At 41.0% G+C, this 57,671-nt stretch carries 32 protein-coding genes and 2 tRNA genes (2 of these 34 only partly in view); 8 read left to right on the top strand and 26 right to left on the bottom strand.

Annotation, left to right across the window (positions count from 1 at the left end):
* The 7 genes from BQ2683_RS07710 to hprK all read right to left on the bottom strand — a co-directional run.
* Nucleotides 1-3,105: the 5' portion of a DNA polymerase III subunit alpha gene (locus tag BQ2683_RS07710; protein ID WP_069988424.1), read on the bottom strand. It extends 330 nt beyond the left edge of the window; only the first 3,105 of its 3,435 coding nucleotides appear in the window; the start codon lies at nucleotides 3,103-3,105; the stop codon falls past the left edge of the window.
* Between the two features lie 19 nt (nucleotides 3,106-3,124).
* Complete coding sequence (locus BQ2683_RS07705; protein WP_069988423.1) at nucleotides 3,125-3,508, bottom strand: VOC family protein; 384 nt, start codon at nucleotides 3,506-3,508, stop codon at nucleotides 3,125-3,127.
* 286 nt (nucleotides 3,509-3,794) lie between these two features.
* Entirely contained in the window at nucleotides 3,795-4,703 is a 909-nt protein-coding gene (whiA, locus tag BQ2683_RS07700; RefSeq protein WP_069988422.1) for a DNA-binding protein WhiA, read from the bottom strand.
* Between the two features lie 12 nt (nucleotides 4,704-4,715).
* Nucleotides 4,716-5,579: an RNase adapter RapZ gene (gene rapZ / locus BQ2683_RS07695; protein ID WP_069988421.1), complete on the bottom strand. Its 864-nt coding sequence runs from the start codon at nucleotides 5,577-5,579 to the stop codon at nucleotides 4,716-4,718.
* 5 nt (nucleotides 5,580-5,584) lie between these two features.
* Nucleotides 5,585-6,496: a UDP-N-acetylmuramate dehydrogenase gene (murB, locus tag BQ2683_RS07690; protein WP_069988420.1), complete on the bottom strand. Its 912-nt coding sequence runs from the start codon at nucleotides 6,494-6,496 to the stop codon at nucleotides 5,585-5,587.
* A 91-nt stretch (nucleotides 6,497-6,587) separates the two neighbouring features.
* Nucleotides 6,588-7,304, bottom strand: a complete 717-nt coding sequence (locus BQ2683_RS07685) for a phosphatase (protein ID WP_069988419.1) — start codon at nucleotides 7,302-7,304, stop codon at nucleotides 6,588-6,590.
* Nucleotides 7,305-7,416: 112 nt separating this feature from the next.
* Entirely contained in the window at nucleotides 7,417-8,379 is a 963-nt protein-coding gene (hprK, locus tag BQ2683_RS07680) for an HPr(Ser) kinase/phosphatase (protein WP_069988418.1), read from the bottom strand.
* A 360-nt stretch (nucleotides 8,380-8,739) separates the two neighbouring features.
* On the opposite strand from hprK, the gene BQ2683_RS07675 reads away from it, so the two are divergent.
* The gene (locus BQ2683_RS07675) at nucleotides 8,740-9,936 is read left to right on the top strand and encodes a glycosyltransferase (protein WP_069988417.1); all 1,197 of its coding nucleotides are present in this window, start codon (nucleotides 8,740-8,742) and stop codon (nucleotides 9,934-9,936) included.
* Between the two features lie 408 nt (nucleotides 9,937-10,344).
* On the opposite strand, the gene BQ2683_RS07670 is transcribed toward BQ2683_RS07675, so the two are convergent.
* Complete coding sequence (locus BQ2683_RS07670; protein ID WP_069988416.1) at nucleotides 10,345-10,629, bottom strand: hypothetical protein; 285 nt, start codon at nucleotides 10,627-10,629, stop codon at nucleotides 10,345-10,347.
* A gap of 295 nt (nucleotides 10,630-10,924) precedes the next feature.
* Between BQ2683_RS07670 and BQ2683_RS07665 the strand changes: the two genes are divergently transcribed.
* Nucleotides 10,925-11,011 (top strand) — tRNA-Leu (locus tag BQ2683_RS07665).
* Between the two features lie 297 nt (nucleotides 11,012-11,308).
* Nucleotides 11,309-11,884 carry a YdeI/OmpD-associated family protein gene (locus BQ2683_RS07660; RefSeq protein WP_069988415.1) on the top strand — a complete coding sequence of 192 codons (576 nt, stop codon included), beginning with the start codon at nucleotides 11,309-11,311 and terminating at the stop codon, nucleotides 11,882-11,884.
* A 1,374-nt stretch (nucleotides 11,885-13,258) separates the two neighbouring features.
* Here the strand turns inward: BQ2683_RS07660 and BQ2683_RS13905 are convergent.
* The 6 genes from BQ2683_RS13905 to BQ2683_RS07625 form a co-directional block, all read right to left on the bottom strand.
* Entirely contained in the window at nucleotides 13,259-13,564 is a 306-nt protein-coding gene (locus tag BQ2683_RS13905) for a response regulator (RefSeq protein ID WP_083256418.1), read from the bottom strand.
* A 57-nt stretch (nucleotides 13,565-13,621) separates the two neighbouring features.
* Nucleotides 13,622-14,638, bottom strand: a complete 1,017-nt coding sequence (locus BQ2683_RS07645; protein WP_069988413.1) for a sensor histidine kinase — start codon at nucleotides 14,636-14,638, stop codon at nucleotides 13,622-13,624.
* A gap of 2 nt (nucleotides 14,639-14,640) precedes the next feature.
* Nucleotides 14,641-15,306 carry a response regulator transcription factor gene (locus tag BQ2683_RS07640; RefSeq protein ID WP_069988412.1) on the bottom strand — a complete coding sequence of 222 codons (666 nt, stop codon included), beginning with the start codon at nucleotides 15,304-15,306 and terminating at the stop codon, nucleotides 14,641-14,643.
* 82 nt (nucleotides 15,307-15,388) lie between these two features.
* Nucleotides 15,389-17,950, bottom strand: a complete 2,562-nt coding sequence (locus tag BQ2683_RS07635; protein ID WP_069988411.1) for an ABC transporter permease — start codon at nucleotides 17,948-17,950, stop codon at nucleotides 15,389-15,391.
* Complete coding sequence (locus BQ2683_RS07630; protein WP_069988410.1) at nucleotides 17,940-18,626, bottom strand: ABC transporter ATP-binding protein; 687 nt, start codon at nucleotides 18,624-18,626, stop codon at nucleotides 17,940-17,942. The genes BQ2683_RS07635 and BQ2683_RS07630 overlap by 11 nt, the downstream gene beginning before the upstream one ends.
* A gap of 88 nt (nucleotides 18,627-18,714) precedes the next feature.
* Nucleotides 18,715-19,242 (bottom strand): PadR family transcriptional regulator, encoded by a 528-nt coding sequence (locus BQ2683_RS07625; RefSeq protein ID WP_069988409.1) that lies wholly within the window; start codon nucleotides 19,240-19,242, stop codon nucleotides 18,715-18,717.
* Between the two features lie 118 nt (nucleotides 19,243-19,360).
* On the opposite strand from BQ2683_RS07625, the gene BQ2683_RS07620 reads away from it, so the two are divergent.
* Nucleotides 19,361-20,719, top strand: coding sequence for an MATE family efflux transporter (locus BQ2683_RS07620; protein WP_069988408.1), 1,359 nt, complete (start codon nucleotides 19,361-19,363; stop codon nucleotides 20,717-20,719).
* A 1,062-nt stretch (nucleotides 20,720-21,781) separates the two neighbouring features.
* On the opposite strand, the gene BQ2683_RS07615 is transcribed toward BQ2683_RS07620, so the two are convergent.
* The gene (locus BQ2683_RS07615) at nucleotides 21,782-27,046 is read right to left on the bottom strand and encodes a family 78 glycoside hydrolase catalytic domain (RefSeq protein WP_069988407.1); all 5,265 of its coding nucleotides are present in this window, start codon (nucleotides 27,044-27,046) and stop codon (nucleotides 21,782-21,784) included.
* Nucleotides 27,047-27,338: 292 nt separating this feature from the next.
* Nucleotides 27,339-29,540: a helix-turn-helix domain-containing protein gene (locus BQ2683_RS07610; RefSeq protein ID WP_069988406.1), complete on the bottom strand. Its 2,202-nt coding sequence runs from the start codon at nucleotides 29,538-29,540 to the stop codon at nucleotides 27,339-27,341.
* Between the two features lie 363 nt (nucleotides 29,541-29,903).
* Here BQ2683_RS07610 and BQ2683_RS07605 point away from each other — a divergent pair, with 363 nt between their 5' ends.
* Together BQ2683_RS07605 and BQ2683_RS07600 are read left to right on the top strand one after the other, a co-directional pair.
* Nucleotides 29,904-33,812, top strand: a complete 3,909-nt coding sequence (locus BQ2683_RS07605) for a family 78 glycoside hydrolase catalytic domain (protein ID WP_069988405.1) — start codon at nucleotides 29,904-29,906, stop codon at nucleotides 33,810-33,812.
* A gap of 446 nt (nucleotides 33,813-34,258) precedes the next feature.
* Nucleotides 34,259-34,335 (top strand) — tRNA-Arg (locus BQ2683_RS07600).
* Nucleotides 34,336-34,978: 643 nt separating this feature from the next.
* Here BQ2683_RS07600 and BQ2683_RS07595 read toward each other — a convergent pair.
* From BQ2683_RS07595 to BQ2683_RS07570, 6 genes are all read right to left on the bottom strand, one after another.
* Complete coding sequence (locus BQ2683_RS07595) at nucleotides 34,979-35,692, bottom strand: hypothetical protein (protein ID WP_069988404.1); 714 nt, start codon at nucleotides 35,690-35,692, stop codon at nucleotides 34,979-34,981.
* A 337-nt stretch (nucleotides 35,693-36,029) separates the two neighbouring features.
* Entirely contained in the window at nucleotides 36,030-40,466 is a 4,437-nt protein-coding gene (locus BQ2683_RS13965) for a suppressor of fused domain protein (protein WP_069988403.1), read from the bottom strand.
* Nucleotides 40,467-40,541: 75 nt separating this feature from the next.
* The gene (locus BQ2683_RS07585; RefSeq protein WP_069988402.1) at nucleotides 40,542-40,868 is read right to left on the bottom strand and encodes a DUF5713 family protein; all 327 of its coding nucleotides are present in this window, start codon (nucleotides 40,866-40,868) and stop codon (nucleotides 40,542-40,544) included.
* Between the two features lie 19 nt (nucleotides 40,869-40,887).
* Entirely contained in the window at nucleotides 40,888-44,106 is a 3,219-nt protein-coding gene (locus BQ2683_RS13960; protein WP_235843902.1) for a DUF4241 domain-containing protein, read from the bottom strand.
* A 157-nt stretch (nucleotides 44,107-44,263) separates the two neighbouring features.
* A complete protein-coding gene (locus BQ2683_RS07575) occupies nucleotides 44,264-45,379 on the bottom strand; it encodes a hypothetical protein (RefSeq protein ID WP_069988401.1) in 1,116 nt (371 codons plus the stop codon).
* Between the two features lie 170 nt (nucleotides 45,380-45,549).
* The gene (locus BQ2683_RS07570; protein ID WP_069988400.1) at nucleotides 45,550-46,191 is read right to left on the bottom strand and encodes a TetR/AcrR family transcriptional regulator; all 642 of its coding nucleotides are present in this window, start codon (nucleotides 46,189-46,191) and stop codon (nucleotides 45,550-45,552) included.
* A 795-nt stretch (nucleotides 46,192-46,986) separates the two neighbouring features.
* Between BQ2683_RS07570 and BQ2683_RS07565 the strand changes: the two genes are divergently transcribed.
* Nucleotides 46,987-47,655, top strand: coding sequence for a manganese catalase family protein (locus BQ2683_RS07565; protein ID WP_069988399.1), 669 nt, complete (start codon nucleotides 46,987-46,989; stop codon nucleotides 47,653-47,655).
* 189 nt (nucleotides 47,656-47,844) lie between these two features.
* Here the strand turns inward: BQ2683_RS07565 and BQ2683_RS07560 are convergent, their stop codons facing one another.
* The gene (locus tag BQ2683_RS07560; protein WP_069988398.1) at nucleotides 47,845-51,897 is read right to left on the bottom strand and encodes an FIVAR domain-containing protein; all 4,053 of its coding nucleotides are present in this window, start codon (nucleotides 51,895-51,897) and stop codon (nucleotides 47,845-47,847) included.
* Between the two features lie 288 nt (nucleotides 51,898-52,185).
* Here BQ2683_RS07560 and BQ2683_RS07555 point away from each other — a divergent pair, with 288 nt between their 5' ends.
* On the top strand, nucleotides 52,186-53,178 hold the full coding sequence (locus tag BQ2683_RS07555; protein WP_069988397.1) for an AraC family transcriptional regulator: 993 nt from the start codon (nucleotides 52,186-52,188) through the stop codon (nucleotides 53,176-53,178).
* Between the two features lie 121 nt (nucleotides 53,179-53,299).
* Here the strand turns inward: BQ2683_RS07555 and BQ2683_RS07550 are convergent, their stop codons facing one another.
* From BQ2683_RS07550 to BQ2683_RS07540, 3 genes are all read right to left on the bottom strand, one after another.
* Nucleotides 53,300-53,989, bottom strand: a complete 690-nt coding sequence (locus tag BQ2683_RS07550; RefSeq protein WP_069988396.1) for a response regulator transcription factor — start codon at nucleotides 53,987-53,989, stop codon at nucleotides 53,300-53,302.
* Nucleotides 53,990-53,992: 3 nt separating this feature from the next.
* Nucleotides 53,993-55,429, bottom strand: a complete 1,437-nt coding sequence (locus BQ2683_RS07545; protein ID WP_069988395.1) for a sensor histidine kinase — start codon at nucleotides 55,427-55,429, stop codon at nucleotides 53,993-53,995.
* 265 nt (nucleotides 55,430-55,694) lie between these two features.
* Nucleotides 55,695-57,671: the 3' portion of a cation-translocating P-type ATPase gene (locus tag BQ2683_RS07540; protein WP_069988394.1), read on the bottom strand. 399 nt of this gene lie beyond the right edge of the window; the window shows 1,977 of its 2,376 coding nt (coding positions 400-2,376); its start codon lies off the right edge, out of view; it ends in the stop codon at nucleotides 55,695-55,697.

Below are 57,671 nucleotides of genomic sequence, written 5' to 3'. Positions count from 1 at the left end.
TGCAGATTGGGCATAAATATTCGGGAAAAAAATTACCTCTATCTGCCCAGTACGATCCTCTACAACACCAAAAGCCATAGCCGCCCCTGCTTTTGTCTGGATTTTTTTCAAGCTGGTAATCGTACCCGCAATCTGTACCACCGATTTTTCTTTGTAATAGGAAGATTCCTCATCTTTTAGGATTTCCAAAACTTGATCCAGCTTCCATTTTTGTAAAATATCCTCATATGGGTCTAAAGGATGGGAAGAAAGGTACAGCCCCGTGGTCATTTTTTCCATCTCCATCAATTCCTCGTTGGAATACTCCGCTACATTCGGATAGGTGTGCTGCTCTTCCTCCGCCGCAACTGCTTGGAACAGGTTAATCTGTCCAGTGACATTGGTACGTTTAGAAAACTGGATGTTTTCCAAAATCGCTTCATAGGATTCCACCATTTGGCGCCGGTTTTGGGGAAAACAATCGAACGCACCGCACTGGATTAAACTCAATATCACCGATTTGGTCATATCGTATTCCAGCATCCGGCTGATAAACTGGTATAAATCCTGGAATGGTCCATTTTTCTCCCGTTCCGCTACGATTTTCTGGATGACCCCTTTGCCCAGTTTTTTTACTGCCAGCAGTCCAAAACGGATTTTCCCATCCTCTACGATAAACTTGACACGACTGTGGTTGATATCCGGCGGAAGCATTTGGATATGCTGTTTTTTACATTCCCCAATATAGAAAATAATTTTATCTGTATTGTACAGAACGCTGTTCAGCAAAGCCGCCATATATTCCATAGGGTAATGGCATTTTAGATAAGCGGTTTGATAGGATAGCAAAGAGTATGCCGCTGCATGGGATTTATTAAAGGCATAGGAGGCGAAGCTGGACATATCGTTAAAAATCGCCTCTGCAACCGGTTCTGGGATTCCGTTCGCCACAGCGCCAATACATTCCACGCTGCCGTCCTCATTGATTTTTCCATGGATAAAATTTTGGCGTTCCTGTTCCATCACGCTAGCTTTCTTTTTGGAAATCGCACGGCGTACCAGGTCAGCGCGCCCAAACGAATACCCTGCCAACTCCCGGAAAATCTGCATGACCTGTTCCTGGTAAACAATAACCCCATAGGTGACATCCAGGATATGCCGCAATGATTCATGGCGGTAGGTGATGGATTCGGGATGCAGTCTGTTTTCAATAAACCGGTCAATAAACTGAGATGGCCCAGGGCGGTACAAAGACAATACCGCAATTAAATCCTCCAAACAGGAGGGCTTCATACGGCTCAGCACCCGTTTCATCCCATCGCTTTCAAATTGGAATACCCCGTCCGATTCCCCTTGCGATAGCATAGCGAATGTCTTTTTATCCTCTAACGGTATGGTATCAATAGAAAATTCAGGGGTATGGAACTGAATCGCTTTTTCTGCGTCATGGATGACAGTCAGGTTCCTCAAGCCTAAAAAGTCCATTTTTAAAAGCCCCAAATCGGCTATGGTATTCATTGTATACTGGGTAACAATTGCCTCATCATTTTTTGCTAGAGGCACATATTCGTCCACCGGGCGGTCGCTGATTACCACCCCAGCAGCATGGGTAGAGGTATTTCTGGGCATACCCTCCAGTTTTTTTGCTGTATCAATCAGTTCGTGAACCTGGGCGTCCTGCTGGTATGCTTGAGCCAGCTCTACCGAAGCATCTAGGGAGTCTTGAATCGTAATCCCCAAACGGTTTGGAATCATCTTGGCGATTTTATCCACCGTATCATATGGCATCCCCATGACACGTCCTACATCACGGATAGCACCTCTGGTTGCCAGAGTACCAAAGGTAATAATCTGTGCCACATGGTCCGCTCCATATTTACGAATCACATAATCAATTACTTCCTGGCGGCGTTCATAGCAAAAATCAATATCAAAATCCGGCATACTGATTCTCTCTGGATTTAAAAAACGCTCAAACAGCAGGTTATACTGGATCGGGTCAATTCCGGTTATCCCAATACAATATGCAATTAAGCTTCCCGCTCCCGAACCACGTCCCGGGCCAACTGGAATTTTCTGCGATTTAGCATAACGAACAAAGTCAGATACAATCAAATAATAATCAATGAAACCCATTTTGGAGATGACATCAATCTCATATTGATATCGCTGCATAATCTTTTCAGGCGGATTTTCCCCATAATAACGGTGTAAACCTTCCTCACAGAGGGAAAGAAAATATTCCTTATTGTCCTCTCCGTTCGGTGTTTCAAAATGGGGCAGCTTTGTTTTGCCAAATTCAAATTCCAAGTTGCATTCTTCCGCAATTTTTTCTGTGTTTTCGATTGCTCCTGGAAAGTTTTGAAATAGCTGCTTCATCTCCTGTTCTGATTTGAGATAGAATTCTTCGGTGGGAAATTCAATTGCCAGTTCTTCCTGTAATGTTTTTCCTGTTTGGATACACAGTAAAACCTTTTGGGTTTTAGCGTCCTCTTTTTTACTATAATGGGCGTCGTTCGTTGCGACCAAACCAATCCCTGTTTCCTGGGATAGTTTTACCATTCTAGGAAGGATCGCCTGTTGGTCGGAAATTCCATGGTTTTGGATTTCCAAATAAAAGTTCCCTTTTCCCATGGTTTCCTGATAATCCAACGCAATCTGTTTGGCACGGTCATAATCATTTGCCAGCAAAGCCCTTGGAATTTCTCCAGCAAGGCAGGCGGACAAAGCGATGAGCCCCTCGCTATGTTCCCGCAGCAAACCATGGTCAATCCTAGGGCGGTTATAAAACCCCTCCACATAACCGGCGGATACCAGCTTTACCAGGTTTTGATACCCCACCATATTCTTGCACAAAAGCACCAGATGGCTTGGACCGGTATCAATTTTATGCACTTTGTCAAAGCGGGTTCTTGGTGCCACATACACTTCGCAGCCAATAATTGGTTTGATTCCTTCCGCTTTACAGGCGCGATAAAAATCAATTGCTCCAAACATATTGCCATGGTCGGTAATCGCAATGGCATCCTGCCCCATTTCTTTCACATGGGAAGCAATTTCCTGAATTCGGCACGCACCGTCTAACAGGCTGTATTCCGTATGGACATGAAGATGAACAAATCCCATTGGTTCCTCCTATCAAAATTTATATTGTCAATTCAATCAGGTTTTCTTCTGGCCCCAAGATACAGCTTTCGTAGTATCCATCCCCAGTGGTCCTTGGACCGCTAACCACTGGATATCCTGCCTGGGAAAGTTGCTGGGTCAGCTCGTCCACTTTTTGTTTGCTGCCAACGCAAAAAGCAATATGGGCATAACCAGTTCTGAATGGTTGCTTTTGTGTATCGCACAAATCAGGCCGGTGCATGATTTCCAACCGTACCCCATCTGAAAACGAGAGGAAATACGACCGGAATCCTGTTTTAGGATTGTAGTAACCTTCGTTTGGAACAGCGCCAAAAAACGAAACAAAAAAATCCTTCATTTCTTCCAGCTGGTTCACATAAACCGCTATATGTTCTATTTTCATTGAAAGCACTCCTAAACAACAATGTATCGGGTCAAATCGCAAACGGTGAAATTGTCTGGAAGGACAATCATATTCCCATAAGGACAGCCCTTTTTTATCGACTGTTGTAGCCATAGGCGATAAAATACCAGTACAACACGCGCTGATAGGAAGCTGGTATTATCTATCCAATTATTTTTATCTGTTTAAGATGATTGAATCCCTTTTATTCCACCTGATACGGTTCCAACATATGTTTTTTAGTGGAACATAACACAAAAGACAGGCGTCCCCCAAGATGCCTGTCCTACGAGCGCAATTTATCCGCGATTTCACCAATTCTTTTTAACCGATGATTAATACCGGATTTACTGATTTGGTTTCCCATTGCCTGCACTAGCTCATTTAAAGAAAGCTCTGGGTTTTCCAGCCGGATCTGTGCTACTTCCTTCAAATTGTCGGGAAGGTATTCCATCCCTTTTTTCTGGATAATCAGTTTGATATCCTCCACCTGTTTTGCGGAAGCCGCTACGGTTTTTCCGATATTAGCGGTTTCACAGTTGGTTACCCGGTTTACCTTGTTCCGCATATCTTTCATCACTTTGATGTTCATTAGTTCCAAGGTGGAATTGGTAGCACCCATTAAAGTGAGCAGGTCTTCAATATTCTCACTTTCTTTTAAATATAAAATAAAGTTATTTTTCCGTTGGGTCAATTTAATTGGAATATTAACAGAGGAGAGGATACTTGCAAGGTTTGCCGCCAAATCATGGTTTTGAACCACAAATTCCAGATGGTATTCTTTGTGAGGGTCGTTCATGCTACCACAGGAAACATATGCCCCCCGCACAAAAGAAGCCAGGGCATTCTCATCCTTCAACTGCTCCGGCGTTACCATTTTCGGCATGCCGTTCTGAAAAAAATGCTCCTTAATCCGATCCAAATCCTGGGGATTATCTACTGTAAGGGTATACAAATGGGTTCCATTCCGCTTTAGGCTGGGCGCGGTAATTACCGTTAGGATGGTTTCAAACTCGTCAATCAAAAAATCAATAAAGCGGTCCGCAATTTTTCGGTTTTCGGTTTGCATCACGCAGTTTCCACGCTCAAACGCACGGCTAAATAACAACATGGCTGTCAATTCTACTAGCATGCACTCCCGGTCCGCCGGCATTACTTCGCAAAGCTCATCCTTGACAGCTACTGAAAATGACATGTTCCCATCACCCTAATTTTTCGTAATATCCCTGTGATTGACACTCACACGGTTCCCTTTTTCACTCAAATACTTATAAAACAGTTCCGCAAATGTGACGGAACGGTGTTTGCCCCCTGTACAGCCAAACCCAATCGTCAACTGGCTTTTTCCTTCATTGAGGTACAACGGGAGCAGAAAATCAATTAAATCCCTGATTTTTTCAAACAGTTCAGCAGAGTTAGGGGAATTCATCACATAATCCCTTACTTCCTGATCCAGACCTGTTTTATGTTTTAATTCCTCAATATAAAACGGATTGGGCAAACAGCGCACATCAAACACCAAATCCGCATAAGTTGGGTCGCCATACTTAAATCCAAAGGACATACAGTTAATCATCATACCAGTGGCGTAATTATCCAAAAACAGGGTGCAAATCCTCTCTTTTAACTGGGCGTTAGAGAGCAAAGAGGTATCAATAATATAATCTGCCCGCTCCCGTACTGGAGAAAGGATTTCCCGTTCCAGTTTTACCGCTGCTTCTAATGAGGTACATTTTTCTCCCATCAAAGGATGTTTCCTTCTGGTTTCTTTATAACGGCGGATTAAAACAGAATCGGAAGCATCCAAATACAACAGTTTATATTGGAAATTTTGGTCCTGTAACAAATTCAACTCATTAAAAAGGCCGCTAAACAGCTCTTTTCCCCCACGGATATCGGTTACAACAGCCATTCTGCCCAAATCGCCTTTGGACTGGATGCCAATTTCCACAAATTTGGAGATTAATTTGGGCGGAACGTTATCCACACAAAAAAATCCAATATCCTCCAAAGCATCAATCGCCCTGGATTTTCCTGAGCCAGATAAGCCTGTTACAATAATCAGTTCCATATACCTTATTCCCCAATCCATTTTACTTCGCAATCCAGATGGAACCCAGTCCGTTCAAACACCACCTGCTGTACATATTCAATCAGGTCTTTGACATCCTGACAGCTAGCGTTTCCGGTATTAATTAAAAAACCGCTGTGTTTTTCACTAACCTGAGCGCCCCCAATTGTTTTTCCTTTTAGGCCGCACTCCTCAATCAAAGCGGAAGCATAAGCTCCTTCTGGACGTTTAAAAGTGCTGCCAGCACTGGGATATTCCAGTGGCTGCTTGGTCTTTCTCCGTTCCAGCAGTTCCATCATCCTAGCCTTAATTGCCTGCGGATCGCCTTTGTGCAATTGCAAATAAACATCGGTAATACAGTAGCCCGAATCCGTATAAGCACTGTGACGGTACGAAAAATCCAGCTGCCCCTGGTCGTAAATGCCAAAAGCCCCCTGAGTTGTCACATGCTCACAACGATAGATAACATCCTTCATTTCCCCATCATAAGCGCCAGCGTTCATATAAGCTGCTCCGCCAATGCTTCCGGGAATGCCAAAGGCAAATTCCAGCCCGGTTAAACTGTGTTCGAAAGCGAATTTACAAACCGAGGCCAGGCTTGCGCCAGCTTGGCAAAGGATTTTATCTTCCCCGATTAACTCAATCTTCTGGAACTGATCCCCCATACAGATAACAACGCCATCGTATCCATGGTCAGATACCAGTAGATTTGAGCCTTTGCCTAAAACAAAATAATTCACATTATTTTGTACACATTCAAAAATAGTACGGCGGAATTTTTCACGGCTATCTGGAATTACCATCATAGCAGCATTGCCACCAATTTTAAATGTTGTATACTCCTTTAATGGAACTTCCCTTTGATATTGAATCTGATACTGGGAAAATAGTTCTTCTAAAACTGTATATTTATCCACAATCCACTCTCCGCATTCTATTGAAAAAATGATGTTTCACCGCTTACTGCCCCCTGTGCAGAAGGTATTATAACCAAAAAGGCTTTGATTACTATTTTATGTTTCTTCTCTTTTTAATATGTTCCATCAACCGGTCATAATCCGCATTTAGCACCAGGTTTTCTGGAAAATCAATCTCTTCCAACATTGCCAAGCTATTTGGGTAATGTCCAATACAAGGGGCAAAATGGCAATCCGAGTTTACCGCAACTTTTACCTCATATTTTTTACAAAGCCGCGCAATTTCGGTACAATTTTTTTCACAGCCTTTTCTTACCACAAAAGAGGCTTCATTGATCTCCACCACTTTATCATACTCTTTATAATATTTTACTACTTTTTCGTAATCATATTGGAACCCCAGCTGACCACTATGTCCAATCATATCCACCAAAGGGTTTTTCGCCGCCGCAATATACGCTTTTGTATGCTGTTCTTCTGTACCAGGCCAGCAAGCAGACGCATGGAATGACGCAATCGTCCAATCAAGGTTTTTTAAATAGGTTTCTGGTACATCCAAACTGCCGGTAAAGCCCATAATATTGGCTTCGACCCCTGTCAACACCCGTACCCCTTCTACTACTTCCGGTATTGCTTGCATATTCAACAAGTGTACCAATTCAGGTGCATCTGGGACACCAGGACCATGGTCAGTTAACGCAATTGCCTGATGCCCTGCCAATTTGGAATAGTGGATATTTTCTAACAACGTACTGTATGCATGGTCTGATGCAATGGTATGTGTATGCAAATCTGCAATAATTTTCATAACTGCCTCCTAACAAATACAAACCATTTCTAATTCACTTTTCTCTGTCAATTCCATAATAAGGCTACCAAATCCCCGCTGCTGTGCAGTGGGGACCTGTTGTGCCACTCTGTTAGTATAAATCCCAGTTTTCTATTTTTTCCCGTTCCTCGTCATCCGTTAGTCCTAATTTTTCCATCAATTCAGTAGCAGCGTTGTACCCCATTTTTTTCTGACGGTTGTTCATTGCGGCTACTTCTAAAATAACGGCCAAGTTACGGCCTGGTTTTACTGGAATCGTGTACTGTGGAACTTTTACATCCATAATCTCTGCATATTCCACATCCATTCCCGTGCGGTCATAAAATTTATTGGAATCCCAAGGTTCCAGTTTAATGACAAGGTCAATTTTTTCTGTAATTTTAATAGCACCCATTCCAAACAACCGGCGGGCGTTTACAATGCCGATACCACGTAACTCCATAAAATGGCGGATATTTGCTGGAGAGGACCCTACCAGGGTACGGCTGGATACTTTGCGGATTTCTACTGCGTCATCCGCAATCAAACGGTGTCCACGTTTAATCAGTTCCATAGCGGTCTCGCTTTTACCAACGCCACTTTCCCCTAGAATAAGCATACCTTCGCCGTACACCTCAACTAACACTCCGTGGCGGGTAATCCTTGGCCCCAGTTCCACGCTCAAAAAAGAAATTAACGCGGACATAAAGGCTGATGTTTTTTCGTGAGTCCTTAAAAGAGGGATACCGGTGTCCTGTGCCGCCTTAATCATCTCAGGGAAAATTTCTAGATTACTGGTTACAATTAGCACAGGTATCTTTTTGGAAAACATCAAACTTAAACGCTCCTGGCGCAGTGCTGGATCCAAATCTTCCAAATAAGCGTATTCCATATTTCCGATAATCTGGATTCTAGTAGGCTCAAAATTTTTATAAAAGCCGGATAAATGAAGTCCCGGACGGTTTACCTCAGTGGATGAAATTTCGATTTCTTCTGCTTTGCCATGCAAACAAATTGGTTCCAGATTAAATTCTTTAATCAATTTTGATAATTTAACTGTAAAAGTTGTAGACATGCCATTCCCTCCTATCTTTTTCCGTGATGAATCTATTTGTAAATTTATTATACTATAAAACCATCCTGTTTTCAACAGAAACAATGGATGGTAACGGTTACAATTTGTAAAATAATTACGAAGGTAACTTAAAATCTACGTAAAATAAAAGTTTTTTTCGGATAGGCTTCCTTTAAAAACATAAATTGAACTGTTATTTTTAAGGTTTTTGTAAGATTTATGAAATTTACAAATGGAATATTTATGATATAATAAACTAGAACAAAAAATTATGAATGAATTTTAGGATTTATGGAATGCAATAGTTGATTTCGTTTTGGCTAAACGAAAAATAAGATTCCGCAAAAAGAGGAGATAACTATGAGAATAGCCTTGTTTACAGAAACCTATGTACCGTATATCAATGGGGTTGTAACCCATGTAAAAATATTACGGGAAGGCCTGATAAAATTAGGGCATGAAGTTTTGGTGGTATGTGCAAACCCAGATACCAACCGTTATTTTATTAAGGATGGGGTATTAAACTGCCCTGGTGTAAGTTTTAAAAAGTTTTATGATTATGGTTTGGCTTCCCCAATCAGCCCGCTACGATATAAGTATATTAAGGAATTTAATCCTGATATTATCCATATCCACAATGAGTTTGGCGTAGGATATTCCGGAGCAAGCTGTGCGAAATTTTTAAATGTACCATTGGTTTATACATTGCATACCATGTATGATGATTATTTGTATTATATCGCACCAAAACCATTGATTCCGCTGGCCAAAAAAACAACCCATGTTTATGAAAAATCCCTAGTTGCCCGAGCTACAGCCATTACGGGGCCTTCCAAAAAAGTATCCGAATATTTTAAGAGTATTGGTATTACTGACCGTACAGTACATGTGATTCCAAACCCTGTTGAAATTGATGCTTTTACCCCCGATGCAGCTACAGAAGAACAGAAAAAACAGATTCGTGAACGCCATGGTGTAAAAGATGATGAAATTATGGTTTGTTTTTGTGGACGATTGGGGAAAGAAAAAAGTGTTGATGTACTGTTAAATTACTGGGCAGAAACCGTAAAGCCAGATGAAAAGTTTAAGCTGCTTATTATTGGGGAAGGCCCAGTAAAAGAAGAACTGGAACAACAGGCAAAAGAACTGGGAATCGATAATATGGTTTCCTTTACCGGTGCGATTCAACACAATGACCTTCCTCCTTATTATGCTGCCTGTGACCTATACATCACAACTTCCCTATCCGATACCAACTCAATTTCCATGCTGGAAGGGATGGCTGCTGAGCTGCCTGTGCTCCATATTGCAGATGAGTTAAACAAAGGTCAAGTAGTAAACGGCGTCAACGGATATATCTTCCATAACGCAATGGAAATGCATCAGCTATTATTGAAATACCGGGATATGCCAACAGAAGAACGGCAAGCGTTAAAACATGCCGCCAGGGAATCAGTAGCAAAATCCGGTGCTGAAACATTGGCAAAAAATCTGTTGGAAGTATATCGGATTGCGTTGGAAACCAAAAAACTGGAAGATGCCCAAAAGGTACAATAATTTTTATGAAGTAGTGGCATACCTATTGGAAAATAAATCCTATTATCTTAGCTATTAATAGTCCACAATCATATCTTACCCCATATATGATTCCATAAAATCTATCTTTCCATTAAAAATCTATGATATAAAAATAACCTCCTATTTTATCGGAGGTTATTTTTATATCAATTTTAATTATCACATTACCAGGTTTGCGAATGGAAAATTAAATTTGTCTTGCATTTTCTTTAAAGCTACTGCATTCTTTAGAAAATCCATCATATATTGTTAGAAATAATACAGTACTATCCTTAAAAATCACTTTCCAATTATTAACGAATAGGCTTAAATAATGAAAAGGGCTTTTATAGAATAAAATCTATAGAAGCCCTTTTTGTTGTTTTCTAATTTATTGATTATACTATATTATTTTGCAGATTCTCCCAAACGTTCCAATATTTCTTCATAAGATTCCCTTTGGTCACATGCGCCACAACACATTCCATAACATCTGGATACCGTTTCCCCAGGTGCTACCAAACATAAGTTTGGTTTGTTATTTTTACGCTCTTCTGGCTTTTCAACTTTATCTGAAATAATGGTACCTTTTAAAAATTCTTTACATTCTTGTTCTGTCCCTTCCATTACAACGACAGAGGTATTTCCGATTACTTGATAATGGTTTGTTTGATTGGTATACTCTTTTTTCATAAGAACTACTCCTTTCATTGTGCTAATCTATGTTAACATTTATTAATATGGTAAATTTATAATTTCTTTATTCTTATCATACCATAACTATAGGGATTTCGTCAATTAAAAATCTCTATTCTAAAATAAAAATGATCCTTAAATTTTCATATTTCCTCATAAAAATAATTTTTTTCATTTTTTTTGATTTTTCTATTGACAAAATGAGATCTGTCCTGTATAATAATAACTCGTAATCCACCTGAACATTGAAGCTAAACAAAGTTATTTTTCAATGTAAGTTACAATTCAATATGCCGGAATGATGGAATTGGCAGACGTGCTGGACTCAAAATCCAGTCTTGGCAACAAGGTGCGGGTTCAAGTCCCGCTTCCGGCACCATGATGGAGTGACAAAAAAGATGTCACTCCATTTTTTTCAGTATTCATGCGGGTTTGTGGGCTTTTGGAAGTGAAATCCGAAAAACGGTTTTACCATAGATGTCCAAACAGCAAACCGCAGTAAAATCCGTCACAGCGGGGCTTCCGCCTGATTTTTCAGGCCGGAGGTCCCGCATCCCTGTTTACTTTCGGACTAATAGACCCCAACTTCGTCGATTTCACTATATAATGATGGAAGTATAAAAATATGGTAAAATAAAACTTAACAATAAAACTAGAAGTTTCAGAGGTAAAACAAATGCAATTTAAAAATCTATTGAATGCTCAAAATCGTGATGAGTTACGCCAATGGCTATTGACAAATCATGATAAAGAGAATGAATGTTGGGTAGTTGTAAAGCGTGGGCGCCCTGTTAACGATGAAACATTTTGGTATATAGACGCAGTTGAAGAAGCAATGTGCTTTGGCTGGATTGACAGTACAACAAAGAAAATGGATAACGGAATAACAGCACAAAGATTAGCTCCTCGAAGGAAGGGAAGTCTATGGTCTGAATTGAACAAAGAACGCTGCCGTAGAATGGAACGATTAGGACGAATGACAGATGCTGGTCGTGCTGTGTTGCCGGATATGAGTGAGAAGGGATTTGTGATTGATAAAGATATTTTGAGCGCACTACAAGCTAACGCAGAAGTTTGGTCGAATTTCCAAAGTTTTCCTCCACTTTATCAACGTGTGAGAATTGATACAATTCAAATTAAGAAAAAGCAACCAGAACTGTTTCAGAGCCGCTTACAAAAGCTGTTAGATAAAACAAAGGCAGGAGTTATGTATGGCGAATGGAATGATAATGGACGATTGCTTATGGAATGACAAGATTTCGGTTTATCAGGCCGTTCGTGTAGAGAAGCACCTCCCTTCGTTAAAGTGACAGAGGGAGGTTGTTTATTGTTCAAATCACTCCACAGGGTAAAAGGAAGATCCTGCTTTTTTACATTTCACCACCTTTCCCTACCTATCCATGTTTAGAAATTTCCAGCAGAAAGATAGATAAACTGACGAAACCGAGTATCTTGACCATTTCAAGCTTTCAAGATACAAGGAGGTAAGTATACTCTTTTTTAGAATCTCTCCGGCTAGCAGGCTGGGAAAGTTTCTCGCTCTCCCCCTAAATTACTTACCTGGCTGGGAAAGAACAAGATTCTCTCCAGAAACCTTACTGGAAAGACGATTTGAAAAATCAAATAGGCAGCGGATATTTCACCACCCGGAATTATAAAGCCAACAGAGGAAAAAAGATTAAAAAGACCGATAGGATCGCTTGCTGTTTCATAATAATCCTCCTCGCTCTTTCTCAACGATGGCTACTAAATAAGTTCTGAACTTTATGAAGAAATCGAGTGAAAAGCTTATTTATATGCTCCTTGTTATATACTAATATAGCATCCATTACCGAAAAAGAGTAGAATAATGACCCAACCCCCAAGGCAATAAACGGCAGAAAAAAAGGGAGTGCCGTTTTTTAGGCACACTATAAAACTCAATCGAAATAAAGAATATTATTCCGTTTAATAGTACTACAGAGACCCCCCTATTATGATACCAATGTACTTTTTCCTTAGAAAACTGTAGCGCTTTTTTAAGTCATCCAAATAATTGTGGTCAAGCATTAGTGCATTTTGTTTAAGTGCCTTATATTCATAATCGTGATCTGACAAACAGGTAACTAAAATAATCCCAAGTCCTATCACAACACATATTGCACAAAAAATCAGACCGACGACCGTATTTTTACCGAAAAGAAAAAGCGGAACAGATTATTATGCCAATACCAATCGCTATTCTGCGGGAAAAATTTTTCTCGTGTAAAATTCACGATTCGGCTTTTTTACGGCTTACATAATACCCATCTGTTGATTGTGTATCAGTTGATTCGCTATCCTTTAAAGATAGTCAATGGAAACTTCAAAAATATTACTAAGTATCATTAACTTTTCTATTTCAGGAAAACCTTGATTATTTTCCTATTTGCTAATCGCCTGACAAGTGGTGTTAACCTTCTCTTCCAATGCCTCTTGTGACAAACCTCTTTCTTTTCTCAGCTTAAATAGTTTTTCACCAAATGCCATAGAGGGTACCTCCTTCTGTTTGAATTCTAATAATATTATATCAAAACAGAACTTTTTAATCTATCACTCTGAAAATGCACTTTGTCAACTACGGGTTGCGCTCTTGTTTTTCATAGGGTTAGCCTGTATTTAGTTGCTTTGTTATTTTCTCAATCAACACATTTGAATTTTTCGCCTCAATTGGGATGCCGTATTCATTTGCTTTATTGCAAACGAATAGCCTCAAAGCATTTGTGAGAAGCATAACCTCCATGTCGGGATAATTTTGATGAACATAGTTATACAGTTCAAAACCATTTCCATCTGGCATATTCAAATCCGAACCTACAAGCTCCGCTTGATCTATTTCGAGAAATTGTTTTGCAGACTGTAAACTATCTGTTTCCGCAACAGAAAAACCATTTTTTGGAAAAATTTCGCTAATAGCTGCCGAATAAAAGAGTCATCATCGACAAGCAAAATTGTTTTCATTTTCTCGCCTCTAATCTTTTTTTAGGAATAGGGAAAAGATGCTGCCATTTTCATTAGATATTACTTTGATATACCCGTTCTGCTTATTCACAATATCACGGGTAAGATAGAGACCGATCCCTACGCCGTCAACTCCCGCCGACTGCTTTCCACGGTAAAACCTACCGAAGATCTTTGCCTGTTCTTCTTCGGGAATCCCAATTCCGTTGTCGGATATATCCAGCCGCAGATAGGATGGGTATTCGATAATTTTTAAACCCACAACACCACCGTTTGGGGTGTATTTCACAGCGTTGTCAAGCACGTTGGTAATGGCTTCTGCCGTCCAGTTAAAATCGAGCAGGGCTTCAAAGGTCTGTTCGCAGTCAAAGGTAATGGTGATGTTTTTTCCCCTTGCCTTGGCATAAACCGTTTTTACCGCCTGCAAAACAATATCGTTCAGGCTGTTTCGTTCGGGTTTTAGACGGATAATGCCACTTTCCAAACGGGACATTTTAATCAGGCTGTTTGTCAAAAAAGTCAGCTTTTCCAGGGATATTTGCAAAGTAGCAATATATTCGTTTCGCTCCTCGTCGGATAATCCTGTATCACCGAGCAGCTGCGCAAAGGTGTTAGCCGCCGCTACCGGCGTTTTGATTTGGTGGGAAATATCAGAAATCAAAGTCTTAATATGCTCTTTTTCCTGCGCCAGCATTTGATTCTGCGCTCTTAAAATATTGCGGAGCTTTAGAAGCTGGTGCTGCAGCCGTGCGGTCAGGGTGTCCTCAGCTTCTGAAAAAACCGTCCGTTCCTGCTGCTCCACCAAAGCCTCAATGAGCAGTGTGATCTCTTCCAAGAGGTTATCGTTATAACGGTTGTGCAGAAAGTCCAGCAGGAACAGCAGACCGCATAAAAGCACAAAGGCAGAAACAACAAACAGCATACGGAGAAGGCTGTCCTCCATAAAAAAGAACATACCGATAGATATCACTGCTGTGGCAGTACCTGTCATTAAAATCAGTTTTCTGTAAATTCCAAAATGCTTCATCGTCATTCTCCAAAGGTATAGCCCATACCAAAAACCGTCACAATATATTCCTGCTTTTCGTCGCTCAGTTTCTGCCGGAGCCGCTTAATATTCACACGCACCGTATTGTCATCCACAAAGTTCCCGTCTATATCCCAAAGCTGTTCCAAAAGCATGGCCTTTGTAACAACTCTGCCCCTGTTTTCTATCAGATAAAGGAGCAGTTTATATTCCGTTGAGGTCAGGTGTATTTCCTGCCCCTTCATCAAAACAAGGCACTTTTCCTTATCTACTTCTAAATCCCGGTATCGGATGCGGGCAGCTCCTCCGCCGGTCCGTTTTAAGACCGCCAGCACCTTTTTTCGCAAAACCTCAATGGGAAAAGGTTTGGAAATATAGTCGTCACAGCCCACCGAAAAGCCGGAAAGCATATCTTCCTCAGTGTCGTTGGCGGTCAGGAACAAAACAGGTGTTTCGGAGGTTTCACGGATTTTTTCACAAAGGGCAAGGCCGCTGCCGTCGGGCAGGTTAATATCCAGAAGGAACAAATCAAACTTTTGCTTTTGGTATTGCTGCAAGGCCTCCAGATAACCATAGACCGCTGTGACCGTATGATCGTCCTTTTTTAAGGCAATCGAAATTCCCTTGCTCAAAATTTTGTCGTCTTCAAGGAGAAAAATATTTGCCATAGCCGCAGAACACACCACCTTCCTCAATATACAGAGTTGCGGGAACAGACGCAGCAGCGCTGCGTCCGTCCCGCAAACTCACTTAGTTTTCAAAATTGTGCAGCCGCTCAATGACCGTTTCATCTGAAGTCGCCTTGTAAACAATGGCAGGAACGCTCAGGCAGATCACAAAGATTGCTGCGATCAAACCGATGACAAGTGCAACAGGGTACTCAAATACCGCATAGTTTGCTATGTGGGGAACGGCGTCCGCCACCAACATTAGGAAAGTATTTCCAAAAGTCATAATCAACAACGTAGAGATGAGAGCGTAAATACCGCCTTCCAAGGTCAATATCTTTCTAATCTGCTTTTTCGTTGTACCAATGCTTTCCATAATAGCAAATTCATTTTTTCTTGCTACTACGCCGGTCAGCATCACATTAACAAAGTTAATCAAGCCAATGATAATGAGCAGAATTGCTGCACCGTTTCCTAACAGATTGACAGAATAGAACGTCTGATTAAATAGTTCTTTCTGGTTAACAGCAGATTTCATCTGCCACTCCGATGTGGTCAAGGTACTGTTGATTGCCTGTAATTCGCTGTCAATTTGTTCCAAGTCATTGAAATTCTTAATATCCACGCCGATTGCGGAAATGATCGGTTCTGTCGTCAGGCGTTCCATACCCGCTTCGCTGACGAAGATGATATTCGGCACAATATGAATGTCTTTTCGTCTGCCAATACTATCGGAAAGATTATTCCCATAATCGTCATAGTAAAAAGCTCCGTCGATTTTGAAATCGGTTGCCTTGCCGTCTGTACTGTCGGCGGTCAGCGTCAGTGTTTTACCCACTAAAGCGGTATTGGGCGCATTATATTCAGTATCCATTCCTGTAATTGCAGTATCGCCACGCTTGAATGCCTCAATGTTAATGGGTGTATCCGGATGTTTGGCGTTGTATTCTTCCAGTGCTTTATCATCGTCAAACGTTGTAATATAGCAGCCATAGTCACCGGCATCAGCATACCCCTTTAGTATCTCTATCATCTGTTCATAGGACTGCCCTTTGGATTTATATTTGCTGTCCTCATATTTAATTTTCATAAAATTTTCTAAAGTGGCTTCGTCAAAGTCAATGCCCGCCCAGACGGTTTTTTGAACATCCACATGTTCAATCCCTTTGACTTGCTTGATCTGTTCCACAAAGTGTTCATCAAACTGTGGTACTTCTTTATTGGGCTGTTCGGGCTGTTCAAACTGGATATCGTTGTATTCAAAGTGATAGTCCATATATTCTTTAATAAAGTTTTCGGCATTCATACTTCCGATGACTCCGTTGACACCTAAGATCATTGTAATACCCATAAACAGGGACATAAACACAAGAATAGCACGCTTTTTGTCACGGAATACATTGTGGAACGCCATCACGTGCAGCTTACCTCCATTGGTGGAATTTCTGCTTTTCGTTTTCTTCGGCGCGAAGTTCTGAAATTTTAGCGCTTCCACAGGGGAAATTTTCGCCGCCGCTTTTGCCGGTGCGTTGCAGGCAATCCAAACCGTTACCGCCGAAAAGAGGATAGACAGAATATAAATCGACGGGTGGAAGAACATCTCGGCCTCCATCATCGATTTGCCCTGTTCAAAGCCCTCATTCAAGACAAGAGGAACAATGCCAAAGGAAACGGCGGTAGCTAACAAAATGCCAATGGGAATACCGATACAGGCAAACTTAACCGCCTGACTTTTCACCAGCGATTTGATCTGCGCCTGTGTTGTACCCAGCGTTTTCATCAAACCATAAAAACGGGTATCCTTTGAAATGGAGATATATAGGATATTGTAAATGAGCAGATAACCGCTGCCAATGATGAAGAATACCAAGAGGATCACCATTGCGATAACTGAACCGCTTGATGATTTCATTGAAGCCGAACCGCTAAAAGACTGGTTTTCGTTTAACTCCACATCTTTTTGAATCCGCATAAAATCGTCGGGCATTTTCTTCAGCGATAAAGAGAGAACGCCGTCCTGTGCCATTGTATAGCCTGCGTTTTTACAATAGCTTTGTGAAACAAAGCCCATTCCCGTGCCTGCATAGGAATGGAACCAGCCACTCAGCATGAAAGTCCTTTCCTGCTGACCGTTTTTATCATAGTAGGACAAGGGGATTTCCATATTCAGCTTCGGGTCTGTAATGCCAAGCTGTGAAAGAGCGTCCTCCGATAGCATGATTTCATTTTCGCTTGCGGGGTATTTGCCCTCCAAATCCTTAATGGCTTCCTGATAGTGTTTTTCCCATTCAGTGGTGTCGTAATACTGGAGTGCAATGGAAAGCTCTCGTCCCTCGTCATTCTTCTCGGCAACCGATCCGACTATATACTGCGTACCAATGGTTTTGACATAATCTAAGTTTCTAATCTGCTGTTCCTGCTCCGCCGTCGGCATCGCAAGGGACACATTTGCGGTTGTACCGGCCGTTCGTACCTGCATTAACTTCATATTTTCCATATAGTTAATGCCTAAACTAAACACTGTGGTGATCATAAAGGTGGTGAGGACGATTGCAAATACCGCAAACAGGTTACGGGTGCGGTTTGCTTTCATCATGCCTTTTTCCACCCGCTTGACCGCACTTTTATTCCGGTTAGCGTGCATACTTCACACCTCCCAAAATAACCTTGCCGTCCTCAATGCGGATTGTGCGGTCTGCCATTTGAGCGATTTCTTCATTGTGAGTAATCATAATGGTGGTCTGATGAAATTGTCTGCTGATGGATTGCATTAGCAGAATCACGTCCATACTGGTTTTAGAGTCCAGATTTCCAGTAGGCTCGTCAGCAAGGATAATAGCGGGCTTTGTTGCAAGTGCACGGGCAATCGCCACTCTTTGCTGCTGACCGCCGGAGAGATTGTTCGGCATATTTTTGAGCTTTCGCTCCAAGCCGAGAGTGTGGATAATTTCTTTTACAAAATCCGTATCGGTCTTGCCACCGTCGATCTCAATGGGGTACACGATGTTCTCATACACATTGAGGACTGGGAGCAGATTGTAGTTCTGAAAAACAAAGCCGATGTTTCTGCGGCGGAAAATGGTTAGTTCCTCGTCCTTCATTTTCAAAAGCTCCTTGCCCCGAATCGTGACGCTACCGGAAGTAGGACGGTCTAACCCGCCGATCATATTCAGCAGGGTGGATTTACCGCTGCCCGATGTACCGATAACGGCAACAAACTCGCCTTCTTCTACAGAGATAGACACTCCGTCCAAAGCGTGGACTTCGCTTTCTCCATTGCCATATATCTTGCATAAATCTTTTGTTTCAAGAATTGCCATAACTAAAACCTCCAAGTTCTTTTTATGATTTTAGTATAGCGTCCACTTCTTACAATCTCATTACAATGCAACAGAAATCCGCCGTTTTTTATTCTAAAGTTTTTTTCACAGATTCCAACCACTCCTCAATGGCCTGTGCCAAAACATATTGCTGTTGTAGAACAGCCCTACCCGTTACTGGAATATCTGTATCGTTTTCTTTCAGATTAATATTATTTTCCAGATATATTTTTAATTGTTTTACACTATTATCAATGTTTTTCAAACACTTTTTTCGACTTTCCAGCGGTATATTTTCTAAATTGACAATAACCGCATTAAAGTCAAGAAAAATATGAACCGGTTTACAAGAAAGTTCGTCCATTAGTTTTTCAAATTGTTGTTCTCCTTTTTCAGTTAACGAATACACTGCCTTTTCCGGCATCTTTCCCTCTTTCTCAATCCGACTTATAATATACCCCTTTTTCTCCAATTGAATTACTTTTTTATAAATGGATGGTGTACTAATCTTTACCCATTTTGAAATGTTTCGGTATTCTACCAATTTTTGAAGGTCATATGCACCTAAAGGTTGTTTTTTCAATATTCCCAACACAATCAAATCAATAGTTGCCATATTGTTTCCTCCTTTACTATCTTGACAAGTACTATAAATTATAGTATAATACCGCTTGTATTTCAAGTACTATATTTTATAGTACTATAATTTATTTATGAAATGAAAGGAGAACACTATGGACAATCAAAACAAAAAATTGGAGTTATTAGGAAACGCTCCAATTCCAAAAGCCCTTTTAGCTATGGGTATTCCAACAATGATTGGTATGCTCATTAACGCTTTATACAATCTTGTTGACGCCTATTTTGTAGGCGGATTAGGAGAAAGTCAAATGGCTGCCATCTCGGTTGTATATCCACTCGGTCAAATAGTTGTGGGTTTAGGATTACTTTTTGGTAATGGAGCAGCATCTTACATTTCCCGATTGTTAGGACAACAAAACAAGGAGCAGGCGAATAAAGTGGCAAGCACTGCACTATATAGCAGCCTTATTGTAGGTGCAATTATGATCGTTTTCTCAATCATCTTTTTAAACCCCATCCTAAGACTTTTAGGTGCAACAGAAAGTGTCCTTCCTCATGCAGCTACCTATGCTGGTATTTACATTGTTTCCTGCATTTTTAGTGTTTTTAATGTCACAATGAACAATATCGTGACAAGTGAAGGAGCGGCAAAAACTACAATGTGTGCCTTGTTGTTAGGTGCAGCCCTCAATATCGGTTTAGATCCATTATTCATATACACTTTTAATTTTGGTGTTATGGGAGCTGCTATTGCAACAGCAATTTCACAGATGGTATCTACTCTTGTGTATCTACTCTATATATTCAGACAGAAAAGTACTTTTCAATTCAAAATAAAGGACTATACCTTTTCTAAAGAGATTCTATCTGAAATTTTCAAAATCGGCGTTCCGACGCTTGTGTTTCAGCTATTGACAAGTATTTCTATTTCTCTAATAAACAATGTCGCAGGCAATTACAGCGATGCAGCCATAGCAGGAATGGGTGTTGTTACTCGTCTTATATCTATGGGCAGTTTAACAGTATTTTGTTTTATCAAAGGCTTTCAACCGATTGCAGGTTACAGTTATGGGGCGAAAAAATTTGATCGTCTGCATACTGCAATCAAAATCTCCATCTTATGGTCAACCATTTTCTGTATAATCGTAGGTTTATTTTTCAGTCTGTTTTCTACAATTATCGTTTCACAGTTTACAATTGGAAACGTAGAAATGATTAACATAGGAGCTTCCTCTTTAAGAATAAACGGTATTACATTTATGCTGTTTGGATTCTATACGGTATATTCGTCTTTGTTCCTTGCCCTTGGAAAAGGAAAAGAGGGGTTTATTCTTGGAGCTTGCCGACAAGGCATCTGTTTCATCCCTGTTATCCTAATTTTACCACTTGCATGGGGATTAAACGGTATTTTGTATGCACAACCGATTGCCGATATACTTTCTGCCCTTATCACAGTAGTGATGGCAATTCCATTACATAAAAATTTAAGTGTTAAGCGAAAAAACCTATGATCTTCCCCAAAATGGATTGTGATGTAAAAACAAAAAGACCCTATTCTAAACCCGGAATTCTCATTTTTTACTTTTATGGATGGATATCTTTTTTTGTCAACACTTTTCAGACTGAGTCTAAATGTAATTTGCGTTTGGACTCTTTTGTTTTGTTTGAATGAAGATACACACATTGGTAGCGACATCTTTTTTGTAGCATGAATCCAGATACAATTTGTGTCTGGATTTTTTTATATAGAAAAATAATTATATTCCTATACATGATTCTAAATCATAAAATAACATATAAACCTTGCTTTATGTTTTGTTTTTTACATTTTATTACTGTTCTATCTAATTAGATCAGCTTGATATTTTTATTGTAAGTCTATTTTAGATTTGTAGATTTTTTGTTATTTTAGTTTTAATTTGTTATAAGCTGAAAACTCTTTAAACATAGATTATATTGTTATTAGTAAACGGATAACATACAAACGAGAAAAACTAGGTTTAAAACAACGTGATGTCTGCGAAATAGCAGATATCAATGATAAAAATTGAAAATACTATTGAAAAAGCTAGTTTATCTGTTTTCAATTTTAGATTATCTTATAAATAGACTACAAGGCGAAAAAACAATTTAATCTGTTGATGATTTATATTCTCAAATGATACAACGTTCCGAAGAGCAGCTCTACTTTATTAAAATGTAAGTATCAGTACTATTAAAAAAACAGGAACTTAATTAGCATCATATTAAATACAGAAGAAATTAGAAAATATTTTGATCAGAGAGAAATTTTAAAACTTTCAAAAATAGCACTATGTTAACTTATCTATCTTTTTTCGTCCTTTTCAGCTTGCTTAAAGCTCTCCCTTAGAATTATTCCATGACGCTTTTTCCATATCCAAAGACATCATATGTAAACACGACATCTATTCAATCGATGCCATGTATTTTTGCATAGGTTCTCAAATATATTGCTTTAACTTTATGAATCGGATTAAAATTACAAAAGGCTGGTTTTTTAACCAGCCTTTTGATAATATCGAAAGAAAAATAGAATAGGAACTATTGATTCGTTATTTTTTCTTACGAGTAAGTAATAATGCTGCACCAGCTAAAGTGATCACTGCTAAGCCTGCAATTGGAGTAAAATCGCCTGTTTTTGCTGCGTTTGCTTTTGGTGTGGTAGATTCTTGCCCTGTTTGTGTACCGTCTGCATGATTATTTTCGGCTGGTGTTTCTACTGTTACCAACCCTTTCATTGCTTCTTGTACTCTTGTTGTTGCTACATCTACTTCCTCTTGGCTTGCGTTTTCATCCTCCATCACTTCATTTGCTTCTGTTACTGCTGCTTGCAGTATTCCATAGCTTTCTGCTGTGTAGATGCTTCCATCAATTTCTCCTGCTACCTTTATTACAGTTTCCAAAATTGATTTGTCTGCTTTGAATCTCAATTGCAGCATTCCGCTTAACAGTTCATCGATCGCTGCGTTTACTTCTTCCTGGCTCGCATTGGCATTCTCATAGACTTCTTGTGCTTTTTCTTGAATCCCTGCAAATACTTCCCATGTTGCTGGGGTGTATTCTTCTTTTTGGTATCCTGCACATTCGTCTAACAGTTCTTTTAACTGGCTCTTGTCTGCCAGTTTTTCCAATGCCTCATAGGCTGCTTTCAGGTCATTGTATGCTTTGTCAATTTCCTTCTGCATTGCTTCTTCGTCTGCCAATACCGTTTCCGCATTTGCCAATGCTGTTTTGAAGTTTTCTTTCGCTGCTCCATCACGGTACTGGCTCAAGTCGGTGTCTTTTACCTGGTTATACAGTTCCTGTAAAGCTGTCTTGTCACCTTTTTGGAAGCCTAGCTTATGGATTTCTTTCAGCAAGGTTTGCCATGCAGTGTTTACTTCTTCCTGGGTTGCAGATGGGTTATCATATACATTCTGTGCTTCTTCCAATGCTTTGTCAAAGCTCTGTTGCACTGATGGAATCGCATTGTTGTATTCATCCGTACCTTTCAGACGGTTTGCTTCTACGATTACTTTATCCAGGATGGTTTTATCCGTATCTACAGGTGGTTCTGGTGTTTCGGTTACCACCAATACTGGATGGGTTTCGCCTTGTTCCCAAACGGTTTCTGGATTACCCTGGTTTAGTAAATCAACTAGGCTTCCATCGATGAATTGTTCATTTTCAATGGTTCGGCTGTTTTCAATATTACCAGTATGGCTGGATGCGGTAATGCTAGTGTTTGCGTAACAGTTGATAATAGTACCTTTATTGTTTCCGCTGTCATCCTGATTGTCGCTGACAAATCCGCCAGTACGTCCACCGGTAACAGTAATATCTTTTGCATAGGAATTTTGAATGGTACCATTGCGGTTTAAGCCTAAAAATCCAGCGGCTACACGTCCACCTACACTTACATTGGCATTGATGACATAAGAATTGTCAATCAATCCTCCAGAAAGGGTACCTGCCAAACCTCCCGCACGAAGGTCAGCTACGCCATCATGTGTAATGGTTACGTTTTCGACACCCAAATTTTTTACAGTACCTGTAACAGTACCAAACAAACCAAAGGTTGCGTATTTAGAGGTACCTGGGATGGTGATATTAGATACCACATGGCCGTTTCCGTTAAAGGTACCAGCAAATCCAGCGCCAGAAGTAGTTGAATTGCTAGTGCCAATTGGTGTCCAATTGATGCCAGATAAATCAATATCCGCATTCAGTTCCACATATTTATCTTGAAAACTATCGCCAGAATTTACTGTATTGGCAAACAGCTTAAATTGATCCAAGCTATTAATTTGATATGGATTGGACTCGCTTCCGTCCTGCGCAATAGGAACCAGATTTTCGATTGCGCTGTTTAATAAGTCGGTTGCTTGTTGTACCTGTTCCGCGGTAGCATCTTTGTTATTTTGTACTTCCTGCGCTTTTGCCAAAGCTTCTGTTAAAGCACGGTAAGAATCAGCTGTGTAGAAGAATTCGTTGATATTAGAAGCATTGCTGATCGCTTCTTCCAATTCAGCTTTATTTACAACCGTGCTGGAGAAGCTGTAAGAACCAGATTGCAGTTCAAAGATTGCTTTTCCGTTTTCGGTTCCAATATATTCAATTCCTTCTACTGCCTCTTTTGTAACATCTTTGCCACTTTCATAAATTGCGGTTGCTTTGTCAGAAGGCAAGTAAAGGGTAGCGGTAGTATTTGCTGGAACAATAGCATTGTAGGTAAAGTCATTTCCATCCAGTTTCCATCCACTTTCAATCAAACCATATTGAGAGTTGTAGGAACCATTTGCGTAGGTCATACTGCCACCATATACTGGTTGTAAACTAAAGTGTTTGTATGCAGGGGATGCTGGATCAACTGTGATACCTAGCACGCCACTGTATAGCCATCTGGCAACTGTACCAAATGCAAAATGGTTAAACGAATTCATAGTAGGATTCCCAAAACCGCTTGGGGAATAAGAATCCCAACGTTCCCAGATGGTTGTAGCCCCTTGGGTAACGGGATAAAGGAAGGAAGGAAATTCGGTATCTTCCAATAAGGAATAGGCAATATCTTCATGGCCATACTCACAGAGAACAGGGAGCAAGAAGCCAGTAGAGATAAATCCAGTAGAGATTTTGCCATTGTATTTATCGCTTTGGATTACAGCAGCCAATTGGTCCGCTGTTGCCTGTTTCATCTCATCTGGAACAACATCAAATGCAAGGCCAATGACATAAGAGGTTTGTGTGTTGACAATTGTTTGTCCATTTTCTTTTAAGTAGAATTTTGCCCAAGCGTCTTTAAACCCTTGTGCGTATCCAGCAAACCGTTCTGCATCCTCAGTTTTGCCAATTGCGGTTGCCATCTCTGTCATTAAATCACAAACGTATGCACAGAAAGCGGTATCCGTTAACGCAACTGGTGTTTCTTCTTTGTCCAAAGCAAGCCAGTCGCCATATTGGGTTTGGGAAGTACGCAGGTGGTTTTCATCCCTATCTGCATATAGGTATTCGATATAATTTACCATTTTGTCATAGGAACGTTCGATAATTCCAACATCCCCATAACGGATATACATATTATATGGGATGATAACGCCGCCATCAGCCCAGCCATTATAAGCAGGGTCATTTCTATCATTTGGCGGTGCGCCAGGTGCGCTATTTGGGAATGCTCCATTGTCAAATACACAGTCATTTACTGACATAAGGTACTGGTCAAAAAATGCTTTTACATCCATGTTATAGCCAGAAGTATCTGAGAATACCTGAGAGTCGCCAGTATAGCCATAACGTTCGTCACGTTGTGGACAGTCGGTTGGAATGGATAAAAAGTTGGATCGCTGTCCCCAGTATACATTCCGTTCCAGACGATTTACCAGTGAATTGGAGGATTCAAAGCTTCCAGTATCCTCCATATCAGAGTACAAAACAATCCCTTTTACGCTAACAATGTCTTCCAGGTCAATCCCACTGATTTCGACATACCGGAATCCATGATAGGTAAAGGAAGGACGGTATGTTTCTGGTCCGCCGCCTTTTGCGGTGTAGTAATCATTTGGTTTCGCGTTTCTCAGAGTTCCCAAGTACAGGGTGCCTGGATCGCCATCCGCGTTTGGTTCCCCATTGTTGAGGGCTTCTGCATGGCGCATCATTATTTGAGTGCCAGCCTCAGTATTTACCGTTAATTCTACAACACCGGCAAAGTTTTGGCCAAAGTCAAAAATATGCAGGCCTTCTTTTGGCTCTGTAACAGCAACTGGTTCTAAAACTTCCATTGGTTTAACAGAACCGGAAATCTGTGAAATAATCTGGCCAATCCCCAAAGCTTCCGCTGTGGTTGTGCCAACTTTACTGTAATGATATGGTTTTAAGGTTCTGGTAGCATCGTATACCTCGCCGTTATACATATCATTGCTTAAAATTGGACCATCATCGGTGTATTCCCAACTATCATCCGTTACAATGGTTTGAGTGGAACCATCTGCATAAGTAATGACCATTTTCGCAATAAATGCTTCCTGAACACCTTTAATTTCATATGCGATGGCACCAAGGTACCACCCTTTTCCGATGGTAGCGCTGATGGTGTTTTGTCCATCTTTGATAAGGTCGGTTACATTATATGCCTGGTAAGTGATATGATCTTCATATTGAGTAAATCCAGGGGCAAGCGCTTCATCCCCAGCTTTTTTATCATTAAAGGTCAATTCATATAGCCCTGCCGCAGTGGCGTAAATACGTGCGTTTACCACATTTTCAGCAGTTTGATCCAAGTCGAACTGTTTCCGGAAAATTGGAGCAGCTACCTTACCGGAATAAGTACTTGCTTCGTTTGGAAGGCCAACATTGGAATACCATGGAGCGCTTCCATATGGAACCACTTCGTTTTCATTTGCTCTGTTTGGATATTTCCATATATTGCGGTCGCTGTCATCATAAGAAATAGAGGTATAATCCTCTGTAATATTAGTAGAATTACTAGCCAGCCATGTTTCATCTGTGACAAAAATGTCATGGGTACCATCGGTATAAGTCAGTACGATTTTAGCAACCAAACCGCCATCTCCAACTTGCTTGTTGACAATAGATGCAGTAAAAATATTTTCGCCATTCGGGTTGATCATATCGGTCAAATAGATTACCCGGCCGGTTCTCCAGATATCCCCTTCGTTTGGAATATCCGCAATCTGTGTCCCATTAAAGTGGGCAACGCCATAATCGTCAGCAGTAAAAGCAACATAAGCGTTTTCCAGGGTTTTATTGGCATCTGGCTGGAATTTGAATCGGAAATAAGCGGTTTCTGGCTGAGTTTTTGTACTGCCTGCCCAAATCCAGTTCGCTCCATCCAAGGTTACCAAATCTTTTGGGTAAGGGTAGGTTCCACCACGTACAATCCAATCCGCATCGTCAAATCCACCTGCTAACACGCCCATTTCAAAAGTAGCAGCATCAGAAACCACCTGTTTTCCGTCTTTCTCCCAGATGGTTACTTTCCAATAATAGGTGGTGTATGCTTCCAGAGGATCCCCTGCATAGGTAATGCCAATAGAAACATCTCCTGTTTGTTTTTGGGAATCCCAAACAACATTTTGGAAATTATCGTCTTTGGCAACAACCACTTGGTAAGCGGTTTGTTTTTGTCCTCTGATTGTGGAACTCATTTTCCAACTAAAAATAGGGTTTGGGGTATCAATCCCCATGGGATTCTCCAAATCATTGGTTTTCATCCCCACAATTTGTGTTTCCTGCTCCGATGCAGCAAAACTGTTGATTGGCATAATCATAGTAAACACCATTGCGATTGCCAGCACCAGTGCTAAAATTTTGTTTCTTTTCAACTCTTTTACCTCCATGAGATGATATTAGAGGCTTTCTACACGAAAGCACCATTATTTTTTGTTGTAATGAATTGTCCTCCTTGTGTATCCTAGATTCGGGCAAAACAACCCTATATACAATAACTATTATAATAAAATTTTAGAAAAAATCATATTCATAAATATACCAAAAAATAAGGATAAATTTGTATCATTGCGAAATAATGGATGTGTAGAATAGCAAAAAACAATATTGCTAAACTGTGATGATTTTAAAAAAGATATGCCCAGCAAAAAAGCTGGGCAAACAAATTTATTCTTTTGGTTTGTTTTTCCGCATAGCGGCGGGAGAATTTCCAAACTGCTTTTTAAACAGCCGGTAAAAATGCTGCAAGGTAGTTACACCAACCGATTCAAAAATATCCGCAATTGGTAAATCGGTATTTAAGATTAAATCCCGTGCTTTTTCCATACGTAAGGTAGTTAAATATTGGGTAAAGAAGGTGTTGGTATAATTTTTGAAAATACGCCCCAGATATTTTGGGGAATAACCAAAGATGTTGGAAATGTAGGTAAGGGAAAGGTTAGGGTTGCTGTAATTTTCATTTAAGTAGTCAATCATTTTTTGTTCAATATCCTGTTTGCTTTTGGATTTATTTTGGAAAGAAACCAAATAGCTACAAGCATCAAAGCACAATTGGGAAAGAACCGTCCTAGCATCCGATAGGCTGGATGCCTCTGTTATTTTATTGAGGATATCCTGATAATCAAAAAGGGTCTGGTTGCTGTCAAACGAAGTGATATGACTGATGACATTCAAGGCAATCTGAAGCAGGTAAATGGGGATGAGCGGACTAACTTTTCCCTGGAAATCTTCAAAGATTTGGTCTAACAATTTGGTAACCTTTTCGGTATCACAAGTGTTTATGCTTCCAATTAAAGCAGAGATTGTGTTGGTTGGGAACTCTACTGGATCTACTTCCTGAATTTCCGTAAGGATATTGCCAGGGCCATAACAAATTGACATAAACATATTTTTTTGCATCTCATCATAGGAGTCTTTAATATCCTTTAACTGCGTTTGGGTCTGCCCTATAATATAAGAAGTACTAATTTCGGAATTTTTTAATGCATTTTGGCAATCTGTCAACACCTCTTTTAGAGCGATTGTGGTTGTATCGCCACACAGGATAAAAAACAGTTTGTTTTTATCCAAGTGCACACATAATGTTTTTCCAATTAATCCAAAAATGCTCTCAATTACTTCGCGGCATTTATGGGTTGCTTTTGTATGGTAGGAAATCCGATTATAATTATCAATTTGGCAAATAATAGGGGTATAGGAACCAATATAGCATTGTTCTAATTCTGTAATGGTATCCACATCGGTTTCGATATCCAAAATATAATCGGAAATCGCCATTTCATATGCTTTTTGTTTTGCTTTTAATCCTTTTTGAATCGCTTCATCTAATAATTGGGCGCCATCAAGCTGAGAATTCGAGGTTTCAGATACCTTTTTCACCAGTTTTTCATACGGGGAAAACGCACGGTATAAGATCAATAGGCAGAGGGTACAGAAAATCGCCAGTACCACAAAAATAGAGATGCCAATAATCAATAATGTTGGAAGAATCGCGGAAATAATATCCTGCTTTTGTATTACCCCTACAATATATAACCCCGGTTTTGGCTGATATCCACAACTAACCAAGCGGGATGGCTCATTATAATCAAAGTATTTATTTTCCTCATCAAATGTACTATTTTTAAATTGAGCATCCAGGTCATAATCCTTTAATGATTTTCCAGTGCTTTGTAAAAAGTAATCCGATAAAATAACCCCATCGGAATTCACTAAATACATATTACTTCCAGTATTTGTTACTGTCCCATTCCGAATATCGGTATAAGAGATATTTTTTGGAAGGATAAGCCCGGATAAAATACTGACTCTTGTCACATGAGCGCACAATCCAGAAGCGATATAAGAACCATCCTCCGATATTTTTTGGTAGATCAAAGTACGATATTGAAATGGATTATTGGGGTCCATTTCGCCCTGGGCATTTGGAATCGCTACTGATGAAAAAACTCTGTCACTATTTGAAAAGTCCACTTCCGCACTGCCGTTCCTAGTTCCGAAATAATCCCCTTGTTCATCGTAAAAAACCGCTTCATCCCTTTGGGCAGAATATACCTCAATATATTCTGAAACAGATACATCAGTACGGTAAGTTAAAAATTCCTGTGTATCTTCTGGAGCATTAGAACCATCTAAAAAGTTTTTTAATGGTTCTTCCGTTACTAATTTTACAGCTTCCCTTTTAATCGTATCAAAAAAGCTTTGTGTGTAAGAAGAACTTGCAACCTCAACCGATTGGCTTAGCTTATCCGCCATCATATGTTCAAAATAAGTATAATAAGAAACATCAATAATCGCATTAGATACAATAAAAATTAAAACAAAAACCAATACGATCAATAATGATAATTTTTTAAATACTTTAAACATATCTTTTCCTCCCAAAATTCCTTTTGCATCTATTTTATCATAAATTATCACAAAATGGTAGATTTTTATGAAAAAATATCCAAAAAGATAATGTTGTACCCAAATGTTAACTTGATTTTTTGCCTAAAAGTTAAGCTTTTTCCCACTGGACAATATACAAATTGCATGAAATGGTGCATAATAGCAATCAAGGCGGATGGCTCTCCACAAGTTCGGTATTGGGGTTAAAAAGTATGCTGGACATAAAGAATGGAGAAAAAATAAACCGCAAATATAATGAGAAGGAGGGAAACAGTTTATACCAATTTTGGTATTCGCTTTATTCAAAAGGTAATCTATCATAAAGGAGGAAATTATTGTATTATGAAGAACAAAAAATGGGCAAAAGTTTTATCTGCACTGGTTGCAACTTCATTAACAATGACAACACTAATGGCTAGCATTAATGTATCAGCAACACCAGATACAAACGTAAACCTGAAAGATTTAACTGTTGAATATGTGGATTCCCCAGAAGGAATTGATGTTGAAGCTCCACGTTTTGGTTGGAAAATGGATTCCAACTTGGTTGGCGCAGAACAAACTGCTTATCAGATTGTAGTAAAAGATACAGATGGTAATCTGGCTTGGGATAGTGGAAAAGTAAATAGCGATAACAGTATTGCTGTTGAATATGCAAGCAAAACCCCATTGGCTCCAGAGACAGATTATGTTGTTTCTGTTACCTCTTGGGATAACTACGGAAACCAGGCAACTGCTGACACTACTTTTTCTACGGGTGTAGACGGCTGGGATGATGCAAAATGGGTATCCCCTGGCGAAACCGATTACGCAGTAGCAATGATGCGTAGCCCAAAACAGACCATTCAGGATAAAACTATCAAAAATGCGAAATTGTACATGACCGCTTTGGGTGATTACAAAGCGTACATCAACGGCCAATTGGTTGAAAGTGAAAAAGGCGAAACCGCATTTGATCCAGGCTGGGTAAACTATAACAACTATATCCAATATCAAACCTACGATGTAACCGATTATATCTCTGGTACAGACTTGGTATTGAGTGCTGAACTGGGTAGAGGCTGGTATAAAAGCAGCATCTCCGCAAAAGGCTACAAAGGTGTTGCTATTGGCGGTGAAGGCGATCTTGACCTGGCGATGATTGGTAAATTGGTTATTGAATACGAAGATGGCACAGAACAAACCATCGCTACCGATGATACTTGGGAATACAATAAAAACGGTCCTATCTACAATCACGATTTCTATACTAATGGCTCCTTTGATCCAAACGCTACAACCGATCCAGATAACTTTGTAGACGGCGTTAAATGGGGCGGTGAAAAATACGACGCAAGCAAGGAAGTTCCAGGATGGAATTTACCAAGCTTTGACACCACACAGTCTGAAGACTGGAATGATGTTCGCATCATCACTTATAATGGAGATATCATTTCCAACAACGGTGCAGCGGTTGCTTACTATAATGAAGAAAACAACCAGTACCCTCAAACCAGTTCTTTCACCTACAAAGATTCTGAAATCAACTATTCTAAAGAAGAAGGTGGTACTTCTGAACATGTTCTGGGCGAAGTTGTAAGACACAACGTAGACCTGATGAATGAAGAAGTAACCATTCAACCTGGCGAAAGATTAATTGTAAACCTGGGCCAAAATATGGCTGGTGTTCTGGAAACCACTATGGAAGCAGAACCAGGTACTACTGTCGTATTCAGCCATGCTGAAATGTTAAACGATGGTAATAAAAACCCAGATATGCCAAGAGGCGGTAGTACAGGTCCAGATGGTACCATTTATACTGCTAGCCTTAGAGGTGAAAAAACAGCAGTATACAAATTTGGTGAAGAAGCTGAAGTAACTTATCGTCCAGACTTTACCTTCTTCGGTTTCCAATACGTTCAAATCACTGCTACAAAACCAGTTACCATTAAAAATGTTGTTGGTGTGCCAATTACATCCGCAACCAAACAAACTGGTAACATCACAACAAATAACGCAGACTTAAACCAACTGTTCAGCAATGTTCTGTGGAGCCAGAGAAGCAACTTCCTCTCCATTCCAACAGACTGCCCACAGAGAAACGAACGTTGTGGTTGGACAGGTGACGTACAGCTATTTGCAGGAACAGGTACCTTTAACTTTGATTCTGTAGCATTCCTGCAAAACTATCAGGCAATTTGTGATGATCAGGCTGCTAGTTATAATGACCTTTATACTGCAGTTATGCCTGCTCAACAAGGTTATGGTAAAAATGTAAGTAGTGGTTGGAGTGACGTTGGTATTGTTCTTCCATGGACTCTGTATCAACAAACCGGTGATATCTCTATTATCGAAGAAAGTTTTGACCAGATGGATGCTTACATGGATGCAATTGGTCCAAATGGTGAAGGTTATAATGAAAATTGGTATGGAGACTGGGTATCTTTACAGGCTTGCTCTATCCAATATTTAAATCTTTGTTATCGCGCATACGATGCTCAATTAATGGCTAAAATGGCAGAAGCATTAGGTTATCAAGAAAAAGTTGATAAATACAACCAGATCTTTGATGAAACAAAAGCATTCTTCTTTGAAAAATATGTTGCTGAAAATGGAGACATCCTCAGTGCAACCGCTGATGGCAAATCCGAAGGTGATACTTACCACACCGAATATGTGGATAACTCTCAGACAGCTATTTCCTGGGCACTGAAACTCGGCTTCTACAAAGATGAAGCACACAGACAGTACATCATTTCCAAACTGTTGGAAAGCATTAAAAATGAAGATGGTTCCTTCCGTCCTGGCTATGCAGAAGATACTTTGGCAGTTGGATTCTTAGGCTTAAACGTAATCCTGCCATCTCTGTCCGGAAATGGCCAACGTGAATACGCTTATAAACTGTTACAACAAAATCAATTCCCATCCTGGTTGTACTCTGTAGAACAGGGCGCTACTTCTATCTGGGAACGTTGGAACTCCTACTCGAAAGAAAACAGCTTTATGGAACCTGGTATGAACTCCTTTAACCACTTCTCCTTCGGCGCTTGCTTAGAGTGGATGTACCAAGAAATGGCTGGTATCAGCAGAGATGAAGCAAATCCAGGCTTCAAACACATTGATTTAACACCTTCTATTGATACAACAGGCGGAATCAATGATGTTCAAGCTTCTTATGACTCTTACTATGGTGTAATTGAAAGCGGTTGGACTGCTGAAAACGGAAAATTAACTACTTATAATACCACTGTTCCAGCGAACACAACAGCTACACTTTATCTACCAGTTGAAGCTTCCGCAGTGGAAAACTTCACAAATATCACTGGTATCGAATTCACAGGTATGACCATCCACAATGACATGGAAGTTGCAAGTTTCCGCGTTGCTGCTGGTTCTTATAACTTCGCTGTTAACGATGGTGTTCTGACAGTTTCCTTAGCAGATGGCTACGTTCCAGCTGTAGAAACAAACAAAACTATCTTGAACGATGTAATTGATTACGCAGATGCACAAATGCAAGATGAAGCATATCAGAATGTAATCCCAATGGTTCGTGAAACATTTGAAGCAGCTTTGACAAACGCGAAAAACGTTGCAGCAGATATCACAGCGGATCAGGATACAGTGAATAATGCTTGGAGAACATTGTTAAATGAAATCCATAAACTCGGATTTGTACAAGGTGACAAAGCTTCCCTTGGTAGTTTGATTTCCGCAGCAGGCAGCATCGAAACAAACCTAGACCGGTACGTAGAAGCTGGCAAACAAGAATTTGTTGATGCACTGAAAGCAGCTCGTGCGGTTTACGAAGATGACAATGCAATGCAAGCTGAAATCGACACAGTATCCAGTGCATTACTTGATGCTATGATGGAACTAAGATTTAAAGCAGATAAATCCGTTCTGGAAGATGTTCTTGCAGAAGCAAGCAAACTGGATGCAAGTGCATATACAGCAGAATCTTACAGCGTATTGGAAGCAGCAGTAAATAATGCAAATGCAGTATTAGCAGATGAAAATGCAACCCAAGACGATGTAGACTTAGCCGTAAATGCAGTAAGAACAGCAATAGACGGGTTGGTAGCAGTAGATGGTACCCCAGCTGAAACACCAACAGACAATGGCAATACTGTTGATGGAACACAAACAGGGCAAGAATCTACTACAACCAAAGCAAATGCAGCGAAAACAGGCGACTTTGCTCCAATTGCTGGAATCGCAGCATTGGCAGTTGCAGGTGCAGCATTGGCTATTACACGCAGAAAAAAATAATTAACTAACGTTTTCTTCTTCTCTTTTCTCTCAATATAATACAAAAGGCTGGTTTTATTAGAACCAGCCTTTTGTGATTATTTGTAACAATCCTAGAATATATGCCTACTAATAATTCATTCAAATTTGAAGAAAAAAAGTTTTAACGTTATTTTTATTATTCTTATTGAGAATGGTTTATAATACTTACTTCTCTATTTCATTAAATTACAGTTTTATCAAGGCCAACAAACTCTAAATAAAATCAGATTATTCCAATAAGAATCGTATCTTATTTTCAATTCGTATCGGAAAAGTATAAAATAGTTGCTATAAAAAAACTCTTGCGTTTTTATCACAATTATTATATAATATATAAGATATTTCTGTAACTCAGCTAGATAGATCGTCCACCTCTTAAGGTTGTAATGAAAAAAACGATAGGTAGCAGTTTTAATTGAATAGATGTCTCTGTAGCTCAGCAGGATAGAGCGTTCGCCTCCTAAGCGAAAGGCCGTGAGTTCGAATCTCGCCAGGGACGCCAGACGGAGTCTGGACGCAATTTGCGTTCAGACTCTTTTCTTTCGTTTGAACGAAGATGCTCCCGTTGGTAGCGATATCTTTTTTGTAGCATAAATCCAAACCTATAATTAACAATTCGCGACCGTAGATTTTTTTCTTTATTTTGAACTTTTATTCCCGCACTTGTAGCGGATATCTTTTTTATCAACGCTTCCCAGCAAAGATGCCAAAACTCCTTAATTTATCAAGGTTTGCGGCTTTTTTGTGGAAAGCCTCGGTTTGCTAACATTTGCTAACGAGATTTTACCTTTTGCTAAAAAAGGCGGTAAGTCATAGGTTCGAGTTTTTCCAAAAGAGTTTTCAAACATTCGTTAACAGAAATCGGATGGATTTGCAAATAACATCGCTCAAAAATTTCTATGAACCCTTGTTAATAAAAAAGTGTTTGGTTGCTGTGTTATGTTCTTCTATAAAAAAGTTTTTTCACATTTGTCCATATAAGATAACTGTATTATCATCAAAAATTATTTCACCTAATACTAATATATTGGATTTTTTTCTTTATCCGGCACGACTACTGGCTTTTTAAACAGCATTTGGACGAGAAACGGTACGCTAAGGTACAATTTTTTTATCGTCCAAGCTTTGATGAAACATCTTGTTGCTCATGCCTGTCCCTCTCTTCCTCTGAGAGCATCCTCCAGTTGTCTACTGACGGTATCCATGTAGAGATACACGCCATCCCGATCGCAGTGGTACAAGTTGGAATAGCTCGTACTCTCATTGGGGTGAATGGGGTTGGGCTCCACCACCTCGGTGGCTTCCAGAAGACCAACACCCAGCTCCGCCGCAGCAGTGAGGGCCTTTTTCAGCACCGCAAGCTGTCCACCACTCCAAAGCCTCTCCAGATCTTCCTGTACCTTCGGTTCCTGCTCCAGATTCCGTAAAAGCCGCGCAACCTGCTCTGGAGACAGGTACACACCGGAGCAATAATTTTCTATGATCCGATTTTCCGCCGGGTTAGGAAAGGCAATTGGCACCACCTGTTCCCATGGAGTGAAATACTGCGCATATTCTGGCTTTTCCTCCACCAAAAAGGAAAAGCTGCTCCCACGGGTGTAATAATAATCCCGGAAAAATCCCTGAATTACTGCAAGATAGAAGCCATGGCTCTTGTCAAACAGCTCGCTGGACTCTGTCCCAGCTCCGACCCGCAGAGTATCCAGATATTTTTTTGCATAGAAATCTTCCATTCCATGCTGTGTTGCAAAGATCAGCACCTTTTTCTCCTGACCTTGCTGTATCCATGTAAGAGGGGTAAAGTACCATTCCCGCATTTCTTCTGGTGAAATCGGGTGGAAGCTCACATCGTATCCCATAAAAGTCCTCCTTTCATTTCCACTCAGATAGTTCCTCCAATGAAATAATAATCTCTTGTAGTTCGGTGATTGTATCTTCCTACCTGAAGTGCGGTTTCTTCACTCTAAAACTGGTTTCCCCTAGCTAAGGATCAATCAGATTAAATATGGCTACTACAAGGGATAGATTTTACACCTTTCACTCTGTCTTTTTTCAGGAAGATAGGCTTTTATCCCTCCAAACAACTGCTTATAAAAGATATTATTACAGCAAAGTGCCATAAGGAAGCTGTTTTTACCATGAACTATATCTGAAAAATTTATGTTCAAATATTTATTCACGGACACAGCCTTCTTTCTAATCCCACCAGAAATACCAAACAGTGGATTGCCGCAACACATCTGCCAAAGCGCCCACAGTGGTATCCTCTGGTCCCTGATCGATTACATCGGGACAGAATCCATACAGTTCCACCGCTGTATCCATGGTCTTTTCCTCTGGAATGGGAGTTGGAAGGTCAAATTCCAGTTCATCATGAGTCATGGCAGCAGGAATAGCGCTGTATTGCTCAAACCAATATTTCGCCGCTGCCATCATCTCTGATGTATTGGGACATTCATTCCAATTACCAAAGGGCAGATAGGCAAAAATCTCCCATGGGTTCTTCACTGGGATTTTAGCCAGAATCAGCGGATAGGTCATGTCAGTACTGAAATCCCAGTAGCTGGAGAAACGGTCATTATGATAACCACCTTCCATCTTACCCAGAATTTCTTCCTCCCAGTCTATATCATCGTCCTCAGCCTCCGCCTTGCGCTGACCGATGAGTTCTTCCAGAACTGCCTTTCCATCCTGAACGGGAACATCAAGCATCTTTTTCCGGTATTCCACCACCTTGTCCGGATCAAAGGCATAATCATCTTTACCGTCGCTATCCGGGTCGGAATTCATAATAAGGCATTCCCACAGGATTTCGTCCACCTTGATGAGCACTGGTACAAAGCCCTCATGGATGCTGTCCCGCTTGGCGTAACTGTATGCCGACATGATGGGGTCATCATCCTTCATGGCAGGGAAATACGTGCATTCACAGTCTAAATACTCCATCATAGCCTTGGCGAGTTCAGAGGGTTCCAGAGTATCCTCATCAAAGTCCTGCCCCTGCCAGTTAACGAAACGTTCTTCAATCACCTTTGCTATGGTCTGATAGTAGTTCTCATCAAAGGGAATGAACAGGTATGCCTCATCCTGAATCTCATCGGAGTAATTGCGCTCCTGTCCAATGACACTGATGGCGTAGTTATCAATGTCACTGGGATAATAGGGGCTGTCCATCTCCCCATAATAATAGGAAGCAAACGCCCTTCCCTTTTTGTTGAACAGGGGGCCGATAAGTTGTCCATCCAGCTCATCCCGGAGAAACTCACGCAGATCTACACTGGCAGGATCAGCCTTGACTTGTTTTACCACTTCGTCGTATTTCTTCAGAAAATCCTCGTCCATTAAGTCACATTCCATGCACCAGCGCAGGTAGATGGCCATGTGGTTATAGGCATTGATTTCATCCACTGGCAGATCCTTTTCCTGAATAGTTTCTAGATGCCAGATTGCATCGTCCATTTCCACAACATAATCTCCCTCGTCATTACCGCTGCAAAGAGTACCTCTAATAATAGCGTCCTGGCGGGTAGGATTTACTACGAAGCTGATGCCTTCCATTTTGTCTAGTAGAGCGTCCGCATCGTGTTCCAGTTTATACTCCAGTTCATCCCGATAGAGAGGAATCACCTGATAAAAGTTGACCTCCTCGCCACCTGGCAGCAGACAGAGGCGACCACTCTCTTCGGTATTTTGAGGATCTATTAAGATCGCAGCGCAGAGCTCCGTATTCTCTGTGAAGGACGTTTGCTTGTCCATGGTGTGCCCAAATCCCAACCAGGTATCGCTGGCAATCGGCAGACGGGCCAATACCTTTAGCAGTCCAACGGGCCAATACCACTGCTCATCCTTCATAGATTCCTCATCTAGTTTCCAGTCCGTTGGCAGAGCGATAGCCAGTTCCGCCCGTTCCAGCTTATATTCTGCCAATTCCTCCGGCACATTCATACGGTGGGCTCCCATTCCCATGGTGACCAGTGTGTAATAGTCCCGCTCCTCGGAGGGCGGCACCACACAGATGTCCACATGGATGTCAGGAGAAACCAGCTCATGGAACACATGATCGAACTCTCCAAAGGTTCTCTTGATATGTTGCTCTACCGCAGACATTTCTTCTCCAGTATAAAGCTCTGGTTCATTGTTTTCTACTGAGGACCAGAAGGAATCCTCTACCTCTGTTCCGTCTGGATTGAGGAAAATTTGGAAGTATTCATCCATCTCCATCAACTTGTAAAGTAGACCGATGCGATAGTCCAATCCAATCAACACGGTATCCAGGCGAGCCGCCCTGCCATCAGGATGATTCCGTTCCATCCATTGCCCGTTTTGAAGCCAATTCTTCAGCTGTTTCAACCAGTCTGTGCGCAACTTAGACATTCCACCCTCATTCATCTGAAATACCAAATCTACAGTACGCTCGTTTACCAGATAAGGAAACTGGGTATAGGGCGAATTGGGCATGTACTGTTCCGGTTTTGGACCAAAGATAGCCCAAAAGCGTTCTAGCCCTTCTTGGTTGACTGTCATACAGGAGATAGAGTATTGCTTATCATCCGAATCCTCATCCATTCCCTGCTGGAGGGTTTGATCGGCATCGGGATTAATCCAGTGGTACTCCATTTGTTCCAGAGACGCTCCATCCTCAATTTCTTTTTTCAAAGTCAGAAACTCATAATCATTGGGTTCTAATGCAAGACCATGGGATACTGCCTCCAGAGCACCGGTTTTGTTTCCAAAGTGACTGCGTAGCTTGCCTACTTGTAGCCAGATCCATGGGTAGTCCGCCTCTTCCTGAATGCCTTTTTCTGCATAGCTCAGTGCTTCTTCCAGTTGTCCGCAGTACATTAAGGCCACCGAATAGCGATAGTACCACATGGCGCAACCTTTGGCATTTTTCTCCGAATTCTTCATCCATTGGGCTGCCTTGTAGTAATACCGGTACACATCCAGATTATTGCAGGCAAAGGAATACCACAGGGCAATCTGAAGATCCTGCTCAGCCTGATGTTGGGTGAATTTTCCTTCCTGTACACCTTGTTCTATAAAGTTCTCCAACCAGCTGAGCATCTGCCCAAAGTAGCCCGAAACTCCATCGTCAAAAGATTCTATCGTTTCTATGTCCTCTACCGACAGCAAAGAGCCGGTTTCAGGATCAATTTCTGGCTCTTTTTCCTGCTCCCACAGACGGACCGCCCCCACATCCCGGCGGAATACATGAAAGCCTCCCCAATTCAAATCGGTTTCGGAAAAGAATTCTCTGGCCGCATCTAGCACAGCAGGAAGATCCCAGGCAATCAAATCCAAATACCCATAGTACAATCCTGTGGCGCCACCTAGGAAAGTAACTGCATCCGCTCCGGCGCGTTCCTGAATAGCTTCTTGCAGAGCATCCCGGAATTGCAGGATCTGTTCAGCTCGTTTTTTCTCTTCAAACCCAGTTAAAGGATAACACAAAAAACCAGCCACAATACCATTCTTATGGTACTCATCCATCGCATCGCTCTCGACACTCATATACCCATTGATCAGAACTGGAAGGCGATTAGAACCAATGTAGACATCCATCCGCCAGTCGGCATCCGGATCCTCTACTGGCTTTAGCTCATAGCCAATATAACTGTTGTCCAGGTAGTTTTGGGCATCATCCCACAGCTGATACCCCATATCACGAAGGGTGATACGCAGAGCGGACAGCATAGTGGATACCCCCTCCTTGGGCTGCTCCATCAGTTGCAGATCGTTGATAAGTGCGATTGCAGACACTTCTCCCAAGACCTGATCAGTGAGTGTATAGGCCAGCCACCATGCTTTCTCTGCATCATCTTTCATCAACGGCAGCAGCTTTTTACTATACAGGGACAAGGAGACGCAATCCTGTTTTTTGTCCACCCAGACCTGCACATCCTCTGACCGGATCTCTGTTTCCCCTGCCCGGAGATAAAACCCTTCAGATATCTGACGTCCCACCAGAATATTCCAGTGCTCCAGCACAGATTCCGGTACATGGCGCTGGAAGTAGACCAGAGGGAATAGTTCAAGCCGATTTCCATCAGCGCTAAGAATTAGTTCATATTTTTCTCCATTGAAGCCCAGTTCAAAAGAGGGAGATGTAAGGGCAATCTCCAACACCTTACCGCACTTCTCCATCATCTCTTCGCCCCGCTCCCGCAATTTATCGGTGTCCATAATCTTGCGCAATTCCCCTTCAATTCGGACAAAAGCGTTCCAAGCTTCCTCCGTTCTCTCTCGAAAATTCTTCTCAAACCTGGGCAGAGCTAACCGGCGGCGACAGTCGTCGATGAGGGTCTGAGTGTCCTCATCTCCGGGGCGGGCTGCCAAAGCTTGTTCAAAATACCGTAGCGATAGGCCTTCCTGGCCCAAGTAATAATAAGCATAACCTATACGAAAATTCCAGCAGTGATCACCCTGGAAATATTCCTCATGGGGCTTCAGTAAAGTTATGGATTTTTCAAATAGTTCCCGATCCCCAGGATCTGCTAAGTTGCTGTATGCTCGAGCCAATTCACTGTCCATTTCGGGCGTGCGCTTCTCAGCGGGGATGTCCTCCAATGTGTCGATAATTTTCTGAAATTCGTCGTTCTCATTCCATTTCTGGCATTGTTCCAGCAGATTCATAAATCTTTCCTCCCATATCTGTTGTTTTCTACCATATTGCTTCTTATGTCTTCACTCATGCTTGAGGTAAAGCCATTACCAATCTCTCTCCCGAATGGCCTCCTCAGTTTCGATGGGAATACCAAACCATTCCAAGATGTATGCTACTGTTTCTCCTATGCAATCACGGGCTACCGTTTCGATTTCGCTGTCATTCTCGTCAAACTCATCTTGTAAATCATTGATAGCGCAGATCACCTCATCCAACTTTTTCTGCACAACCTTAACATTGATTTCTCCGCTCTCCAACAGATGAATCACTTTTTGAAGCTCTCCTCTCACTTTGTCTACCAAGAAGTCGGGAAAATATTCATCTTGGTACATCTCCTTTAATAGCTGATACTGAGGATCAAAGGGTTTCATACTGCTCTCTCCTTTCCATTTATTCTTCATAGGCTTCTGTAATATCAATGAAATGAATATATACTCCACATACCTTATTCTCTGTATCATAACCAAAATAGACTGGGTAGACGCCATCACCCCAGCCGGAAGCAAAGATGGGGAGATCGCAGTCCGTCCCTGGCACCGTCCAGAGGAGCCAGTCACCGCCCTTTCTCTGGTATTTAGGGTGTGTTTTGGCGTTCTCCTCCAGCAAATCACAAAACAGGTCATTGTATGGGTCGATGTCCGGGTTCTCCTCCAGCTGTTTCGCCCAGTATACTTGAAAGGCTTTCTGCAATTGGATATCTGCGATGCAACCCATACCAGCGTCTACATCAAAACCGAAATATTCACCATCTTCCAATTCTTCATCTAGATCCTCGTTGCCCACCATGCCCAACTCACACCGGACTGGCTTCTTATCGCTGACAACTATCTTAACACAAGCATAGCGGTCACCGTATTGTTCACTGGGTACCACACAGATTTTCACTGGGTAATTCCCAGCTGGAATAGTCTGGAAATAGGGTCGTGCATTTTCCAACTCCACCAGTGGATCACAGGCAAAGATCGTTCCAGTAGGAAAGCGGACTACACCCATGTCCAGCACCGCTACCATCATATTCCCGATAACTTTTTCTGTAAAATAGGCATCTAGGTCGATCTTACAGACCAACTTGTCCTTAATTGCTTTGTATTTATTTATCCATTCTGTTGTAGGCATATTAGGTTCTCCTTTATCAGATAATTGATTTGTCTCTAGCACCACCCGGATGATAGGACGAAAGAAATCATAGTCATTGTCGAGATCTCCACTCTCCTGTACCTCTGGTTTGGCATGAGGGGAACATGGCAGATATCCAATTAGCGGTCCCATACCTCCGCAGATATTACAGCCGCCATCCCCACCGCAGATAGTAAACGTATTGGCCTTCACTGCCTCCCTCATATAGGGATCATAGCCAATGGATAGACCAAAGAAGTTCGGTTCTTCCATGTCATAGGGTCGGTCATTACCTTGTTCCCCAAAGTAGTGAATGTGCATGGCATTATCCAATCCATCTCCCCATGGAAACAGGGTGCGACATCCACCCCCACAGAGATAGGACCACTCGTTCGCTGTTGGTAGAGAAAAGCCCTTCTGCCATAGCCATTCCTGCAAATTGGAGTAGGTCACCTGGTGGGAGATCCAGACCTGCCAATTGTCCCCTTCTCGTTTAAAGCGGACGTGTCCCACCAGTGTCAGGCTATCCTGCCCAGTAGCAGCAAATTTCTGGAAGGATTCCAGCCACTCCGGAAGAAGTCGGGAATCGTCCCATTCTACCTGCTCCCATCCGATCTCCTCCAGTTTCCGGCCAACAAGCATAGGATTGATAACCGCCTGGCGTACTGGTGACATTTTCTTTTGAATAAATTCCTCTAGAGAATCGTTATATTCGATTTCCTGGAAAATGTTGTCCAATTCCTCCTGTCCAGTTTGATTCAGCCCTACAGCAAACTGCTCCCAACCCAGAGTAATGGTATCGCCGGGAACAAAAACGAACTCCCGTCCATCCTGTTCAAAAACCCCAGTGGTACAGAGCTGTCCCCATCGGTCAAAGGTTTCTATTCGCAAAAATTTTAAGTTATAATGCTCTGCTATCCGCTCCATCAGCTTCTGTTTTTCCTTCTTAGGGAGTTGATTGAACTGAGGACGAAGCAGTGGGTTTCCTGCATTAGGGCAGTCATTCCTATCCTGTAGCAACTCCGACGCCTCACTTGGCAGAAAGAAGGGCAAATTTGGGTATATCTCCCGATACTCCCGCCAAGGTTCTAGTTTGTAGTGCTTATTCACCGTCCGCAGGAAACTCCAGAAGTCGGTAGGATAACGGAACACCGGCCCTATACCATTACGCAGGGTGACAATGACCACTGTACCATCGGTAAGCATTCCGATGTGCTGCATCTTTTCCCCGCCAAACATTCCCGGTCGGATACGTAATATCTCTCGGGTATCCATGTTGATGAGTTGAGCAAAGTCATCGGAAAGGATTTCTCCATTTCCCTGTACCAGCAACCATCTATCGGTGAACCAGCGCAATTTTAAATCCTCGCCCATACCGGGCAAAGTGGCAATACGGCAGTGCCCGGTGTCCATGTCCAACTCCAACAAACATTCCTCAATCCGACCTTTATCGCTAATACTGTGAATCATATAGATACAGCCTGTACCGGGGACGGGAACTGATTCAGAAAGGTGATCATATCCAGCTAGGGGGAAAGAATGCTCAGTCACCTGACCATCCGCCCAGCGGTAAATAGTTCCCTTATACCACTCATTAGAAAAGTACACTCGACCCAGACCATCCTCCGTGATGCCGCAGTGGTAGGTGCCACTCCAGCCGTCCTTGGGCAGCGGCCAGTTCTGTACATCCTGACAAGTACCTCGATCAGTAAAGGTGATCCGTGTGGCGTTTTGGGGATCACCCACCCAGAGGGAATGATCTGTCCAGTAAAAAGATTTCGGCGCTCCCTCATATCCGATGGGAGAAGGCTCAAAAAAGTTTAAGGTATTGGGATTTTTGCATAGCAATGCCTTTCCGATCATTCCGCTTGCGGAGGCCTTTGAAGCGGCATACAGCCCGGTTTTATCCGAATAGGAAATATCCCCGAAATGGCATAGGCTCATAGAACGAGTCACTTTAGGCGGACGGCAGCGCAGATCCACCACACAGCCATATTTCCATTCCTCGGAATGAGTGCTTTTCCATTCCCCAGCCGCAAAATCCCCTGCCAGAGAATTGAAGAAATAGTCGTGTTCGTCCTCAAGGAGATATTCCTCGCAGGGCATCAGCACCTCAGGGTCTTGCTCCTTAGCATAGTCACCCCATTTTCGCCCCTGCTGTTTCATCAGGTGACAATATTGCCCCTGTTTTTTGCAGTAGTGTTCCAATTCACTGCGTTCTTCCTCTGGAATCAGGACAAAAAGATACTCGTCCTCATTGTCCAGGTTATACAGTGCCCAGCCGAAGGCAGACAGTTCCTGTCCCAAGGCTGCCGTCCCTTTTTCGTGGGGCAATTTCATATATTGGACACCAACGACATCAAAGCGTTCCTCCAGCAGCGCCGGTACCTGTGCGCCCCATTTTTTTCGTAGTTCTGCCAAGGTATCCTGTACGGCTCCATCATATTTCAAAATATCTAACGCATCCGCTATTAGTTCTGCAAAATTTGACATCAGCTGCCCTCCATATTCCTTCATGTTAGCGTAAGAGATACCTTTTTTCAGAGATCCACTTCTGCCAGAACTGTTGGATCAGTATCCGGTTTGTGGATTAGATGGTATCGACCATTCACACCATCGCATTTTAGTAAACTTATAATATCTCATCCTCTCAAGTCTGCTGATGCTGCATGGATATAATATGGCAGTCCGAGCAAAACTCTATGTAAAGTGTTCCTTCTGTACCATCCATCAGGGTATCCCACTGAATCTGTGCCAGATATTTCATAGGCTTTCCGCAACACGGGCAGGCGGTGTATTCCCAGTCCTGCACCCAGTTGGCAAAACCCCCGATGGTGTTCACATCGTCACAAGCAGCACCGTAAAACAAAGGCACTGGCGCTTTGCCCAGTACAAAGAGATTCTCGGTAAGAGAGTTGTAATCTTCCGTTTGGATATAACATTCCATTTCATCCGATCCGTCAAAGAGTTTAGAAGGAAAGACTTCCACACCGCCGTCCAGAGTAAAACGGTTGAAGGCTGGATCTTTCAAGAAGCCCACACAGTTGGGGCAGCAGGTGGCGGTCAAAATACCGTTTATCCCCAGAAATTTCAGCCGCTCATCTCGACCATCCAGTACCAGCATATCCATCATTCGCCCGCTGCAGTGGGGGCAGGTGTCCTCCCGTGCCCGACCGATGTGAACTGGAGATGACTCGCCGTGTACTTCCTTAACCATGGGATAGCAGGTATCGAAGTTAAGTTCTATCCGTTTCCCTTCTTTGTCAAAGGTCCATCCGCCGCACTGGGCGTAAATGGATGGATCTACATATAGTTTTTTTCGCCAGGGATGTGGATTCTTTTCCAGTTCCAATAGTGTTTCCTGCGCCCGATTATCTCCCTGCATAGCGAGACAACACATCAGGTTTGATGCTTCGCTGGAATCCTCTGTAGACAACAAAGCATGGATTAGACTGTCCCGCACATCCTCTGGAGCACGATAATAAAGTTCAGAGGGATAAAACACCTCTGCATCCAGTGCTGCCCGCTGAATCTCAGGGGTAATGGCACCCTGGTAACCGAGCAATTGCCAAAAGTCGGTGAACTCCGGGTCCTCCATATCTGCCAGGCGTTGGATGTTTTGAATCAGGCTTTTCTGTTTCTCTGCGATTTGTTCCGATGTCCAGACCAATACAGCCTTTCGTTCCTGTTCAGACTTACATTTCCAGCATAAACCATCATAGCCTAAAGGGGTCCCACAGCGGGGACAGGTATATTTTAACCCCATATTCTCTAACTCCTTTCAAATAACAAAAAAGCCCTACGCCGTACTATCGTAAAGATAGATTGACGCAGGACATAAAAAGCCGCACAGAACCAGTAGCCGACTCCAGAAAATCGGCCTTTTTCAGTGATTGTATTATTGAATCGATTTGTACCCTCATAAGGGATCTCTGATTATTTCTGTACATTTTCTTTCACTCTATTTGTTCTTTCTTTTACCCGCTGCATTTCATCCAGCAGGGCATTGATTTGAAACTCCACCATATCCTCTGCCACTTCTGGAAACAGGAAGGGCATAGTATTTGGTATTGCCTTGTAAACCATCATCATGGACAGGGCCAGGTTTCCAAAGAGCCTTGGTTCTATGCTGTCCACAGAAAGGCCAAAAATCACCAGTAGATTGTTAAAGAATTTGGTTTGATCCTCACGGAATATCTGAAAATTTTCTTGAGAGAGGCAGCGGTAAACCTCTTGTTCTTCTTCAATCGACAGAACGGCGATGCCCTTCTTGTCACCATAAGCGCAGGTCTCTAAAAAAGTCCGGAGACCTTCACGCCAACTGAGTGTAGGATCTTTCATCAACTGTCTAGCATATTGTAGTAACTTGGGTTGCTGATACCGAAGTGCCTCCAATATCAATTCTTCCTTAGAGGGAAAAAAGGTGTAGAAAAAGGTCTTGGAGATACCTACTTTTTTACACAAGACATCAATACTACTATGGATTAGCCCCCGATCCACAATGCATTGGATCACAGTGGTCAGCAAAGCATTCCGTACCTGCTCCCGCTCCTGTTCAGAATAGGCTTTTCGCGCCATGTCTTTCTAGTCTCCCCTCAAAATTATAAAGAATAAAATTTTAAATTAGTATTTATATAATAACTAAATGGAAGCAAATATGCAACTATCTTTTTGAAAATTTTTTATGAACTCAATATCTGTATGGTTTCAATATATCATAGTAAGCAATACTTGTGGCTATTCATCCACCACAAACTGCTTGTTGAAAGCAACGCACTCACATTCTTTCTGTGACCGTGCGTTTTATAAATGTTTTTAACTAACACGAGCTTATTTTTGGTCAGGCGAGTATTCTGATTTCTAGCGGCAAACGATTGATATTAAATACTGTTGATTATAAATCATTACAGCAGATAGGTTTATTTCGCTAACAACCAACACTTACAGGTATTAGCTTCTTATATAAACGAAAACTTTTACTTTAATTTACAGTATTAAATGTCCCTGAAAAAATCATCGAACTACCAGTCACTATGGTTCACAAGAAACTCCTAAACGTTAGGTATATCTTCTTAGGAATGTTATATCTGTGGTGCACAATTTGTAACCGCAGGATTTTGATGTATGAATAGGAGGCAAAATTTAAAATTCAAAAACGATTTAATCAGAACTCGTCTTCTTTTTCTATGTGTGTAATTCCCTATATCTCAATTATTTTCAACGGAAGATGAAAAAGTAAAAATCGGAAATTTCCCATTGTAATGATAAAAACATTTGTATTCTAAACCTGAAATTCTCATTTTTAATTCCCTCCAAATCTGTATATATATAATATAAATGGATATTCTATTTTTGAGAAAGTGAGGTAGTTTTATGTTTAAACATGAAAAGATACTGTTTCATCCTGTGGCTGTAGAACGGCCAAACGCACAATATGCAGCTCTTCTTCAAGAACAGCTTGGAGGAGCAAATGGAGAATTAAAATCAGCTATGCAGTACATGTCACAAAGTTTCCGTATTAAAGATCCTGAAATTAAAGATTTGTTTCTAGATATTGCAGCGGAAGAACTGGGGCATATGGAAATGGTCGCACAGACTATTAATCTTTTAAATGGCCATGATGTAGATGCAAAAAAAGTGCCAGCGGGAGAAATCGAATCTCACGTACTTTTAGGCCTTAATCCAGGATTAATCAATGCGTCTGGCTATTCTTGGACAGCGGACTATGTGACAGTAACCGGAGATCTTTGTGCAGATCTTCTATCTAATATTGCATCTGAACAGAGAGCGAAAGTAGTCTATGAATATTTATATAGACAGATTGACGATAAAAAAGTAAAAGAAACCATAGACTTTCTTTTAAATCGTGAAGAAGCACATAACGCCATGTTCAGAGAAGCTTTTAATAAAGTACAAAATACTGGTTCAAATCGTGACTTTGGGACTACAAAAGCTGCCAAAATGTATTTTAGTATGTCAGAGCCATCACCTTCTGAAAATCATTTTGCAAATACAGATGTTACCCCACCGTCTTTCAATTAAATCAGATAAAAATATAACAATGAAAATAGAACTTATTTCAAATCAAAAATTTTTATTCTAGTAGTTATCTTTTTTACAATACAATCTCAGCAGCAATCCCCTCAAATGTACCATGTATTTCAATTTATGAATTTTTTTGGCACAACAAAAAACGCCCTGGTGAAACACCAGAGCGTTTTTTTATTATAGCTATTTATTTTTCTTTTTCAAAGTTGCCATTGTAATACTTGCAATTGCCAATGCTGCTATTCCAGCAATTGGTGCAAAATCGCCTGTTTTCGCTGCGTTTGCTTTTGGTGTGGTGGATTCCTGTCCTGTCTGTGTTCCATTGTCTTCGGTTGGAGTTTCTGCAGGTGTTCCATCTACTGCTACCAGGTTATCTATTGCTGTTTGTACACTTGTTACTGCTGCATCTACTTCTTCCTGAGTTGCGTTTTCATTGTTGTATACATCCTTTGCTTCTGCTACTACCGCTTGTAATGCTGCGTAGCTTTCTGCTGTGTATGCGTTTGCGTCCACTTTACCTGCTTCTGTAAGAACATCTTCTAGGATAGACTTATCTGCTTTGTATCTCAGGTTCAGCATTGCATTTAATAAATCATCCGCTACTTGGTTGATTTCTGCTTGCATTGCATCGCCATCTTGGTATACTGCCTGTGCCGCTTCTAATGCTGCGGTGAATTCCGCTTTGCCTGCTTCCACATAACGGTCAAGTTCCGCATTGATTGCATTTGCTGCTTCTATCAGGGAAGCCAGTTCTGTTTTATCCCCAGCTACAAATCCTAATTTATGGATTTCATTCAGCAAGGTTTTCCATGCTGCGTTCACTTCTTCCTGGGTAGCCCCAGCATTGTTTGCTACTGTTTTCGCATTTTCCAAAGCAGCGTCAAAGGATTTCTGTACGCTTTCAATGGCGTTGTCATATTCGCCACTTTCTTTGGCAGCTTCTGCGTATTGAATCACAGAGTTCAAAATACCTTTATCTGTCTGAACTTCTTCCAAAGAAACCTCATTGTATGGAACAATCACCGCTTGTGCTGGACCATAAGAACGATAGTCAAGTACATAACCAAACCAGTTGTAGATTGCGTCTGTTGGTTTAATTTTACCTCTGCTCAACTGAACGTTGGTCAAGCTGGAACTATATTCAATTTCAATGGTATTTTCACCATCTACTAAATATTCACCGATATCAGCAATTGGTTTAATCCAGTTGATGCCACCAGTATACTGGGCTGCACCTTTGTTGTTTTCACTAACATCCTGCGGTAGTTTCGATGGATTAGTACTGATATCACCACCAACTTTTACACCGTTAATCCAAACTTTCATACTTTCGTTCAAAGTATCTCCAAAGTTCAGGTAAGCACCGTCAGCAGCATCCGCATCCCAGTTAAAGGTTGCTTTATAGTGACCTAATCCAGAAACCTCTTTACCAACTTCCGGAATTTTATCCCAGGTTGTTAAGGTATCAAGTTTCACATTGATATTCGTTTTATCGGTATCTGGTTTACTGTTGATGGTATGAACATCTCCAATCGTTTCTTCACTTATGAGCATGTTCTCGCTAGGAGTCCAGGATTCTACAGTTACATCCCAGTTTGTGATATCGTAAGATGCTGGAACTTCTATATTATAGTTAAAGTTCTTGCCATCATTGGTAGTTGCATAGTAGTTTCCACTCTCGGTAGCACGGATTACTGGAACATTTTCATTTGTATAGCTATATTGAGCATTGGTATCTGTAATATGGAATTTCTCAGTATCCACTTTTTCAAATGCATATAGTGCAATATTGCCATAATCAAGATCAATTGGGAATACTGTCTTGCCATTGTCATAATAGTAATCTGCTATTTCGGTTACTTCACCTGTCCACGCATCTATCATATATGGAACATAAATACCATCCATTTTAATTTCTGTTTTGATATTGGTTCCATGGTCTTCATTCTGAACCTCTTCAATGTAGCTATTTTCATGATATTCATTGTCACAATAATTATATGCGTACAAATATTGGTTGCCATCATCATCTTGACGGATTTGAGTTAACAGTTGATGGTTTGGTTCTATATATTCAGCGTAAGGAGTGACTCCAAGTTCTTGCAACGCATCGTAAACGCCATCTTTAAACGCGCCGCCAACGGTAGTCATATAGTCAAATCCTTCTGGAGCATCATAGATTTCAGCGGTACGAACGGTTGGTAGCTGTTTTAGTTCTTCCATAATCGCAGCCAATCTTGCCTCTTCGCCATCATTGAAAGGTGTCCGTTCTGCAGCACCGTCGATAATAACAACTTTTAACCCTTTTTTCGCCCAATCCAAAATTCTTTCCGCGCCTTTGACATCTAGCCAGCTCTGGTACAGAACAAGTGCTTTATAACCGGCTTTTTCAATGGTTTGGGTTTCTTCATTGAAATAAACGTCATCATCATACAGGAATTCTGGGCTGAAATAATCGTAGGAATAGCCATTATCCTGCAATTCAGTAGAACGGTAGAAAACACCTTGGTGGGCTTTCATCCAGTTCATTGTAACGTCAGGGCCTTCTCCATTGTCTACCAAACCTTGTACCCATTTATTGTGGATAAATCCAACATCGGTACGGGATACACCAGTTTGCATCAATTGTTGAATACGGCCGATATGGGAGTTAAATTCATCATAATCCCTGGAGGAAGGTTCTCTTGTACCAAAACGATAGAAGCTGGAACCCCAACCTGGCCATTCCCCATTTTCTCCATAGCTGTAACCAGCACTCCAAATATGCCAAATCATGCGGCTAAATCCAGCAGCATAGTGGGAATAAGCATCCATCAAGTGCATTTGATTACTAAAAGCATACTGGGAATTGCTCTGTGCGCTACATTCGGAAGAAAGAACCTTATTTTCCAGTTTTGCGCCACCGGACCAGAGACGGAAGTAATCAATCTGGTTATACATAACACGGTTTTCTGCTTCCGGATAATCCACTGCCATTTCAGGTTCTGAAATTTCAAATGGTTTCCCATAAGAAATCTGTGCACGGGTTTCGATACCAACAGAATTTAACCATTCTTTTAATGGAATCAGCATCCGTTCCATATAAAGTTCAGTCATAACATCCAAGTAGTCAACGATAATGCTTTCTGTAAGTTCATCATTGTTTGCCAGGCTGTGTTTTCCTGCGGTTGGCTGATATGGATTGCTCCAATAACTATCGCAAGCACCTTCTATTAAGAAGATATATGGCAGAATATCATAGCCTTTGCGTGCTTTAAATTCATCACCAAAATCTTCAGCCCACCAGCAAAATCCGTTACCAGTACGGATTTCAATAGAGTCCATGAATAACTGTACATCGCCGTCCATAATCTTCTGATTCAATTCTGGATCGTTCAAATAATGTTCTTCCCAGAAGGTTTTCAATGCTTCCACGCCTCTGGCATCAAAATAGTTGGTTGCGTAAGAGGTTTCCGCGGAAGGACTGGAACTCTGAGCAGTACCTTCCATCCACATTCCAAAAACAACATAGTTGCTATCCGCTGGAGCAGTCCAATTTAAGTTTTGATCCCAAACAGTATCCCCTTGTGTTACTTGGGAGGATAAATCAATCATGGAATCGTAATCTACTTCATAAACGGTATAATAAGTAGTTTGTCCCCAATTCGTCTGTTCCTTTACTTCTTCTTTTACAATTTTATAAGCATATGCACCAAGGAATTTTCCAACATCACGATGCTTTGTAGGAGCTGTTAAAGTAGACAATGTGGTGCCTGCTGGAACCGTCACACTGCCTTTTGTAACACACTGCATAGCTTCCTGGCTATCCGGGTCCAGCCCTGGAACATTGGAGGTAGACCAGTTGGTTCCTGAAGTAAGAGATACTGTCATACCCAAATCCAGGTATTTTTCCATCATCAATCTCCATTTATGAGCCCACATATCGGAACCGTAAGCATAAGTCATGTCATCTGCATTTTTGTCGGATTGCATACAAAGTTCAACCCCACGGAATCCTGCGTCATATTGTGCCTGAATTTCATCTAATAAAACTTCATCCGTATTGGCTGCTTCACCAATCCACCAACGCAATTCAGAACTATATTTACGGTCTGGATCAATATAGTTGGATTCCAATTTAGAGGCAAAACTATCGGATTGAGGATCTTGTGCGGATACTGTTGGGACAGCGCCAGCTATAATGCCAGATAACATTGTTGCCGCTACCAAGATAGATAGTAGTTTTTTTGATTTCATTTATTTCATCTCTCCTTTGTTGTTTTTTGTAGAAAACGGTTGTGCTGTTGCCCTTTTACCTGATTTTGAATCATACCTCCTTATCCTATATTTACACTCCGTTGTCTATCAAATTAGTATTATATCCTTATTATACCAAATATCTATTTATGATCACAGAGCATTATATGCACAATTTACTGTATTTATTTATCTTTTATATAATTTTTAGTCTTTTTATATACAAACAATAACCCATCTGTTATAATAAAAATTGGTAAAAGAAATCTATCAAATAGGGAGATTGTCATGAATTTAGAGGAATACGCTACAAAGGAAAAGCAAAAACGCAGAGACTACGCACTGGAACGGGAACGTCAGGGAATGCCAAGAACGTGGGATTATCTAATTGAACAGTTCAAAAAGCAGGGATATTATGTCTTAGGTTCTAATTTTAAGGAGTCTGTACAGATTGGGGTGCATGGTTTTGTAGATCCAGAGGACCAAAAGGGATATATGCACCGGCATGATTATTTTGAGATGATTTATGTCTACCGTGGTGGTTTTGTAAATGTGTTTCCAGACCATACAGTGCGTATGAAACAGGGGGATATTATGCTCTTAAATCCCAATATCCTTCACGCCCCTTATGTGGAAAGTGATGATGATATTGTCTTTAATATTTTTATCAGCAATCCTATGATCCGCGAAAAAATCATTCCATTACAAAAAGATAACTCCCTTCTGATTTCATTTTTTATGGATTATTTATATTTTGATAGCCAGGATAAAAAATATTTGAATTTTACTGATAATTCTTCGGATTCACTTCAACTAATTGAACAGATGATTCAGGAACACATTGAACAGCATCCTTTTTATCAAAATATGGCGGACGCATATCTGGTTTTGCTATTTTCGCAACTCTCCCGTGATTATTATAAAAACCATTCCATTGATGTGCTACCAAAAAACCACCATACTTTAAGTTATGATATCATTAACTATATTAAGCAAAATTGCCAGAGTATTACCTTAGAAGATTTGGCAAAACACTTCCAATACACACCAAGCTATCTTTCCCGACTGATCCATCAAAGTACAGGAAAAACCTTTAGCCAGATTGTCTCCCAACAAAAATTACAACGGGCTGCTGGATTTATTACCAGTACGGATATGTCCATTGTAGATATTGGTCAAATTGTTGGATTCTATGATGTCTCCCATTTTATACGTAGTTTTAAAAAGGAATACAATCTAACTCCAGCAGAATACCGTAAAAAATATACTTCTTTACCATAATCGATTCAAAAATATTGACGATTATAAATAAAAAACTGCATCAACAGTAAACCGCCAAAATATATTAAAAATGGACAATATAGAATAGTGAGTTGGGTATAGTTCTAGAATTTATCTTCCATTATGGTTTAAAACGATATCCCGCGCCCCAGACTGTCTCAATATAACGGGGACAGGAAGGATCTTTTTCAATTTTTTCCCTTAACCGATTGATATGAACTGCTACTGTTGCATTGTCTCCCATTGCATCATATCCCCAAATACGTTCGTATAATGTTTCTTTATTAAACACAACATCGGGGTTCATCATAAGAAAAAGCAAAAGTTCATACTCTTTGTTCTTTAGTTCCACTTCTCGCTCCCCGACAAACGTCCTTCGGCTATCTTGCTGAATGCGGACTTCACCAATTTGTAATTCTTGTTTTTCCACAGTGTCAGACCCTTTTAAACGGTCATACTGTGCCAAGTTTGCTTTTATCCTCGCCACCAACACATTGGGAGAAAACGGTTTGGTAATATAATCATCAGCCCCTAATCCAAGCCCTTTGATTTTATCAATATCCTCTTGACGGGCTGTTACCATTAAAATCGGAATATCTATTGTTTCCCTTAATTTTCGGCATACAGTAAAACCATCAATGCCAGGGAGCATTAAATCCAGTAAGACTAAATCATAATTTCCTGTACGCCCCATAGCAAGCCCATCATGACCATTTGCGGCAATGTCCGATTCCAATCCATTTACCGCTAGATAATCCCGCTCAATCGCAGCAATGGTGTCGTCATCTTCAATAATTAAAATTCGCTTCATTTGCTACTCTCCTTTTACAGTTGGAAACTCTAATACCATCCGCAAACCACCTTGAGGAAGGTTTTCCGCATGGACAGCGCCATCCATTCGTTCCACTGCCTTTGCTACAATGGCTAGCCCTAAACCACTCCCTTGATTTGGATTGTTCCGGGAAAGGTCATTGCGGTAAAACACATCAAATAATTTTGGCAACGCATCTTCTGGAACCCCTGGACCATCATCATCCACATAAACCACCATTCGATGTTTGAATCGTTCCCCTGTAATAGAAACTGATACAGTTTCTTTTTCTTTATATTTTGCGCTGTTATCCAATAAGTTTGTTAAAATACTGCGAAAATAAGTAGGGTCTGCACAGATAAAACTCTCCTGTGGAATGGATACATTTTGAAAATTCAGCCCTCTATGTTGATACTCTTCCTCAGAAGCAGTAATAAAGTCCTCCATCTCTCTAGAAACATCTAATATTTCTGGACTATACGGATATTCCCCTATATCCATTTTAGAAAACAAAAATAGTTTTTTTACCATTTGGTCAATTTCGGATGTTTTCTTTTGAATGATACCCAAATATGCCTTCTGTTTTTCCTTGGTATCCGCTATTCCATCCAGCAAGCCATCCACATAGGCACGGATAGAGGTTAGTGGTGAACGGATATCATGGGAAATACTCGCCAGCAATTCTTTTCTACTCTCTTCTTCTTTTTGCAATTGTACCACAGAAATACGTAACCTCTCTGCCATTTCATTAAAATCCTCACATACTGGTTTGAATTCATCCTCGCCAGAATAGAAGATCCGATGGGTAAGGTTCCCATCCCGTATTTGATGGACCCCTTCCGCTAAAGTTTGCAATGGGTCTGAAATTCTTTTAAATACAAACTTGATTAAAAAACGGTTTGTAATAAAAATAATAAATACCAGGACCACAACCATAAAAAATCCAATTCCAACCACCCAAAGCTTTAGTCTATCATGGGACAAAATAACAACTGGATTATAAATATGGATTTGATATGTTTTCCCATCTAATAAAAGTTGCTCCCCAAACAGGGCAAAAGTGCCATTAGATACCGTACCAGAACCATCTAACGCTGCCAATGACTGTTCCAACTGTTTTTGTGGTAACACCTCATCTCCAAACCGTTGGATTATTTGCTGCCCTTGATATATTTGAAGGGTAAGACGGTTTTCTTGTACCAATTCCAACAATTCAGCTTCTGTTTCTGGGTCAGTTTTATCCAACCATTCCCTAACTAGTTCTACCACTTCATAACGAGTTTCCGTCAATTCTTCTTGGAATCCCAGACGGTATTCTGCATGTGGGAACATCGAAGCTAAAAAGATAAACAGACAGCCTGCCAATATAATGACTGCAAGAAATGCAGGGATAATGATCATCAGAATATTGGAAATAAACATCCTCTTTTTAATTGTCATAGACATCCCCCTTTTGGTTCTATAACTCCATTATAAAATAAGAGGAAACCAAAAATCAATATAAAATATTGTAGTAAAAACCATCCTTCTTTGGTATGAATTGTTCTAATTTATGCAAACAATATAAAAAAACCATGGTGATAACGATTAAATTTCAAGCAATAAACTGAATTTGGTATTCCATCAAGGGCAGTTTCGTTTTTAACTGAATTCATTGGTAGTTGTGATGAAAATATATTCATCTATGAGGAGATTCGCTTCCTTTTTATAGTTGTTTGGTTGCTATTTCCTGTGAGCAGTTATGGCGTCTACTTTTCTTTTTCCATTGGATCAATCCTGAAACGGCTCGTTCTACAAGAAAACTCAGTAAAACAAATCCTGCAAACAATAAAAGGGTAATTCCTGATGGTAGAGATACTTGAAGTAAAGGGTGGAACAGGAATACTGCCAGATAAAATCCCACCGTCATAGTGGAGCAAAGAAAAATCCTTAATTTATTAAACGGCCAGCTTGCTTTCAATACCGCCTGGATCCCCACTGTACCCACCAGCAAATAAAGCAATATCCCAGCTTGCTCTGTGGATAATTGTAAGAATGGTGACATGGCAAGAGAAACGAGAAAACAAACTAAGATGGAAATTGCGTTTGGAATTGCCCGCTCCATCACGGATGGAAGAAAATGTCCAGTTATTTTTTTGCTATCAGGTTCAAAAGACATAAAGAAGGAAGGATATCCTTCAATAATAAGGTCAATTAAGGTAATTTGAATCGGCAAAAATGGAAATGGAATATTAAACAGAAGGCATACAATTGACAGCAAAACAGAATAGATGGTTTTTACAAAAAATACTCCGGCTACACGTGTGATGTTATTGACTACCCTTCTACCCTCTCCCAATACAGCAGGTAAAGAAGAAAAATTGGAGTCTAGCAAAACCACTTGTGATACTTGCCGGGCAGCGTCACTGCCTTCTGCCACAGCAATGCTGCAATCTGCTTCCCGAAGAGCCAGCAGGTCATTGACGCCATCTCCAGTCATTGCTACAGAATGTCCATGTTTTTGCAATGCTTGAACTAATTGCTTTTTCTGTATAGGGGAAACCCGTCCAAACACGGAATAAGTAAGGGCCGCCTGCTCTATTTCCGTTTCGGTGGTAATATTACTCATATCGATATACCGTTCCGCTTCTGGAAATCCAGCTTGCAGAGCAAGTGAGGATACTGTAACTGGATTATCTCCAGATATTAATTTCAAATCCACACCCTCCTTTTGGAAATATGCCAGAGTTTTAGCAGCATTGGGGCGAATTGGATCAGAGATAACAATGCAGGCCAAACACTCTACTGGCGGCAGAGGGCTATTCTGGTTCACTGTCCCCCGTACAATCCCCGCCAGCAAGATTCGTTTTCCATCGTAATTTCCTTTTTGCAAAATTTTCTCTGCCATACCATCCGCAAGACGTTCCGGGGCGCCGATCAACAATGTTCCTATCTGGTCAAATGTCATAGCGCTCCATTTTCGTTCAGACGAAAACGGAATTTTATGCACAGGTACTAAGGAATTATTTTTGCTAAAATAGGAGTTTAATGCCTGAAAAGTTGCGTTATTATCATCGGAATACTGCAAAAAAGAACCCATCAGTTCATGAAACTGCATGGAACGTCCTAATTCAGTTTGAATCACTTCTTCTACCTGCATTTTCCCCTGGGTAAGCGTACCAGTTTTATCCAAACATAAGGTATCTACATGGGCAAGTGATTCTAAAGCGAAAAGCTCCTGTACCAGGACATTTTTCTTGGATAAAGCAATAATCCCCACTGCTAAACTGATGCTAATTAACAAAACTAGTCCCTTTGGCAACATTCCCAAAAGCCCTGCCGCAGTAGTGACAACAGCATGGTTCAAGGTATCCTGCCGCAGGAAAAAAGCCTCCAAAAAAAGTAGAACACCCAATACTGGAATCAGATAACCAGTAAACCGGGTAACCTTACGCATAGAGGAAAGCAGTTCGGACTGAACACCACGCATTTTTTTTGCTTCATGCGCAATCTTAGACGCATAATTTTCTGCTCCAATATGCTCCACACAAGCACGGCATTTTCCGCTGATAATAAAACTTCCAGAAAGAAGATGGCTACCAGCTGATTTTGGAATAGGGTCAGACTCCCCAGTTAAAAGTGATTCATTCACTTCAACCCCACCTGTTAGGATTACAGAATCAGCGCAAACCTGTCTTCCTGC

It is taken from the genome of Massilioclostridium coli, assembly GCF_900095865.1.
Taxonomy (GTDB): Bacteria; Bacillota; Clostridia; order Oscillospirales; family Ruminococcaceae; genus Massilioclostridium; species Massilioclostridium facile.
The sequence above is the reverse complement of the archived record's forward strand: the minus strand, read 5'-3'. Positions and strand labels throughout refer to the sequence as shown.

Excerpts from the sequence above, each read along its gene's own strand:
- BQ2683_RS07610 (WP_069988406.1), bottom strand. The coding sequence starts at position 29,540 with ATGTTTAAAGTATTTAAAAAATTATCATTATTGATCGTATTGGTTTTT.
- BQ2683_RS07670 (WP_069988416.1), bottom strand. The coding sequence starts at position 10,629 with ATGAAAAAAGAGTATACCAATCAAACAAACCATTATCAAGTAATCGGA.
- BQ2683_RS07645 (WP_069988413.1), bottom strand. The coding sequence starts at position 14,638 with ATGAAGCATTTTGGAATTTACAGAAAACTGATTTTAATGACAGGTACT.
- BQ2683_RS07630 (WP_069988410.1), bottom strand. The coding sequence starts at position 18,626 with ATGGCAATTCTTGAAACAAAAGATTTATGCAAGATATATGGCAATGGA.
- BQ2683_RS07565 (WP_069988399.1), top strand. The coding sequence starts at position 46,987 with ATGTTTAAACATGAAAAGATACTGTTTCATCCTGTGGCTGTAGAACGG.
- BQ2683_RS07640 (WP_069988412.1), bottom strand. The coding sequence starts at position 15,306 with ATGGCAAATATTTTTCTCCTTGAAGACGACAAAATTTTGAGCAAGGGA.
- BQ2683_RS07550 (WP_069988396.1), bottom strand. The coding sequence starts at position 53,989 with ATGAAGCGAATTTTAATTATTGAAGATGACGACACCATTGCTGCGATT.
- BQ2683_RS07705 (WP_069988423.1), bottom strand. The coding sequence starts at position 3,508 with ATGAAAATAGAACATATAGCGGTTTATGTGAACCAGCTGGAAGAAATG.
- BQ2683_RS07635 (WP_069988411.1), bottom strand. The coding sequence starts at position 17,950 with ATGCACGCTAACCGGAATAAAAGTGCGGTCAAGCGGGTGGAAAAAGGC.
- rapZ (WP_069988421.1), bottom strand. The coding sequence starts at position 5,579 with ATGGAACTGATTATTGTAACAGGCTTATCTGGCTCAGGAAAATCCAGG.
- hprK (WP_069988418.1), bottom strand. The coding sequence starts at position 8,379 with ATGTCTACAACTTTTACAGTTAAATTATCAAAATTGATTAAAGAATTT.
- BQ2683_RS07560 (WP_069988398.1), bottom strand. The coding sequence starts at position 51,897 with ATGAAATCAAAAAAACTACTATCTATCTTGGTAGCGGCAACAATGTTA.
- BQ2683_RS07685 (WP_069988419.1), bottom strand. The coding sequence starts at position 7,304 with ATGAAAATTATTGCAGATTTGCATACACATACCATTGCATCAGACCAT.
- BQ2683_RS07660 (WP_069988415.1), top strand. The coding sequence starts at position 11,309 with ATGCAATTTAAAAATCTATTGAATGCTCAAAATCGTGATGAGTTACGC.
- BQ2683_RS07605 (WP_069988405.1), top strand. The coding sequence starts at position 29,904 with ATGAAGAACAAAAAATGGGCAAAAGTTTTATCTGCACTGGTTGCAACT.
- BQ2683_RS13960 (WP_235843902.1), bottom strand. The coding sequence starts at position 44,106 with ATGTCAAATTTTGCAGAACTAATAGCGGATGCGTTAGATATTTTGAAA.
- whiA (WP_069988422.1), bottom strand. The coding sequence starts at position 4,703 with ATGTCATTTTCAGTAGCTGTCAAGGATGAGCTTTGCGAAGTAATGCCG.
- BQ2683_RS07575 (WP_069988401.1), bottom strand. The coding sequence starts at position 45,379 with ATGGGGTTAAAATATACCTGTCCCCGCTGTGGGACCCCTTTAGGCTAT.
- BQ2683_RS07620 (WP_069988408.1), top strand. The coding sequence starts at position 19,361 with ATGGACAATCAAAACAAAAAATTGGAGTTATTAGGAAACGCTCCAATT.
- BQ2683_RS13965 (WP_069988403.1), bottom strand. The coding sequence starts at position 40,466 with ATGAATCTGCTGGAACAATGCCAGAAATGGAATGAGAACGACGAATTT.
- BQ2683_RS07570 (WP_069988400.1), bottom strand. The coding sequence starts at position 46,191 with ATGGCGCGAAAAGCCTATTCTGAACAGGAGCGGGAGCAGGTACGGAAT.
- BQ2683_RS07595 (WP_069988404.1), bottom strand. The coding sequence starts at position 35,692 with ATGGGATACGATGTGAGCTTCCACCCGATTTCACCAGAAGAAATGCGG.
- BQ2683_RS07585 (WP_069988402.1), bottom strand. The coding sequence starts at position 40,868 with ATGAAACCCTTTGATCCTCAGTATCAGCTATTAAAGGAGATGTACCAA.
- BQ2683_RS07675 (WP_069988417.1), top strand. The coding sequence starts at position 8,740 with ATGAGAATAGCCTTGTTTACAGAAACCTATGTACCGTATATCAATGGG.
- BQ2683_RS07625 (WP_069988409.1), bottom strand. The coding sequence starts at position 19,242 with ATGGCAACTATTGATTTGATTGTGTTGGGAATATTGAAAAAACAACCT.
- BQ2683_RS07545 (WP_069988395.1), bottom strand. The coding sequence starts at position 55,429 with ATGACAATTAAAAAGAGGATGTTTATTTCCAATATTCTGATGATCATT.
- BQ2683_RS07555 (WP_069988397.1), top strand. The coding sequence starts at position 52,186 with ATGAATTTAGAGGAATACGCTACAAAGGAAAAGCAAAAACGCAGAGAC.